Source organism: Blautia sp. XA-2221 (assembly GCF_028767025.1).
GTDB lineage: Bacteria > Bacillota > Clostridia > Lachnospirales > Lachnospiraceae > Blautia_A.
In genome coordinates, this window is record NZ_JAJQXX010000006.1 from 1 (window position 1) to 57,671 (window position 57,671).

General features: G+C 43.0%; 54 protein-coding genes, 1 tRNA gene, 3 pseudogenes and 1 other annotated feature (1 of these 59 running past the window's edge). Of the genes and pseudogenes, 53 read left to right on the forward strand and 5 right to left on the reverse strand.

Annotated elements, in window-relative coordinates; translation table 11 throughout:
• Nucleotides 1–258 precede the first annotated feature (258 nt).
• Complete coding sequence (locus LU279_RS06740) at nt 259–1,443, forward strand: toll/interleukin-1 receptor domain-containing protein (RefSeq protein ID WP_274421777.1); 1,185 nt, start codon at nt 259–261, stop codon at nt 1,441–1,443.
• Between the two features lie 477 nt (nt 1,444–1,920).
• Here LU279_RS06740 and LU279_RS13540 read toward each other — a convergent pair whose 3' ends face one another.
• On the reverse strand, nt 1,921–2,049 hold the full coding sequence (locus tag LU279_RS13540; RefSeq protein ID WP_334305585.1) for a winged helix-turn-helix transcriptional regulator: 129 nt from the start codon (nt 2,047–2,049) through the stop codon (nt 1,921–1,923).
• 27 nt (nt 2,050–2,076) lie between these two features.
• Nucleotides 2,077–2,955 carry a LysR family transcriptional regulator gene (locus LU279_RS06750; protein ID WP_274421778.1) on the reverse strand — a complete coding sequence of 293 codons (879 nt, stop codon included), beginning with the start codon at nt 2,953–2,955 and terminating at the stop codon, nt 2,077–2,079.
• A gap of 138 nt (nt 2,956–3,093) precedes the next feature.
• Between LU279_RS06750 and LU279_RS06755 the strand changes: the two genes are divergently transcribed.
• From LU279_RS06755 to ppdK, 22 genes and pseudogenes are all read left to right on the forward strand, one after another.
• The gene (locus LU279_RS06755; RefSeq protein WP_274421779.1) at nt 3,094–3,315 is read left to right on the forward strand and encodes a hypothetical protein; all 222 of its coding nucleotides are present in this window, start codon (nt 3,094–3,096) and stop codon (nt 3,313–3,315) included.
• A 10-nt stretch (nt 3,316–3,325) separates the two neighbouring features.
• Nucleotides 3,326–4,723, forward strand: coding sequence for an MATE family efflux transporter (locus LU279_RS06760; protein ID WP_274421780.1), 1,398 nt, complete (start codon nt 3,326–3,328; stop codon nt 4,721–4,723).
• 2 nt (nt 4,724–4,725) lie between these two features.
• Complete coding sequence (locus LU279_RS06765) at nt 4,726–5,502, forward strand: aldo/keto reductase (protein WP_274421782.1); 777 nt, start codon at nt 4,726–4,728, stop codon at nt 5,500–5,502.
• 101 nt (nt 5,503–5,603) lie between these two features.
• Nucleotides 5,604–6,803, forward strand: coding sequence for an iron-containing alcohol dehydrogenase family protein (locus tag LU279_RS06770; protein WP_274421784.1), 1,200 nt, complete (start codon nt 5,604–5,606; stop codon nt 6,801–6,803).
• A 13-nt stretch (nt 6,804–6,816) separates the two neighbouring features.
• Nucleotides 6,817–7,710 carry a DUF6282 family protein gene (locus LU279_RS06775; RefSeq protein ID WP_274421785.1) on the forward strand — a complete coding sequence of 298 codons (894 nt, stop codon included), beginning with the start codon at nt 6,817–6,819 and terminating at the stop codon, nt 7,708–7,710.
• A gap of 41 nt (nt 7,711–7,751) precedes the next feature.
• Nucleotides 7,752–8,495: a carboxymuconolactone decarboxylase family protein gene (locus LU279_RS06780; protein WP_274421787.1), complete on the forward strand. Its 744-nt coding sequence runs from the start codon at nt 7,752–7,754 to the stop codon at nt 8,493–8,495.
• A gap of 73 nt (nt 8,496–8,568) precedes the next feature.
• Nucleotides 8,569–8,928 (forward strand): annotated as a pseudogene (locus LU279_RS06785) (winged helix-turn-helix domain-containing protein); the annotation flags it as partial.
• Nucleotides 8,929–8,937: 9 nt separating this feature from the next.
• Nucleotides 8,938–9,408 (forward strand): annotated as a pseudogene (locus LU279_RS06790) (terminase TerL endonuclease subunit); the annotation flags it as partial.
• 62 nt (nt 9,409–9,470) lie between these two features.
• Nucleotides 9,471–10,013 (forward strand): GNAT family N-acetyltransferase, encoded by a 543-nt coding sequence (locus LU279_RS06795; protein ID WP_274421789.1) that lies wholly within the window; start codon nt 9,471–9,473, stop codon nt 10,011–10,013.
• A gap of 32 nt (nt 10,014–10,045) precedes the next feature.
• Nucleotides 10,046–10,570, forward strand: a complete 525-nt coding sequence (locus tag LU279_RS06800; RefSeq protein WP_274421791.1) for a flavodoxin domain-containing protein — start codon at nt 10,046–10,048, stop codon at nt 10,568–10,570.
• A gap of 103 nt (nt 10,571–10,673) precedes the next feature.
• Nucleotides 10,674–11,912 (forward strand): phage portal protein, encoded by a 1,239-nt coding sequence (locus tag LU279_RS06805; protein WP_274421793.1) that lies wholly within the window; start codon nt 10,674–10,676, stop codon nt 11,910–11,912.
• An 86-nt stretch (nt 11,913–11,998) separates the two neighbouring features.
• A complete protein-coding gene (locus LU279_RS13470) occupies nt 11,999–12,376 on the forward strand; it encodes an ATP-dependent Clp protease proteolytic subunit (protein WP_330684582.1) in 378 nt (125 codons plus the stop codon).
• Nucleotides 12,352–13,662, forward strand: a pseudogene (locus LU279_RS06815) (hypothetical protein); the annotation flags it as partial. The gene LU279_RS13470 and the pseudogene LU279_RS06815, both read left to right, overlap by 25 nt.
• 78 nt (nt 13,663–13,740) lie before the next feature.
• A complete protein-coding gene (locus LU279_RS06820) occupies nt 13,741–14,148 on the forward strand; it encodes a phage holin family protein (RefSeq protein ID WP_274421795.1) in 408 nt (135 codons plus the stop codon).
• 242 nt (nt 14,149–14,390) lie between these two features.
• The gene (locus LU279_RS06825) at nt 14,391–15,968 is read left to right on the forward strand and encodes an N-acetylmuramoyl-L-alanine amidase (RefSeq protein WP_274421796.1); all 1,578 of its coding nucleotides are present in this window, start codon (nt 14,391–14,393) and stop codon (nt 15,966–15,968) included.
• A 102-nt stretch (nt 15,969–16,070) separates the two neighbouring features.
• Nucleotides 16,071–16,388, forward strand: coding sequence for a DUF6870 family protein (locus LU279_RS06830; protein ID WP_274421797.1), 318 nt, complete (start codon nt 16,071–16,073; stop codon nt 16,386–16,388).
• An 88-nt stretch (nt 16,389–16,476) separates the two neighbouring features.
• Nucleotides 16,477–17,112, forward strand: a complete 636-nt coding sequence (locus LU279_RS06835) for a zinc ribbon domain-containing protein (protein WP_330684584.1) — start codon at nt 16,477–16,479, stop codon at nt 17,110–17,112.
• A gap of 54 nt (nt 17,113–17,166) precedes the next feature.
• On the forward strand, nt 17,167–17,874 hold the full coding sequence (locus LU279_RS06840) for a metallophosphoesterase family protein (protein ID WP_274421800.1): 708 nt from the start codon (nt 17,167–17,169) through the stop codon (nt 17,872–17,874).
• Nucleotides 17,875–17,902: 28 nt separating this feature from the next.
• The gene (locus tag LU279_RS06845) at nt 17,903–19,054 is read left to right on the forward strand and encodes a hypothetical protein (protein WP_274421801.1); all 1,152 of its coding nucleotides are present in this window, start codon (nt 17,903–17,905) and stop codon (nt 19,052–19,054) included.
• A gap of 40 nt (nt 19,055–19,094) precedes the next feature.
• Nucleotides 19,095–20,231: a hypothetical protein gene (locus LU279_RS06850; protein WP_274421802.1), complete on the forward strand. Its 1,137-nt coding sequence runs from the start codon at nt 19,095–19,097 to the stop codon at nt 20,229–20,231.
• Between the two features lie 454 nt (nt 20,232–20,685).
• The gene (locus LU279_RS06855) at nt 20,686–21,936 is read left to right on the forward strand and encodes a 6-phosphofructokinase (RefSeq protein WP_274421803.1); all 1,251 of its coding nucleotides are present in this window, start codon (nt 20,686–20,688) and stop codon (nt 21,934–21,936) included.
• Between the two features lie 152 nt (nt 21,937–22,088).
• Nucleotides 22,089–24,719 (forward strand): pyruvate, phosphate dikinase, encoded by a 2,631-nt coding sequence (ppdK, locus tag LU279_RS06860; RefSeq protein WP_274421804.1) that lies wholly within the window; start codon nt 22,089–22,091, stop codon nt 24,717–24,719.
• A gap of 486 nt (nt 24,720–25,205) precedes the next feature.
• On the opposite strand, the gene LU279_RS06865 is transcribed toward ppdK, so the two are convergent.
• Entirely contained in the window at nt 25,206–26,276 is a 1,071-nt protein-coding gene (locus LU279_RS06865; RefSeq protein ID WP_274421805.1) for a lactonase family protein, read from the reverse strand.
• A gap of 382 nt (nt 26,277–26,658) precedes the next feature.
• Between LU279_RS06865 and LU279_RS06870 the strand changes: the two genes are divergently transcribed.
• The 3 genes from LU279_RS06870 to LU279_RS06880 are packed head-to-tail and all read left to right on the forward strand — an operon-like array spanning nt 26,659 to nt 29,828.
• Nucleotides 26,659–27,600 (forward strand): magnesium transporter CorA family protein, encoded by a 942-nt coding sequence (locus LU279_RS06870; protein ID WP_171026638.1) that lies wholly within the window; start codon nt 26,659–26,661, stop codon nt 27,598–27,600.
• A gap of 39 nt (nt 27,601–27,639) precedes the next feature.
• Nucleotides 27,640–28,494 (forward strand): hypothetical protein, encoded by an 855-nt coding sequence (locus tag LU279_RS06875; protein ID WP_274421811.1) that lies wholly within the window; start codon nt 27,640–27,642, stop codon nt 28,492–28,494.
• A 44-nt stretch (nt 28,495–28,538) separates the two neighbouring features.
• Nucleotides 28,539–29,828: a diaminopimelate decarboxylase gene (locus LU279_RS06880; protein ID WP_274421812.1), complete on the forward strand. Its 1,290-nt coding sequence runs from the start codon at nt 28,539–28,541 to the stop codon at nt 29,826–29,828.
• Between the two features lie 172 nt (nt 29,829–30,000).
• On the opposite strand, the gene LU279_RS06885 is transcribed toward LU279_RS06880, so the two are convergent.
• Nucleotides 30,001–30,082, reverse strand: a tRNA-Leu gene (locus LU279_RS06885).
• Between the two features lie 219 nt (nt 30,083–30,301).
• Here LU279_RS06885 and ftsH point away from each other — a divergent pair.
• The 10 genes from ftsH (at nt 30,302) to LU279_RS06935 (ending at nt 41,536) form a co-directional block, all read left to right on the forward strand.
• Nucleotides 30,302–32,221, forward strand: a complete 1,920-nt coding sequence (ftsH, locus tag LU279_RS06890) for an ATP-dependent zinc metalloprotease FtsH (RefSeq protein ID WP_274421814.1) — start codon at nt 30,302–30,304, stop codon at nt 32,219–32,221.
• Between the two features lie 116 nt (nt 32,222–32,337).
• The gene (locus LU279_RS06895; protein ID WP_274421815.1) at nt 32,338–32,712 is read left to right on the forward strand and encodes an anti-sigma factor family protein; all 375 of its coding nucleotides are present in this window, start codon (nt 32,338–32,340) and stop codon (nt 32,710–32,712) included.
• A gap of 26 nt (nt 32,713–32,738) precedes the next feature.
• Nucleotides 32,739–35,378, forward strand: coding sequence for a DNA polymerase I (gene polA / locus LU279_RS06900; RefSeq protein ID WP_274421816.1), 2,640 nt, complete (start codon nt 32,739–32,741; stop codon nt 35,376–35,378).
• Entirely contained in the window at nt 35,375–35,980 is a 606-nt protein-coding gene (gene coaE, locus LU279_RS06905; protein ID WP_330684585.1) for a dephospho-CoA kinase, read from the forward strand. The genes polA and coaE overlap by 4 nt, the downstream gene beginning before the upstream one ends.
• Nucleotides 35,977–36,774 carry an MBL fold metallo-hydrolase gene (locus LU279_RS06910; RefSeq protein ID WP_274421818.1) on the forward strand — a complete coding sequence of 266 codons (798 nt, stop codon included), beginning with the start codon at nt 35,977–35,979 and terminating at the stop codon, nt 36,772–36,774. The genes coaE and LU279_RS06910 overlap by 4 nt, the downstream gene beginning before the upstream one ends.
• Nucleotides 36,775–36,787: 13 nt before the next feature.
• Entirely contained in the window at nt 36,788–37,060 is a 273-nt protein-coding gene (locus tag LU279_RS06915; RefSeq protein ID WP_274421819.1) for an ACT domain-containing protein, read from the forward strand.
• Between the two features lie 14 nt (nt 37,061–37,074).
• Complete coding sequence (locus LU279_RS06920) at nt 37,075–38,439, forward strand: PFL family protein (RefSeq protein WP_274421820.1); 1,365 nt, start codon at nt 37,075–37,077, stop codon at nt 38,437–38,439.
• A 44-nt stretch (nt 38,440–38,483) separates the two neighbouring features.
• Nucleotides 38,484–38,731, forward strand: a binding site (T-box leader).
• A gap of 128 nt (nt 38,732–38,859) precedes the next feature.
• Nucleotides 38,860–39,861, forward strand: a complete 1,002-nt coding sequence (locus LU279_RS06925; RefSeq protein WP_274421821.1) for an ABC transporter substrate-binding protein — start codon at nt 38,860–38,862, stop codon at nt 39,859–39,861.
• A gap of 27 nt (nt 39,862–39,888) precedes the next feature.
• The gene (locus LU279_RS06930) at nt 39,889–40,770 is read left to right on the forward strand and encodes an ABC transporter permease (RefSeq protein WP_274421822.1); all 882 of its coding nucleotides are present in this window, start codon (nt 39,889–39,891) and stop codon (nt 40,768–40,770) included.
• Nucleotides 40,763–41,536 (forward strand): ABC transporter ATP-binding protein, encoded by a 774-nt coding sequence (locus LU279_RS06935; RefSeq protein WP_274421824.1) that lies wholly within the window; start codon nt 40,763–40,765, stop codon nt 41,534–41,536. The genes LU279_RS06930 and LU279_RS06935 overlap by 8 nt, the downstream gene beginning before the upstream one ends.
• Before the next feature lie 101 nt (nt 41,537–41,637).
• Here LU279_RS06935 and LU279_RS06940 read toward each other — a convergent pair whose 3' ends face one another.
• Nucleotides 41,638–42,915: a tRNA(Met) cytidine acetate ligase gene (locus tag LU279_RS06940; RefSeq protein WP_274421826.1), complete on the reverse strand. Its 1,278-nt coding sequence runs from the start codon at nt 42,913–42,915 to the stop codon at nt 41,638–41,640.
• A 264-nt stretch (nt 42,916–43,179) separates the two neighbouring features.
• Between LU279_RS06940 and pta the strand changes: the two genes are divergently transcribed.
• The 17 genes from pta to smc form a co-directional block, all read left to right on the forward strand.
• Nucleotides 43,180–44,187, forward strand: coding sequence for a phosphate acetyltransferase (gene pta / locus LU279_RS06945; RefSeq protein WP_022067645.1), 1,008 nt, complete (start codon nt 43,180–43,182; stop codon nt 44,185–44,187).
• An 84-nt stretch (nt 44,188–44,271) separates the two neighbouring features.
• Nucleotides 44,272–45,459 (forward strand): acetate/propionate family kinase, encoded by a 1,188-nt coding sequence (locus LU279_RS06950; protein ID WP_274421827.1) that lies wholly within the window; start codon nt 44,272–44,274, stop codon nt 45,457–45,459.
• 396 nt (nt 45,460–45,855) lie between these two features.
• A complete protein-coding gene (locus tag LU279_RS06955) occupies nt 45,856–46,383 on the forward strand; it encodes a YceD family protein (RefSeq protein WP_274421828.1) in 528 nt (175 codons plus the stop codon).
• Nucleotides 46,384–46,386: 3 nt separating this feature from the next.
• A complete protein-coding gene (gene rpmF / locus LU279_RS06960; RefSeq protein WP_177274295.1) occupies nt 46,387–46,569 on the forward strand; it encodes a 50S ribosomal protein L32 in 183 nt (60 codons plus the stop codon).
• Between the two features lie 339 nt (nt 46,570–46,908).
• Nucleotides 46,909–47,334, forward strand: a complete 426-nt coding sequence (locus LU279_RS06965; protein ID WP_274421830.1) for a hypothetical protein — start codon at nt 46,909–46,911, stop codon at nt 47,332–47,334.
• Nucleotides 47,335–47,344: 10 nt separating this feature from the next.
• Nucleotides 47,345–48,061, forward strand: coding sequence for a hypothetical protein (locus LU279_RS06970; RefSeq protein ID WP_274421832.1), 717 nt, complete (start codon nt 47,345–47,347; stop codon nt 48,059–48,061).
• Entirely contained in the window at nt 48,051–49,046 is a 996-nt protein-coding gene (locus LU279_RS06975) for a protein phosphatase 2C domain-containing protein (protein ID WP_274421833.1), read from the forward strand. Before LU279_RS06970 ends, LU279_RS06975 begins: the two co-directional genes overlap by 11 nt.
• Before the next feature lie 2 nt (nt 49,047–49,048).
• Nucleotides 49,049–50,026 carry a protein kinase domain-containing protein gene (locus LU279_RS06980; RefSeq protein WP_274421834.1) on the forward strand — a complete coding sequence of 326 codons (978 nt, stop codon included), beginning with the start codon at nt 49,049–49,051 and terminating at the stop codon, nt 50,024–50,026.
• 54 nt (nt 50,027–50,080) lie between these two features.
• Nucleotides 50,081–50,287 carry a zinc-ribbon domain-containing protein gene (locus LU279_RS06985; RefSeq protein WP_274421835.1) on the forward strand — a complete coding sequence of 69 codons (207 nt, stop codon included), beginning with the start codon at nt 50,081–50,083 and terminating at the stop codon, nt 50,285–50,287.
• 63 nt (nt 50,288–50,350) lie between these two features.
• Complete coding sequence (locus LU279_RS06990) at nt 50,351–51,037, forward strand: vWA domain-containing protein (RefSeq protein WP_274421836.1); 687 nt, start codon at nt 50,351–50,353, stop codon at nt 51,035–51,037.
• 127 nt (nt 51,038–51,164) lie between these two features.
• Entirely contained in the window at nt 51,165–51,497 is a 333-nt protein-coding gene (locus tag LU279_RS06995; RefSeq protein ID WP_274421837.1) for a hypothetical protein, read from the forward strand.
• 75 nt (nt 51,498–51,572) lie between these two features.
• A complete protein-coding gene (locus LU279_RS07000) occupies nt 51,573–52,919 on the forward strand; it encodes an MATE family efflux transporter (RefSeq protein WP_274421838.1) in 1,347 nt (448 codons plus the stop codon).
• Between the two features lie 69 nt (nt 52,920–52,988).
• A complete protein-coding gene (locus LU279_RS07005) occupies nt 52,989–54,845 on the forward strand; it encodes an ABC-F family ATP-binding cassette domain-containing protein (protein WP_274421840.1) in 1,857 nt (618 codons plus the stop codon).
• A gap of 23 nt (nt 54,846–54,868) precedes the next feature.
• On the forward strand, nt 54,869–55,354 hold the full coding sequence (locus tag LU279_RS07010; protein ID WP_330684586.1) for an NUDIX hydrolase: 486 nt from the start codon (nt 54,869–54,871) through the stop codon (nt 55,352–55,354).
• Between the two features lie 74 nt (nt 55,355–55,428).
• A complete protein-coding gene (gene plsX, locus LU279_RS07015) occupies nt 55,429–56,466 on the forward strand; it encodes a phosphate acyltransferase PlsX (protein WP_274421842.1) in 1,038 nt (345 codons plus the stop codon).
• Nucleotides 56,467–56,484: 18 nt separating this feature from the next.
• Nucleotides 56,485–57,156: a ribonuclease III gene (rnc, locus tag LU279_RS07020; protein WP_274421843.1), complete on the forward strand. Its 672-nt coding sequence runs from the start codon at nt 56,485–56,487 to the stop codon at nt 57,154–57,156.
• A gap of 9 nt (nt 57,157–57,165) precedes the next feature.
• A protein-coding gene (gene smc / locus LU279_RS07025) for a chromosome segregation protein SMC (protein ID WP_274421844.1) crosses the window boundary here: on the forward strand, nt 57,166–57,671 show its 5' end (the start). The gene runs 3,055 nt beyond the window's last position; only the first 506 of its 3,561 coding nucleotides appear in the window; it begins with the start codon at nt 57,166–57,168; its stop codon lies beyond the right edge, outside the window.

Consider the following 57,671-nt stretch of genomic DNA (forward strand, 5'->3'; position numbering starts at 1 on the left):
AGTCTTTAGACTCCAGTGCCGGTAACAGACCCTTATAGGGTCAAAGCAAACCACCGGCTAAGCCGGTGGTCGTGATTGGGGAAAACGGAAGAGAGTTATTTTATGAATGAAAAAGTAAGGGGTGATGTATGGCGTGATCTGCGTCAAAAGTCTATCTAATCAATTTCTGGGATTACAATAATTATCCGTAATAATTTGTGGAAATCTCTTAGTGTGTTTTTAGGATAAGGCTCAATTTATATACGAAAGGATAATAAAATGATTTTTGTTAGTTACTCATGGATAAATGAAAGATCAGATGAAAGTGTCCTTCAACTGGTAGCAAAACTGAGAGAAAATGGATATGAGGCAGAATGTGATGTAATGAAGATTCAGGAGCATGCCTCTATAAATTTTATTGAAATGATGGCTAGAAATTTGCAGGAAGCGGAAAAAGTCATTGTAGTTTTATCAGAATCATATAAAAAGAAGGCTGATTCTTTTAGTGGTGGTGTCGGTGAGGAGTACCGTTATATTATCGGTAATATATCAAAAGAAACAAAAAAATATATATTGGTGTCATTTGATAGAAATTTGGCAAGAGTACAACCCAATTTTTTAAGTCAGAATCAGGTGATTTTTTTGGATGATGATAATGGTTTTAATCAGTTATTGTATAAGTTAAATAACATGGGAGAATATTCATTTCCGGAAGTTAATCAGAATAAAACAATACCGATTACAAAACAGATCAGCTCACAAAAAAATGAAGAATACAATTTTTTAAGATGCAACAGATATAACCTATTGGTATCATCCAGTGAAGCTGCCTGGGAAGAAGATTCTTATCAATTGGAGCGGAGCAGATGTTTGACATCCTATACTTCTCAGACAATCAAAGAAGCTTATGGCAAATTGGGAAGTGAACAGATTGAAAAAATAAAATCTTATCCCTGTATTTTTGCTTATGAAGATTGCGTAAGAAAAAATGCATATATTGGCTATATTACAGATATGGTTATCAGAAGTAAGGCTATAAAGTTTTATTTTCAAAAACAAGGAGTATTAACTTATGATGATTTACATAAGTATGCTTTTGAGTTCGATATTGAACTTACAGGAAGTATTACTGAATTAATGCATACACATTGGACTATAAAAGATGTTGATTTAGGAGAAGAAATTAGAAAAAGGGGTATTTCGGTTTTGCCATATAAGGGTAGCGGTTTAAAGGAAGCGATTATGCCATCAAATTCAATGGAATTGTTGGGGCTGTTACTTATGGAAGACAGTCCGGTAGATTATATGGGAAAATTATTTGAAAAAGCAGATGATAAAATGGATAGTAGATTAAGAGCTATGATGCGCGACTTAAAAGAAAAAGGATATCTTACATCATATTGGGCAGATGATGTACCGTATATGATTGACTTTAATGAAAGCGCATATTCTTTAAAACATTGAGTATACGTTGAGAGTTTTTCTATAGGAGCTTTTATTATATAGTATAATGAATGAGTCTTATCACATGTTGAAACCGTCTGCTTGCTGTCCAAGAAACCCCGCTAAATCAAAGGGTTTCAGCGATTCCGGGCAGATAGAAGCGTGTGTTTTTCTGTTTGGATGGACTGAAATTTGTTTGGTGTTACTGAGGTGGGGTAAGAAAAATGAACGTTTTGGCAAAAGGAAGAAGGTTGATAAAAGATTAATTTGTTTATCACGGCAGTATCTTGAAAAATCCTGAAAAAGCCAGTAAATTTAAGGGTTTTGTGGAGATAAAGGCGTTTACTACGCCATTTTTAAAGAGCCCTGAAATGACATAGTAGCTTTAGACTAATAGAGAGATGTATAAACGGCAGTTTCCCTTTTGCGGAAGCTGCCGTTTATACATTATCAACAGAAAAATTATAACATCCAATCATTCGGGATATATTCATATTCTCACATACAGAATAGTTGAAGAATGGGCATTAAAGAGTTCCCTACTTCTAATAGACGGTATTCTACTCTCGGAGATACTTCCGCATACAACTTGCGATATACAAGACCATATCCAGCGATAATTTGGATATGGCCTTTGTCAGTTTCTTTTTATATTTATGGTGCATCAATCAACTCTCTTATCTGTTCAATAAATTTCTCTGCCGCCTTAGAGAATATTGGATACCGTTTCCATGCAAGACCATATTGAATTTTTATTGCTGGTTCAAGTGGACGGAAACAAAGCGTTTGACTCTCGCTGGTATCTACCAGTGTCCGCAGTGCAAACGCATATCCCAGTCCATTTTTAATTAAAAGAGAAGGGTTGTTAAACAAAATGTCGAAGGTGGCAATGGTATTCAGCTGCTCCGTAGAAATCCCAGCCCAGGCGGAAAGTTCCCTCTGCAAGCCAATACGCTGAGGCAGGATGAGCGGAACACCTTGAATGTCCTCTGGGCGAATGACTTCTTTGGATGCAAGAGAGCAATCTTTTTGCATGAGCAGTCCCCATTCGTCGGTTTCATTCAGGGGAAGATGCTCATATTTCACAAGGTCAACAGGTTCGATCAGAATACCGAAATCCAAGGTGCCGTGGTCGAGCCGCTCCATCAGCGTTTCAGCGTCACCATTGAAAAACTGAAACTTCACTCCCGGATACCTGTTCGCTATCAGAGAGGTTGCCTGTGCCACGACAGGGGACTGGGCCCCGCCGATAGAAATAACACCGCCGATCAAATCAGAATCCTGGGCAATTTCTCGCCTGGTTTTTTCGCACAGCATCAGGATTTCATCTGCACGCTTACGGAGAAGTACACCTTCTTCGGTTAGCGTGATTTTTCTTTTGCCACGAATGAAAAGCTGCTTTCCTAATTCCTGTTCTAATTCCATCAGCTGTTTCGATAGTGAAGGCTGCGTAATATGCAGAGATTCCGCAGCACGAGTAATGTTTTCTTCTCGTGCAACTGCTAAAAAATAGCGAAGCAATCGTAATTCCATCGGTATTCCTCCTTGTTGCTTTTGTCATCATTATATACGCCGTAATCATTCCTGTAAACTATGATTTTTCATTGCTTATAAGTATTTGATATGAAAGGAAAAGCGTTATATACTTTGAACAACAAAGGAGGGACGCAAATGAATCATCAAATAGCTTCAGATGCTATCATACAAAATTTGAAGGATGCCGGATGTGAAGACGGTTTCATTGAGAGATTTATTTTGGCATTAGAAAATAACCAAAATAAAGAAGTATTTTTATTGCTTCGTGGATGGCGGAACAGTCTGCTTGATGAAATACACAATAATCAGCACAAGCTGGATTGTCTTGACTATCTGATACGAAAGTTAGGAGGTTAAAGAATATAACATGAACGCATTAGCTTTGAAAAGAAAAGCTTGCAAAAACGAGAATCAACCGGCAGCCCTGATGACGGAAGGCAGTATTTTCAAAAACATTTTGTTTTTTTCTGTTCCATTGATTTTAGGGAATCTCCTGCAGCAAATGTACAATGCCGTTGACTCCATCATTGTTGGAAACTATGTTGGCCGGGATGCACTTGCGGCTGTTGGTTCCAGTACATCTTTGATTTACTTGTTGATTGCATTCAGCCAGGGGGCTGCTGTTGGTGCAGGCGTGGTAGTTTCCCAATACCTGGGAGCCAAGGATGAAAAGGGAGTCCATGCCTCTGTTCATACGGCATTGGCGATCTCAGTAATACTTGGGCTGATTCTGACAGTGGGTGGGATTTTATTCAGCCGCCCACTGCTGGTCTGGATGAACACTCCCACGGAGATTTTACAGGAAGCAGTCACTTATCTGCAGCTTTACTCCGGTGGGATGGTATTTAATGTAGTTTACAATATGGTCGCCGGCATTATGAACGCTGCAGGAAATTCAAAACGTTCTCTGCGCTATTTAGCGGCTGCATCCATTGTCAATGTGGTTTTGGATTTGCTTCTGATTGCGGGATTCCAAATGGGGGTTGCGGGAGCTGCAATTGCAACCAATATCAGTCAGGTTGTTTCCTGTGTATTGGCAATGCTGTTTCTGATGGGCGTCCCCGAACAGTACCGGGTGAATTGGAAGGAAATCAAAATTCAGAAACGAGTTGCCCTCCGGATCATTCAAATTGGTCTGCCCACTGGGTTTCAAAATATGGTCATCTCCCTTTCCAATATGCTGGTTCAGTCCAGCGTGAATGCATTCGGTGCGGCGGCTATGGCGGGGTTTGGTGCTTACATGAAAATCGACGGATTCAATATCCTGCCCATTACCAGCTTCAGCATGGCAGTCACTACCTTTACGGGACAGAACTATGGCGCCGGGAAATTTGACCGGGTAAAAAAGGGCATGGTTGTGACCATGATGATGGGAGTCATTTATACACTGGTGCTGGGAGCCTTGCTGCTTACTTTTTCGGAACCAGCCATCCGGCTGTTTAACCAGGATGCTGATGTAATCGCAATCGGCATGACTGCCATGCGATACTTTTGCCCGTTCTACTGGACACTCAGTATCATGCACGCACTGGCAGGTACGGTTCGTGGTACTGGAAAGAGCGTCCCACCGATGGTAATTTTGATTCTTTCTCTATGTGTGTTCCGTATGGGGTGGGTCGCATTTGTTATGCCGTATTTCAGCACCATTGACGGTGTGTTTGTACTGTATCCGGCGTCTTGGATTTTAGGAATGATTTTAATGGCTTTGTACACATGGAAGGGAAAATGGTTTTCTGTTCCAGAGAAAATGAATGGAGGAATTTGAACATGAAAAATACAGTGATGCTCAATAACGGCATTCAGATGCCGAAAATCGGATTCGGTGTGTTCCGGATCAACGACATAGAGGAATGTGAGGAAGCTGTTTTGCAGGCAATTCAGAGCGGCTATCGCCTGATTGACACAGCAAGCGCCTATGAAAATGAAGAAGCTGTTGGACGTGCCATCCGGCGCAGCGGCGTTCCCCGTGAGGAACTGTTCGTGACCACAAAGCTGTGGATCACGGATACCAGCTATGAAGGAGCCAAGCGGGGGTTCCGGCGCTCTATGGAGCGGCTGGGGTTGGATTACATCGACCTCTATCTGATTCATCAGCCTTTCCACGACTACTATGGTGCATGGAGAGCCATGGAAGAACTGTACGCAGAAGGAAAAGTCCGGGCAATCGGCGTGGACAATTTTACGCAGGACCGGCTGGCGGATTTCATCTTCTTCAACAAGATCAAGCCCGCGGTCAATTTGATCGAGTGCAATGCCTTCTTCCAGCGGGAGAACGACCTTGCCTATCTGAACAGCCAAGGAATCCAGATGCAGGCGTGGTCCCCTCTGGCTGCCGGCAGCGAGGGGCTTCTTGATAACCCGCTGCTGCGTCAGCTCAGTCAGAAATACCAGAAGTCTGTGCCGCAGATCGTTCTGCGGTGGCTCATCCAGCGCGGCATCGTCCCGCTGGTGAAAAGTGTAAAGCCTGAACGAATGAAGGAAAACCTTGGGCGTTTTCGACTTTGCGCTTTCTGCGGAGGACATGGAGCAGATCACCGCTCTTGATACAGGGCACAGCTGCTTTCCGCCCCGCCCCGCCGGTCAGGACGTCCATGCCTTTTTGAAGGCCGCACAGGATTTTCAGGTCTGAGAGGAAGGTGATCATAATGAAGTCATACGAAAAAGGAAAGCTTCCGCAGATTATCTGGGGGAGCAAAAGCGCCGACCGTGTGGGAACTGAACTGAAAAAAGCCGATGTGCAGAAATGTCTTCTTGTATCGGGAAGCCATGTGATAAAACACCCTATCACCCAGAAAATCATTCACTCTCTGGAAAGCATTGGCATTACCTGTGATGTTTTTGACCGGGTATTGCCGGAACCTACCGATTCTCTGTGTATCGAAATTGCACAGGAAATCAAGCGCAACCACTACGACTGTATTCTGGGCATTGGTGGCGGCAGTCCTATGGATGCGGCAAAAGCAGCTTCTTTGATTGCCGGAATCCCGGAAGATATTGAAGATCTGCATGAATACGGTAAGACTGGCGCTCGTATGCGGGAGCAGTGGAACCGTCCCTGTATGCTGGTTTTGCTGCCGACGACCTCAGGCACAGGAGCCGAGACAACGGCCAGCGCCGTTATTTCCAGCGAAAAACATGGAATGAAATTCAGCTTTGGCAATCGGAATACGGCTCCTGATTTGTGCATCATCGACCCGGAATTTACGCTGGGAATGCCTGCAATGCCAACAGCCTATGGCGGCGTGGATGCACTGGCACATACAGTTGAAATTCTGGTCGGTACGGGAGCCAATGCGTATACCAATACGATTCTGTTGTCCTGCCTGAAAAAAATCTGGACTTGGCTTCCGATTGCGGTACAGGAGCCGGAGAATCTGGAAGCCCGTGAACAGCTCTCATGGGCAGCCCATAATGCCCTTGCAAATGGCGGTGTTCCCAACGGCCATGCAGTTGCTCATGCCATTGGCTCGCTGTATCATGTGGTTCACGGTCACGCTTGTATGATGGTATTACCTACGGTCATCCGCCATTTTGCGGAAACCGCTCAGGAAGCAATCGGACAAATTGCCGTCCGGATTGGCGTGCCGGTAACCGGCGATGCCCAAACGGATGCCGAACGTGTGGCAAATGCAATTTTATCGTTTTACAAAAGCCTTGGTATGAAGCCGCTGCGGGAAACCTTGCAGGAAAAAAGATGCCTTGACGATGAGCAAACCTTTATTGAAAAAATGATTCCGGTGGTTATGGATGATTTCAAATCTCACCAATGGCTCCCGCCCATTCATACAGGAGACTATCGAGAGAAAGTTGGCAGAGTGTGTTCTGCAATTTACGAAGAAAAGTGAGGATATAAATGAGATGAAAGATATTGAAAGTTTACTGCATGGAGCCATTGATATGCATGTTCATGCTTACCCCGATGTGAGCCTGAACCATCCGCAGCACAGGACAAACGATGATGTGATTGCACAATGTCGAGAAGCCGGAATGGGTGGTCTTGTGCTGAAAACACATGGCTGGCCCAGCGTTGGACTGGCACATCAGCTCAATAGCGAACATGATGATTTTACCGTGTATCCCAGCGCATCGCTGAATACGGTGGCAGGCGGGCCTCATCCGTGGGTCGTTGAAATGGCCATTGAGATGGGCTGCAAAATGATTTGGCTCCCCACATGGAGCGCAGCCAGTGATTATGAGCATACAGGTTTTGGTGTTATTGCGGAAAAGTATATTCCAAGATGCAAGACCGGAATGCGGGAACAGGATTTTTACTATCTGTTGGACGAAAAAGGACAGCTGTTAGAGGAAATTAAGGAATGTGTGGTACTTTGCCGAGAGCATGATGTTGTTCTCGGTACTGGCCACATCAGTGCAGAGGAGAGCTTTGTGGTAGGCCGTTTTGCACAGGAGATCGGCTTTAATAAGGTGTGCCTGACACATCCAAGCAGCAGCTGCTCCTTCAATCAATTTGAGCAGATCAAGGCATTTGCCCAGATGGGGCACTATATCGAATTGTGCGCACTCAATGTAGCGCCCATGTATACATCTACGACCATCGAGGAAATGGGATGCATCATCAAAGAAGTCGGAGCCGATCATTGCTATATCTCGACTGACCACTTTTTTGACTGGACACCTTCTATTCCCCAGCAGATCTATCAAGTTCTAGGCTGTCTGTTAGAGGTAGGCATCCGCTATGAAGAACTGCAAACGGTGATGGATACACCCAAGCTGTTGTTTGGTGTGAAGTGAGGCAACGAGCCTAAAACGAATATGGAAAGGTGGAAAATAAAATGAAGCAAACCGCAGGCAGAGATGCGTTAGGTGAATTTGCTCCCAAATTTGCGCAGCTTAATGATGATATTTTATTCGGTGAAGTGTGGTCGAGAGAAAACGCCCTATCACTGCGCGACCGTTCCCTTGTCACGGTGGTTGCACTCATGAGCCAAGGATTGGTCGATCCTTCTTTTCAATATCGTCTTGCAAGCGCAAAGAAAAACGGCATAACGAAAACTGAAATCGCAGAAATTTTGACCCACGCCGCTTTTTATGCGGGTTGGCCAAAAGCATGGGCGGCGTTCCGCATGGCAAAAGAAGTTTGGAATGAAACTGTCCCGGCTGAGAACGGGAAAGAACAGCATGAAAACAGCATGATTTTTCCAATCGGACAGACAAATGACGCTTATGCCCAGTATTTCAGCGGTCAAAGTTATCTGGCCCCGATTTCTACGCAGCAGGTTGGCGTATTCAATGTCACCTTTGAACCCGGATGCCGCAACAACTGGCATATCCATCACGCAGACAAAGGAGGCGGACAAATCCTGATCTGTGTCGCAGGGCGAGGTTTCTATCAGGAATGGGGGAAAGACCTCGTTGAAATGAACCCCGGCGACTGCATCAACATCCCAGCGGGTGTGAAACACTGGCATGGAGCAGCCCCGGACAGCTGGTTCTCCCATCTGGTAGTAGAGGTGCCGGGAGAGAATTCTTTCAATGAATGGTTGGAGTCAGTAGATGGTATAGAATATAAAGAATAAGTTTTCAATATTTAAGAGTTCTTCAGCGCAAACGGAGAACATATTCAGAGTCTAATAATGTAACAATATGAGGATGTGGTTCAATGGGAAATTAGTCGTACTGGATATAACAGAAACCGGCAGACAGATTGGAGAAAAATTAGCGGTATTACTTAGCGCAGAACAGCAAATAAATCTGACACAATATCTTCTTTATGCCAATGGAAAAGGAACCGATACAGACTCCTTTTTAAGAAAATTCAGTAAAACATTGGATGCCTCTCTCACGGAAATTCGGGAAGGCGATTTATACCTCTGTCTGGAACAACGACTTGTGATTGTTCGTGAACAGGAAATATGTCTGACAGTCAAAGAGTTTGAGATATTGTTTTTGCTTGCCAGCAACCCGAACAGAGTATTGACCTATGAGCTTATCATGGACTTGGTGTGGCATGAGGATTACGCCTACTATGATGTGTGGGCAAAGCAGGAGAAGCTGATGACCACGGAAGGAAATGTCATCTATTATGGTTTTATTGAGAATTTTATAGATGAGCTGGGGAAGAAATTTCATATTAAAGAGATTGCCTTTGACCGATGGGGAGCAGTGCAGATGGTACAGAATATGGAAGGACTGGGATTTACCGTGATTCCTTTCGGGCAGGGATTTAAGGATATGTCACCGCCGAGCAAGGAACTGATGAAGCTGACACTGGAACAAAGAATCGCACATGGAGGACATCCGGTACTGCGGTGGATGATGGATAATATCTTTGTGCGGACAGACCCGGCAGGGAATATCAAGCCGGATAAGGAGAAATCTACGGAGAAGATTGATGGTGCAGTTGCAACGATCATGGCACTTGACCGGGCAATCCGTAATGGCGGCAGTATGGGAAGTGTGTATGATGACAGGGGGATTTTGGTGTTCTAATCCGGTTCAGATTGTGGTATTATTGAGAGAAATAGAATTTGAGTTTATAAGGAGGCTGGAATATGGTATTAAGTACAGAACGACTGCTTTTGCGTCCGTGGAAGGAAACGGATGCAGAGAGTTTATATGAATATGCAAAAAATCCGGAAGTTGGACCGATTGCAGGGTGGCCGCCGCATAAAAATATTGAAGAAAGCCGTGAGGTTATACAGAATGTTTTTAATGGAAAAGAGTGTTATGCGGTCTGTTTGAAGTCAGACAATCGGGCGGTTGGCGCTATCGAACTGAAGCTGAATGGCACTACGGATATGACGGATAAAGATGATGAGTGTGAACTTGGTTACTGGATAGGTCAGGAGTTTTGGGGTCAGGGGCTGATTCCAGAAGCTGCCAGAGAGTTGCTGCGGCATGGGTTTGAAGATCTCGGAATGAAAATCATATGGTGTGGATATTATGAGGGGAATACGAAATCAAAAAGAGTGCAGGAGAAACTAGGATTCGTTTATCACCATACTTGTAATGATGTGCCTGTACCACTCATGGGAGAGACAAGAATCGGGCATACAAACTATATGACAAGAGAACAATGGAAAGCTAATAGATAGAGGTAAACAGGAAGTTGTAGAGGAAATGATATATGAATACTTTAATTATATATGGCAGTCAGTATGGCACAACAAAGCAATATGCAGAAAAATTTGCAGAAATGACGGGATTTCCAGTTATCAGCTATGAAGATATAAAAACCGTGACTGATTATGAGCGAATAATCTATTTTGGTGGTTTATATGCAGGCGGCATTAAAGGGTTAAAGAATATAGTTAAACAATTATCTCCAAATACAAAGCTGGTTATCGTGACAGTAGGATTAGCAGATGTATGTGATAAGGAAAATATAAGCAATATCAGAAATTCCATAAAAAAACAAGTGCCAGAGCATTTATTAAAAAATTCATCTGTTTTTCATTTAAGAGGTGGGATTGATTACAGCAAATTGAATTTCAAGCACAAGACTATGATGAAAATGTTATATCATTCTCTTAAAAACAAGCCAGTTGAAAGCCTTACGCAAGAAGATAAGGCACTGATAGAAACCTATAACAAAAAAGTAGATTTTGTTGATTATGATTCGCTAAAACAAATTGTAGAGGTAACTCAATAAATCTCAGTTTGATGAAATGCTTTATAATAAAAAACAGAAACCTATCACAGAACAGCATCTCTTCGGAGGTGCTTTCTTTTTACCCATTTTTAAGGAGGAGCCCATGAATCTCAAATCCATTTTAGGTATCCGGGGAGCGAGGGATAAGCCGAAAGCTAGCTACGGCGGTTCTGCTTATTCCTTTTTCTTTGGAAGAAGCACCAGCGGGAAAACGGTAAATGAGCGGACTGCCATGCAAACCACGGCGGTGTATTCCTGTGTGCGGATTCTTTCAGAAGCAGTGGCATCATTGCCGATTCATGTTTACCGTTATACAGATAACGGAAAAGAACGGGTATACACCCATCCACTGTATCATCTGCTCCATGACGAGCCGAATCCGGAGATGACTTCCTTTGTATTTCGGGAAACGTTGATGAGCTATCTTCTGGTGTGGGGCAACGCCTATGCACAGATCATCCGTGACGGGAATGGAAAGGTGCTGGCTTTGTATCCGCTCCTGCCGGATAAGATGGAGGCAGAGTGGGATGAGCATGGACAGCTTTATTATATTTATACCCGGAACAGTGATGAGAATCCCAACTTTAAAGAATACGGCAGAGTGTATCTCAGAGAGCAGGATGTGCTTCACATTCCGGGGCTTGGATTTGACGGACTGGTAGGATATTCCCCCATTGCCATGGCAAAGAATGTGGTGGGAATGACGCTGGCCTGTGAGGAATACGGGGCTTCTTTCTTTGAGAACGGAGCAAATCCCGGAGGTGTTCTGGAGCATCCGGGTGTGCTGAAAGACCCGGCAAAGGTCAGGGAAAGCTGGCAGTCGGTGTACGGCGGCAGCAGGAACGCCGGGAAGGTGGCTGTGCTGGAGGAGGGGATGAAGTACCAGCAGATCGGCATCCCGCCGGAGGAAGCACAGTTTCTGGAAACAAGGAAGTTCCAGATTAATGAGATTGCAAGGCTGTACCGGATTCCGCCTCACATGGTGGGAGATTTGGATAAATCCAGTTTTTCCAATATCGAGCAGCAGTCTCTGGAGTTTGTGAAGTACACCTTAGACCCGTGGGTAATCCGGTGGGAGCAGTCTTTGCAGAGGACGCTGCTTCTGCCGCAGGAGAAGCAGGAGTATTTCATCAAGCTTAATGTGGATGGGCTTCTCCGTGGGGATTACCAGAGCCGGATGAACGGGTATTCCGTAGGACGGCAGAATGGATGGCTGTCAACGAATGATATTCGGGAGATGGAGGATATGAACCTGATTCCGAAAGAGGAGGGCGGAGATCTGTACCTGATCAACGGAAATATGACAAAACTGAAGGATGCCGGGTCATTTTATGTGGAGTAAGTGATTATGTGTAGATGCACATAAAATTTTTGCGGGAAAAGGCAGTGAGGCGGAAAATAAAATAGCAAAGCAATAGGAGCCAACAGGTGAAGGAAAAATCATCTGCTGGCTTTCTTTTTGCAAAAAAGCAGGAAGCGAGGACAGGAATGAAGCGGAAGTTTTGGAACTGGGTAAGAAATGAGGCAGAAGAGGAACGGACTCTGGTATTGAACGGACAGATTTCCGATGAGACATGGTTCGGGGATGAGGTGACTCCGAAGCTGTTTCAAAAAGAGCTGGATGCCGGGGCAGGAAACATCACGGTCTGGATCAATTCTCCGGGAGGAGATGTGTTTGCGGCGGCACAGATTTACAACATGCTGATGGAGTACAGCAGGAACCGATACCAGTTGACTCATCTTCTGGAGAAAGGTCATGCGAAGCGTGGAGGCGGAAGGGTGCGGGCGATAACATCCTTGGGCTGAATCCCATGGGTATTTTTTACTGTGAGGCGGAATATTCCACGGGAATGGTATGGACGGGAACACTCCTTCCAATCTGCCCCAACATGATTGGCGGTATCCTGCTGTTTCCCAAAGCACTGGAGGAAAATGTGGATAACATTTATGTGCAGTCAGATAATCTCCCGGTGGCCTATGCTTCCAACAATGTCAATTCCACAGCGAATACGGCAAGGGGAAGCCTGAACCTGACAGAGAGCAAGAAGCTGGATAACGGCTACAAGTTTGTGTGGGAATTTACTCCAAGCCAGGGGAACGGCACCATTGCGGCGGTGGCTCTTACCAGCGCTTTGGGAGGGCAGAACGGATTTGGGAGCCTTGTGGGTGATGCCAGCACATTTTTACAGTTAAAGGCGGTAGATATCGGTTCTCTTGGCGCGGCGAAGCAGGTAATCCTGTTTGGTGCCGTGGAGGTGGATTTTGAAAAGAACCTGCTGTATTCCATGACATTTAAAAATTCCAGTGTGTGTATCAAAAAGGTAAGGATGCCGATCTTCAGTATCTGGCTTAATGAAAAGCTGGATGACAGCACGTTTACCGTACTGGAGGATAAGGCAGTTGCAGCTTCCACGTTCCGGTTTCTGGGAGATTATACGCTGTATGGGGAATTTATGGATGGGAAAGACGGGTACTGGTATGGACTTTCCAATGAAGGAAATTCTTCGGGAAACACCACAATGGTCTGGGTGAAAATATCCAAAGAGGATTATTCTATCACAGAGGGCGAATGGACGCTGTCCAACGCAAAGCTGATGCCAGTAGGAGAGCGGGATGAAACGGCAACTTATCCAGAGCGTATTGTTCAATGTTGTATGAGGAGTGGCTTTCTGTATGTACCAGCTTATAACAAAAAGGGGATTTATAAGATCAACACCGCAAATTCTGCAGATGTGACGCTGATTGAGTTTGGATTTACGTCCAAATGGAAGCCTCTGTGTGACACCGGAAGCTGTGAGGTCTATATGACACTGATCGGAGATTTGATTGTGGCAGGGGATTTTCAGGTCACAGCGGAGGATACAGTCATCCGCACACAGGGCAGCTTCCGGCTGAATGATGCGGCAACACCGCTCTTTCAGTATAAAAATTTTCTGGTGGGATGGGGCGGCAGTTATGGAAGTGAATACCGTACCATGTATCTGCTCACGCCGTATCTGGCAACTATCAATAACCTTTCTTCGGCGGTGGTGAAAACCGTGGACAAGACCATGAAGATCACCTATACGCTGACGGAAGAGGAAAACGTATAAATGAATCAGGGATAAGGGCGGCGGCTTTTCGGAGCAGGCCGCTTTTTCCATATAAAAAAGAAAGAGAGGGATTCTTCTATGAAAGAATTTGTCAATGTGATGCAGTGTGGGTTTGCGGCCGTAGGCGGTTTCTTCGGCTGGTTTGTAGGCGGTCTGGACGGGTTTATCTATGCACTGGTGGTATTTGTGGTGGTGGATTACCTGACCGGGCTGATGGCTGCGGCGGTGGAGAAGAAGCTGTCCAGTGAGGTGGGGTTCAAAGGAATTTTTAAGAAGGTAGTGATTTTCTGTCTGGTGGCATTGGGACACATCATTGACTGCTATGTCATTCAGGACGGGAGTGTGCTGAGAACGGCAGTCATTTTCTTCTACCTGTCCAATGAGGGGATTTCCATTTTGGAAAATGCATCCCGCATTGGGCTTCCGGTACCGGAGAAGCTGAAAATGGTGCTGGAGCAGTTACACAAGGAGAAAGAGGAAAAGTAGAAATCGGGCAAGGCAGAGGAAATCAGGAAAAGCGAATAGAAAAGCAGGAGTGGGCATTGGCGGAAAAGCTGGTGCCTTTTTTGTATGATAGAAACTTCGTTATCTATCATACAAAACGCTCTGCGAGGATCGCACTGCGGCGGTGCGGAATCATGTCACTGATGTGACCCGCCGCAGGCGTAGAATCCTGCAGTGGCAGGATTCTTTTTCAACGTCAAAATCAGAAAGAGAGGTCAGGGAATATGAAGCTGATTCAGAATTATCTTACGAAGTCTGACTGTTACCAGTCTGGAAGAAAAATTACAGTGAAAGGACTGATGATTCATTCCGTTGGCTGTCCGCAGCCGAAGGCATCTGCATTTATGAATAACTGGAATAAGAGTGGGGCAAATGCCTGTGTCCATGCCATTGTGGAACCGGACGGGGATGTGTATCAGATTCTGCCGTGGAACCACAGAGGCTGGCACTGCGGCGGTGTCGGGAACAACACTCATATCGGAGTGGAACTGACGGAGCCGTCTACCATCCGTTATACAGGCGGAGCGAACTGGACGGAGACCGGGGATGGGAGCAATACAAAGAAGCATGTGCTTGCGACCTACAAGTATGCAGTGGAACTGTTTGCCTATCTTTGTAAACAGTATAAGCTGAATCCATTAGCGGATGGTGTGATCATCAGCCACAGTGAGGGATGTAAAAGAGGGATTGCCAGTAATCGCGGGGATGTGGAGCATATCTGGAACCGATTTGGACTGACGATGGCACAGTTTCGTAAGGATATCAAAGCAAAGATGAACGGTGGTGCGGATTCCGGGAATGGTTCAGACACCTCCTCTTATACGAAGATTATGGGAAAATCCGTGGCGACTGTAGAGCAGATGCGGGCGTATATCAGGAAGAAAAATCTGTCCGTGGAACAGTCCGTATTGGATATGATTCCGCTGTATCTTTCCGAGGGAGAGGCAGAAGGTGTGAGAGGGGATATTTCTTTTGCCCAGTCCTGTCTGGAAACGGGAAACTTTGGGTTCAGCCAGAGTGCGGTCATGTTGGAACAGAATAATTTTGCCGGGATGGGTGTGACACAGAATGGCATGAAAGGGCTGTCCTTTGAAACACCGCAGATGGGAATCCGGTGTCAGGTTCAGCACTTAAAAGCCTATGCCTGTGAGGATGGTTTGAAGAATGAGAATATCGATCCACGTTTCAGATATGTTACAAGAGATTCTGCCCCTTATGTGGAATGGCTGGGGATTCAGGAAAATCCGCAGGGGAAAGGCTGGGCGGCAGGAGCTGGATATGGTGCAAAGATTCTTACGATTTTGAAGAATATCATTGGGGATGCAGGAAATTCGTCTGGGAACGAGGAGAAGCCAGAGCAGCCTGTCAAGCCGCTTTCCGGGTTTGTGAAGGTGTTCTATAAAGGGAAAGACGGACTGAATGTACGGACAGCACCATGTATGGGGGGTAACGTAGACCAGGTGGTATTTGACGGTATTTACACGGTGGTAGGAATCAGTGCAGACGGACAGTGGTACAAGCTGAAATCTGGGCTGTATATCACCACGGGAAAAGAGTATGTGCAGTTCATGGAGAAGCTGCCGGAAATGTCTTCCTATATGGTAAAGGTTAATATTCCAGATTTGAACATTCGAAAGGGCCCCGGAACGGATCATGCAAGAACAGGGCAGTTCACGGGAGTGGGTGTATTTACCATTGTGGAAGAAGCGGAGGGGAAAGGTGCTTCCAAGTGGGGGCTGCTGAAATCCTATCAGAAGGAACGCAATGGATGGATTGCGTTGGATTATGCGGTGAGGGTGTAAGGAATCTACAATGTTTGATCATCTGTCAGTTACAGCCGGAGTTTTCTCCGGCATACATACCGGTTCAGAGGTATGAATCCAGAAAAGACCAGGAGGCAGATTATGACATTGCAGGAATTGGAAGCAATGAGAAAGGTGGATGTAACAAAGGCTGAAAAAGAGAGCCTTGTAGATATTCGTGAGATTACGGTGGATAAGGAACTTCCTGTGGAAGAAAGAATACGGGATTTTATGGATAAAGTGAAGAATCCATACTGTTTCCGGGTGGGTTCTGTTGCAGTAAAAGTGGCCTTTACAAAAGATGGCGGCAGCTTCGAGGAGCGGTTTGAGAAAATGCTGGCAGGGCTATATGGTACGTGCAATTCCATCTCGTATGTTGTATACTTTGATTATCCATTTGGATACCTCCTATGCTTTTGATATGACCTGCGAAACCAATATCATTATAGCATAGGAGTTTTTTTATACTCTAGGTAACGCTACGGCTTTGCCTCGGCCCCCATTTCAAATGGGGGATATATATATTATTCATTATTCCGTCATAATCTGTCCATACTGCGGGCTTCGGCTGCGTCCCGGAAAGACGGAGAATAATTACATGATATGCCCGACAGGGAGGCATCACAAAGAAAGTCAGTGCCGGAATGTGAGGATTCGGAAGAAAGTGGCAGAGGCCACACTTCTGGAACTGGTAAGGAATCAGGCAGAACTGCTGATAGATGCGGAGAAGATTCTGAAAGAGAAGCAGAAGAAACGGAAAGAAAAACCGGGAATGGATGTGGAACTTCTGAAATCGGAAATGAAGAAACTGGATGCAGGGAAAATTTCGGATTACGAAAAGTATCGGGAAGGAAAGCTTACAAGGGAAGCATTTCTGGAGAAGAAAAAGACTCTGGATGCAAGGAAAGAAGAACTTACCAGTCTTATGGAAGAGGCAGAGGAAAATGCAGTTGCAGAGGATATGGGGAGCCGTGAGTTTGAGGAGGCTTTCCATATCTGTGAATATGCCGGACTGGAAACTTTTGATAAAAGTGTGATTGCTTCCCTGATTTCCAGTGCAAAGGTAATGGGGGAAGACAGGCTGGAAGTGACGTGGAAAAATCAGGATATTTATGAGAAGATTTTTGAAAATATCCGGTCATGATATGGTATAATAAGGGTGTCCGTCCGAGGGCGGGCATCCGGAAAGGAATTGGATATGATATACATAACGGGTGATACCCACGGACAATTTGGGCGAATTGAGGAATTTTGTGAACGGCAGAAGACCAGCCGTGAAGATATATTAATTATACTTGGAGATGCAGGGATAAATTTCAGCGGACAGAAACAGGATAGTTTAAAGAAAAGATTTCTGGAATCCCTGCCGATTACACTTTTCTGCATTCATGGGAATCATGAGCAGAGACCTTATACGATAGACAGCTATAAAGAAAAAAGCTGGCATGGCGGTAAGGTTTATTATGAAGAAGAATACCCGCATCTGCTCTTTGCGAAAGATGGGGAAGTGTTTGAGCTGGATGGGAAGCAGGCTATTGTCATGGGCGGAGCATACAGTATTGATAAGATGTTCCGGCTGATTTACGGATATGGCTGGTGGGAAGATGAACAGCCGTCAGAGGAAATAAAGCAGTATGTGGAAGCTCAGTTGGATAAGCTGGGATGGAAAGTGGATGTAGTGCTGAGTCATACCACACCATTGAAATATGAGCCGGTGGAAGTGTTCCTGACGGGGGGTGACCAGAGCAAAGTGGATAAGTCTACGGAAGTGTGGTTGGATGGGATTGAAGATAGGCTGGAATATCAGAAGTGGTATTGCGGGCATTATCATACGGAGAAGAAGGTTGACAGGGTGGAGATAATGTTTGAGAATTTTGATGTGTTTTGTGAATGTGTGGTTGAATAATATGGGATGATAGCCGGAGGTGAGAAGGATGAAATTATGTATGACATGCAAAACTTGTGAATTTGGTTTTTGTAGAGAAAATACAGATAATAGTAAATGTGAATACAGTGGCGAAATAGTACCAGAAGATAAAGGATGTGACGCATGGGGCGCATCATTGGAGTATTTTTCAGAAATCACTCAAAATGCTCCATGGTATATTAAAGAACCATACGACAGATGTCAAATAAATTATAGACAATTCTTGGATTTTTTACAAAAGGATGGAGATGGGGTAGGAATTGAAATCAACATTTATGATGCCATTGAAAGGATTTATGGATTAACACCATGGGAACTGGCTGGGGTGTTAGATGTATCTATAGGGGTAATTGGATATGCCAGATGTCGGGGAACAATAGCTAAGAGAAAGAAACCGTTTTCAAGCAGATTACATATTCCAGAGAGATTTTTTGATAAGTTCTTATCTACAGAACTTGATGCACTGAAAAAATATAAAGAGGAATTCTATGAGTTTTATGGAAGTGAAATGGTAGAAAAACTTAAACAAAATGGCATCAATGCAATGGATGAAAAATTCCAAAGAGAAATTGCTATTGATAAAATTAGAAATGAAAGATACCGAGAGGAAAATCAATACAAATATCAGTACAAGGAGAAAAATAAAATGTATCATGATTTATCAGATGATTATAAATCCAGGGATTATGTAGTGGCGATAACACTGAAAGAAGGGAATTATTTCGGAAATATATTTTATGAATATGGTTCTGGTGAATATGGCTTATCTGTTACAATAATGAGTGATATATTAGAATTTATTGAAAATCTTAGTTGTGAAGAGATTGATGAATTAAATGAAGAAGGGCTATTAAACAATAACATAGGTTTGAAATCGGATATTAATGGAAAAGAGATTCACTTTGAATTAAGAAATGAAAATGGTGATGTCTTAAAGAAGACAGTATTTGAGGAAGAATTACAGAAATATATTGTGGGATATGAGATGATTAGATGTGATGGACACGGAATGAAAAAAGAACGAAGGAAATGTATTTCTTGTAAAAACTTTCAACCAATAGAGGGATGTGCAAAAGGAAATTGTTCTGCTAGAGGAGATGTGGTTCAAAGGAGCAGAATTATATGTGCTTTTGATTATGTTCCGATAGAAAATGAATAGTTGAAATTTGAACCAAAGATTATATAAAAATAGGAGATTTATGAAAAGAAAATTTAAATATATGAGAAAAAAATTCAAGAATTCTATTTGTGAATTTTCAGCAAAGCTTAATTGGTTGTATACAGCGATTATAGTTATGATTGTTATTGGCATAGTAATTCTGATATCCTCTCATTGGATAAGTGATGCTGATGCTAAGAATATTTGTGTAGGTTTAGGAACAGGTATTGTAACATCAGCATTAGTATCTTTATATATTGATGCTATTAATAGAAAGGTTGAAAAGAATAAACTGTCTAAATACAAAAATATGCTTTTAAATCCTTTGTATAATGCAGTTAGATCCCTCTATATACATATTGCTTTGAAGATTAATGAGTATCGGATTAGAGAAGAAATGTCGGGATATTTATTCCTGCCAATGGAAAAAACAGAGGAGCTATCGAATTTTTTAAATAAACTAAAGGCGTATGATTTGAATGGTATAGGTGAGGAGAAAAAGAAACAACTCAATGATATGCTTTGTATTTCAGATGTGTATTATAGGGAATTCATAAGTCAATTCAGAGGTTTACCTTTAGATAGTTTGTTATATGAAAATTTGATTTCACGTGAGGAGTACGAAAAATTAAAAAGGTTTGATATAGTAAATGCATGTAGAGGTTATCTTTCTAAGATTTCAGAAAATTCTATATCAGAGCAGGAGAAATATACTTTAAGCATACAATTGCTTCATGGAATGATGGTGTTAATGAATCGCATATTAAAAGTATTTCCAGATATGGCAAGCAAAATAAATTATGAAAATAATTGGATTAAGAATAATCTGGATGATATATATTACTATGAAGTATATATGAATTCGGAAGAATATGCAGAGAAAATGATGGAGAGAATGGAGGCAGAAGCAGAATATTATGCAGAACATCCAGAAGAATTAGAGCAAATGGAAGAAACGGAAGAAGACGAGTTGCATCGCAAAATAAATGAGGCGATTTGGGCCGGCAACGTTGACGTAATCAAGGAATGTTTTCCCCAAATAGATAAAAATAATAAGCAAATTCAATCAGAATTGACGTGGAATATAGCGAAAGATGTCATGAAAGATAAAGAACTTAGAAAAATGTATTTTGAAAAATATGGTGTAAAATATAAAATGAGGAAGGAAAAAAAGTAAAAAATATTTTGTCCCATACTTGACATGAGCTGATGGAAACGGGAGAACCGGACGTCTACTTTTAAACCAGTAGCTTATTAATGCGGGTTTGCTGCCGATTCTTGTAGTGGATCCATCCAAGTACAGACAGGCATTTCGGAGATATGATAAAAATGGCGATATATCTATGATGGTGTATTTGATTGCAAAAGGAGAACAGCAGTCGCTGGACAGAGTGAAGACGCTGTGGCAAAAGATAAAAGAAAAAGGTATGTAGAGGAACAAGAATCGGTATTTACATCATGTATGTAATTCTGTTTTGCAGATTGCTTTTATTTGTGAAACTGTACATTTTGACAATATATGATTTGAAATAAAATAATATTATATGCAAAATATATAATATGAACTTGACGAATTGAGTATATATTGTTAAAATTAACAATTATAGGTTGTTGCACAGGAGGAACAGAATATGGCAAAAAAAAGAAATATTATTGTAGGACAGTCAGGAGGACCAACCTCTGTTATTAATTCCAGTCTGGCAGGAGTTTATAAAAATGCCATTGAGCGAGGCTTTGACAAGGTATACGGAATGCTCCATGGGGTACAGGGACTGCTGGATGAACAGTATGTGGATTTGTCTACACAGATTCACTCGGAACTGGATATTGAGCTTCTGAAGAGAACTCCGTCTGCTTTTCTTGGTTCCTGCCGTTACAAGCTTCCGGAAATACATGAAGACAGAGAAATTTATGAAAAGCTTTTTGGAATTTTGAATAAGCTGAGTATTGATACGTTTATTTATATCGGCGGCAATGATTCCATGGACACCATTAAAAAATTGTCGGATTACGCGATCCTGACCGGACAGAAGCAGAAATTTATCGGTGTCCCGAAAACAATTGACAATGACCTTGCTCTCACAGATCATACGCCGGGATTTGGAAGTGCGGCAAAATACATAGGCGCTTCCACAAAAGAGGTGATCCGAGATGCAGAGGGTCTGACCTATAAGAAAAAAATGATTACTATTATGGAAATCATGGGACGAAATGCTGGGTGGCTTACCGGAGCGGCTGCTCTTGCAAAAACAGAGGACTGCGAAGGACCGGATCTTATTTACCTTCCGGAAATCCCTTTTAACATGGAAAAGTTCCTTACAAAGGTTAAAGATCTTCTTGTGAAAAAAGATTCTATTGTTATTGCAGTGTCTGAGGGGATCAAACTGGCTGACGGACGCTATGTGTGCGAACTGGGAAGCTCCAGTGATTATGTGGATAATTTTGGACATAAGCAGCTTCAGGGAACTGCCGCCTATCTGGCAAATTTCCTGGCAGGAGAATGCGGCTGCAAAACAAGAGCCGTGGAATTTTCTACTCTTCAGAGAAGTGCATCCCATATGGCTTCCCGTACAGATATTGACGAGGCGTTTATGGTAGGAGGGGCAGCTGTTAAAGCAGCAGATGAAGGAGATACCGGCAAAATGGTCGTAATTGACCGTGTTTCCGATGACCCATACATGGCAAAGACAGGTATCTATGATGTACACCGCATTGCAAATGAGGAAAAACTGGTTCCGAGAAACTGGATGACAAGAGATGGTTCTTATGTGACAGAAGATTTTATTGACTATATAAAACCGTTGATCCAGGGGGATTATCAGCCGATTATGGTGAATGGTCTTCCGAGACATCTTGTACTGAATTTAAAGAAAAAACGTTGATATTATATGAGTGCAAAGGGGGAAATTACAGTTTTTCCCCCTTTTTTTGAGTTTGACCTTGACTATTCGGGGAGAAATCTATACAATAACTATGTGCGTATAAAAACATATTTTTATGTTTAAAGAACAAAAATTTAGGAGGAAAATGTAAAATGGCAAAATGGGTTTACATGTTTACAGAAGGTAACGCTACTATGAGAAACCTTCTGGGTGGTAAAGGTGCCAACCTTGCTGAAATGACAAGCCTGGGTCTTCCTGTACCGCAGGGCTTCACAATCACAACAGAAGCCTGCACACAGTACTATGAAGACGGCAGACAGATCAATGACGAGATCATGGCTCAGATCATGGAAGCGATCACCAAAATGGAAGGAGTTACCGGAAAGAAATTCGGTGACAAAGAAAATCCTCTGCTTGTTTCCGTTCGTTCTGGTGCAAGAGCATCCATGCCGGGTATGATGGATACTATCCTGAACCTTGGTTTAAATGAAGAAGTTGTTCATACTTTAGCTGAAAAATCCAACAACCCACGTTGGGCTTGGGACTGCTACAGAAGATTCATCCAGATGTACTCTGACGTAGTTATGGAAGTAGGCAAAAAATATTTTGAAGAGCTGATCGACAAAATGAAAGAAGAGAAGGGCGTAACTCAGGACGTTGAGCTTACTGCTGAGGATCTCGAAACTCTTGCTAATCAGTTCAAAGCTGAATATAAAGAAAAAATCGGTGCTGATTTCCCGTCTGATCCGAAGGAGCAGTTAATGGGAGCTATCAAAGCTGTATTCCGTTCCTGGGACAACCCGAGAGCAAACGTATACCGTCGTGACAACGATATCCCATATTCCTGGGGTACTGCTGTAAACGTACAGATGATGGCATTCGGTAACATGGGTGATGACTGTGGTACAGGTGTTGCCTTCACACGTGACCCAGCTACAGGTGAGAATGGTCTGTTCGGTGAGTTCCTTACAAATGCTCAGGGTGAGGACGTTGTTGCCGGTGTTCGTACACCAATGCACATCTCCGAGATGGAAGAGAAATTCCCGGAAGCATTCGTAGAGTTCAAGACTGTATGCAATACTCTTGAGAAACACTACAGAGATATGCAGGATATGGAGTTTACTGTAGAGCATGGTAAACTGTATATGCTTCAGACACGTAACGGTAAGAGAACTGCTCAGGCTGCTCTGAAGATCGCTTGTGACCTTGTTGACGAGGGAATGAGAACAGAAGAAGAAGCTGTAGCAATGATCGATCCTCGTAACCTTGATACACTGCTTCATCCGCAGTTCGATGCTCAGGCTCTTAAAGTTGCTACACCAATGGCAAAAGCACTTGGCGCTTCTCCGGGAGCTGCTTGCGGTAAAATCGTATTCACAGCTGATGATGCTGTAGAGTGGGCTGCAAGAGGCGAAAAAGTTGTTCTTGTTCGTCTTGAGACTTCTCCGGAAGATATCACTGGTATGAAATCTGCTCAGGGTATCCTGACAGTTCGTGGTGGTATGACATCTCACGCAGCAGTTGTTGCTCGTGGTATGGGTACCTGCTGTGTATCCGGATGCGGCGAGATCGCTATGGATGAAGAGAATAAGAAATTTACACTTGCTGGCAAAGAGTTCCATGAAGGAGACAGCATCTCCCTCGATGGTTCTACAGGTAACATCTACGACGGAATCATCCCGACTGTAGACGCTACAATCGCTGGTGAGTTCGGAAGAATCATGGGATGGGCTGACAAATACAGAACACTCAAGGTTCGTACAAACGCTGATACTCCGGCTGACGCTAAAAAAGCTCGTGAGCTTGGCGCAGAAGGTATTGGTCTTTGCCGTACAGAGCATATGTTCTTCGAAGGCGACAGAATCGACGCTTTCCGTGAGATGATCTGCTCTGAGACAGTAGAAGAAAGAGAAGCAGCTCTTGAGAAGATCCTTCCGGAGCAGCAGGGAGACTTCGAGAAGCTGTATGAGGCTCTGGAAGGAAACCCGGTTACTATCCGTTTCCTGGATCCGCCGCTTCATGAGTTCGTTCCTACTACAGAGGAAGATATCAAGAAACTTGCTGATGCTCAGGGCAAAACTGTTGAGCAGATCAAGACTATCATTGATTCTCTCCATGAGTTCAACCCGATGATGGGTCATCGTGGATGCCGTCTTGCGGTTACTTATCCGGAAATCGCTAAGATGCAGACAAAAGCAGTTATCCGTGCAGCTATCAACGTGAAGAAAGCACACGCTGACTGGAACGTTTGCCCAGAGATCATGATTCCGCTTGTAGGCGATATCAAAGAGCTGAAATATGTTAAGAAATTTGTTGTTGAGACAGCAGACGCTGAGATCGCAGCAGCAGGCGTTGACCTGAAATACGAAGTTGGTACAATGATCGAGATCCCGAGAGCAGCTCTTACTGCAGACGAGATCGCTAAAGAAGCTGACTTCTTCTGCTTCGGTACAAACGACCTTACACAGATGACATACGGATTCTCTCGTGATGATGCTGGTAAGTTCCTTGACGCTTACTATGACGCTAAGATCTTTGAGAACGATCCATTTGCAAAACTGGATCAGGTTGGCGTTGGCAAGCTTATGGAAATGTCTATCAAACTTGGAAAACCGGTTAACCCGAACCTTCATGTAGGTATCTGTGGTGAGCACGGCGGAGATCCATCTTCCGTAGAGTTCTGCCATAAGATCGGTCTTAACTATGTATCCTGCTCACCGTTCCGTGTACCGATCGCTCGTCTGGCAGCAGCTCAGGCAGCAATCGCTGAGAAGAACGCGTAAGATAAATTTGTCACGGGGCAAAGCCATATATCCTGTTTTGGGGCAAAACCCATATCCGGGATAAAGGCTTTATCCTGTATATACACGGGATGATTTTCTGAAACATTCTGCCGGTTTCCGTCAGGTGTTTTCCGGGAAAGAATCCTGTGGCAATGTAAGAAGCGATTCTGCATTGTGTGTCCAAACGAAGTAATAAATCGCTGCCAAATCCGGCAGTATAAGATAAAGACCTTGATCTTGCAGAGATTATTCTTTTGGAGAAGAATCTTTGCAGATCAGGGTCTTTTTGTTGTGGTTTTATGATGAAAATGACTTTGGGGTCAGGGGAGAGGTAGATAGTAATGGAAAAGCTGCTTTTTCTTTTTGTCAGTTTTGTTTTTGCCGGAATTCCAAAAAGAGAAACTGGATATTTATGAGAGGTTAAGAGAGAGTTTGGACATAGAATATCCCCGTCTGCAGAAGCAAACGGGGATAAGTGACTGTTTTTTACTGTTCTTCTGGAACTGCCCAGATATGAATACTGTTAGGAGTTTCGATTTTATGAGGTCTGTCGTTCATGACAATGATATTTTTTTCGTAATCGACCGTAAATACAGTGATGCTATTGCTTGCGTGATTGGCAATGGCAATATGGCGGTTGTCCGGGAAGATTACCAGGTCTTTGGGATAATCACCGCTGATAGGGAGGGTGAATTTCTTTTCCAGAAGCCCTGTTTCCGGATCGATTTCGTACATGGAAACTGTATTTTCTCCTGCAGTTGTACAGAAAAGATGCTTTCCGTCAGGTGCCAGCGCAAGTCCTGAAGCGGCATTGTGGAAAGAATCCTGATCATGTTCCTTGCTTAAAGTGGAAACACTCTGAAGAAGTTCAAATTCCGGAGTCAGACCGCTGCCGTCGTAGCTGTAGACTTTAATTTCATTGCTCAGCTCAAAAAGAATATATGCAAATCGTCCATCTGCGCTGAAACGGATGATTCTTGGACCGCTTTCTCTGGGGCAGCGAAGGATATCCACAAGTTCCAGCTTATGACGTCTTTTGTTGATACGGTAGATTTTTACCTGATCGATTCCATTATCTACTGCACAGAGATATTTGTTGTCAGGGGTGGGACGAACACAATTTACATGGGGACGGAAATTTCGTTCAGCCACACTGCCCAGACCTTTGTGAAAAACTCCATCCATAAGACTGCCAAGACGGCCGTCCTGATGAGTATGTACTACAGTTACCTTTCCGTCATGGTATCCTGCCACATAAAGATATTTGCCGTCCACGTCTGTAGAAAGAAAGCAGCCTCTCATTCCGTCAATATCCACACTGTTGATTCGCTCCAGATCGCCGTTTCTGTCGCGCTTGAAAACAGCAACTCCCTCGTCTTCAATAGAATAAAGAAAAAGTCCGTTTTTGGAGATGGCTGTATGGGAGGAGTTACTTACCTGAACTTCACTCCGCTCTGTGAGAGTTCCGTTTTCCACATCTACGTCATAAACCTGAATTCCTTTGCTGGAGCCATGAGTATAGGTTCCAACATACGCCACATATTTTTTATTTTCCATTTTGTTGCCTCCTGTTTTTATGTATGGCTTTTCCCTGCCGGGACTGCCATACGGAGATGTTGTATCATATCAGTAACGCATACTCTATCCCGTCAGAGGTATGGTCTGCTGATATGATGAGAGCAGCCTTGCTGCCGGATTTCTGGAATTAATTATATCATAAAGATAATGTGAGAACAAGTTTCCAGTAGGGACAAAAATGTATTTTCTTATATGCGAAATTCAGATGTTTTTCAAATTGTAAATTTCCTGTAAATGAAAAGTCTTATGAATTGACAAAGAACCTTTCACAACTTATAATGTAAATTGTATTTTTATGTATGAGGGACTTTCAGGTTACAGAACCTGAAAGAAAAAAGAGAGTGGAAAGGGGAATAGAATCGTGATTAGAATGTTTCGGACATCTGAAGGTGCTATCCATGAGATACAGGAACCGCAGGACGGCTGCTGGATCGCTCTTACGAATCCTACAGCAACGGAGATTTTTGAGATTTCGGAGCAGTTTCAGATTGAGGTAGACGATCTCAGAGCCCCTCTGGATGAGGAAGAGCGTTCCCGTATTGAAGTGGAAGATGATTACACACTGATTCTGGTTGATGTGCCTATGATCGAGGAGAGAAATGATAAGGACTGGTATGGCACCATCCCTCTCGGTATTATAGTAACAGATAAAATGATCTTTACCATTTGTCTGGAGGATACACAGGTTCTCACAAGATTTATGGAAGGACGTGTCAGAAATTTTTTCACCTATATGAAAACACGCTTTATCCTGCAGATATTGTACCGCAATGCAAGTATGTACCTGCGTTATCTGCGTATTATAGATAAAAAAAGTGAACAGGTGGAGGAAAAACTTCATCTTTCTCCAAGAAATCAGGAACTGATCGAACTTCTGGAGCTAGAAAAATCACTGGTGTATTTTACCACTTCTCTGCGCTCTAATGAAGCAGTGCTGGAGAAACTGATCAAAGTGGAAAGTATTAAGAAATATCCGGAGGATACAGAGCTTCTTGAGGACGTTATCATCGAAAATACTCAGGCGATCGAGATGGCCAATATTTACAGCGGTATTTTGAGAAGCATGATGGACGCCTTTGCCTCGGTTATTTCAAACAACCTGAACGATGTGATGAAGATATTATCTGTCATCACAATTGTAATGAGTATCCCTACGATTATTTTCAGCGCCTACGGTATGAACCTGAATGCGGCCGGAATGCCGTTTTCCGGTACTCAGTGGGGCTTCCTAATCGTTATTCTGATATCCATAGCACTCAGTGTGATCGCCGCAATTGTGCTGTCAAAAAAGAAATATTTTTAAAGCGCGGTCAATGAATAAAAAAGGAGATTGAGTGAGTTTATGAATTGGATTGACAAGCTGGAACGGAAGTATGGAAGGTACGGAATCCCGAATCTTACCATGTATATGGTGATCTGTTATGTGCTGGGATATCTTTTGCTGTATATAAATCCCGGTATGATGAGTATGCTCAGCCTGGAACCGGCCATGATTCTAAAAGGACAGATATGGAGACTTGTAACCTGGGTGATCTACCCGCCGCAGACCGGAAACTTTCTGTTGTTTGCAATTTCCATTTTCTTCTTCTATTATCCAATAGGATCTTCACTGGAGCGTACCTGGGGAACGTTCCGTTATAACCTGTATATTTTTTCAGGACTTTTATTTATACTTGTAGCTGCATTTCTGACTTATTTTGTCACAGGCAGAATGTACCTGGTAGGCGGAGTATTTACCACTTATTATGTCAGCATGTCCGTATTTCTTGCCTATGCGGCCTGTTATCCGAATATGCAGATTCTTCTGTGGTTTGTGATTCCTATCAAGATGAAATGGATGGGCTGGGTATATGGAGCGATTATTCTGTATAACATTATCACTTATGTCAGAGTGGGAGCATGGGTCATGACTGTGCCGATTATTGCTTCCTTCCTGAATTTTGTCCTGTTTTTCTTTACTGCTCTCAGCGGCAGCCGGTATAATCCAAAAGAGGTAAAACGACGGAGAGAATTTCAGAAAGCCATGGCTCAGAGTCGTGTAAATCCTTCTACAGGAAGCACTGCAAAACATAAATGTGCTGTCTGCGGACGTACAGAATTAGATGATCCGAATCTTGAATTCCGATTCTGTTCCAAATGTAATGGAAACTATGAATACTGTCAGGATCATCTGTTTACTCACCAGCATGTGAAGTAGACAAACGAGGAGATATTTAAGAGACAGATGAGGAGCTAGTTATTATGAAAAAAAGACCATTTGTTACGCTGGAAAAATTAAAAGAAATCGAAGAACAGTTTCCGACACCGTTTCATCTTTATGATGAAAAAGGGATTCGCGAAAATGCAAAAGCTCTGAAAGAGGCCTTTGCGTGGAATAAAGGATTTAAGGAGTTTTTTGCAGTAAAGGCAACTCCAAATCCATATCTGATCCAGATTCTTCAGGAGTATGGCTGCGGCTGCGACTGCTCTTCTATGACAGAGCTTATGATGGCAAAAGCCCTTGGCTGCAAAGAAGGCGATATCATGTTTTCTTCCAATGACACGCCGGAAGAAGAATTCCGTTATGCGGATGAAATTGGAGGAATCATCAATCTGGATGATATCACTCACATTGAGGCTGTGGAACGTGCTACAGGAAGAATTCCAAAAACAATCAGCTGCCGTTACAATCCGGGAGGTCTGTTTAAGATCAGTAATGATATTATGGATAATCCCGGAGATTCCAAATATGGAATGACAACAGATCAGATTTTTGAGGCTTTCCGAATTCTGAAAGAAAAAGGTGCGGAGAATTTTGGTATTCATGCGTTTCTTGCCAGCAACACCGTAACAAATGAATATTACCCAATGCTTGCAAAAGTGATGTTTGAGCTTGCGGTAAAACTTCAGAAAGAAACAGGAGCGCACATTAGCTTTATTAATCTTTCCGGTGGTATCGGCATCCCATACAGCCCGGATCAGAAGCCCAATGATATCCGCGTGATCGGAGAGGGCGTGCGTAAAGTGTACGAAGAGGTTCTTGTTCCGGCAGGAATGGGAGATGTGGCTATTTATACAGAGCTGGGTCGCTTTATGATGGGACCTTATGGTTGCCTTGTTACAAAAGCAATCCATGAAAAACACACTCATAAGGAGTATATTGGAGTGGATGCCTGCGCGGTAAACCTGATGCGTCCGGCTATGTACGGAGCCTATCATCATATTACTGTTATGGGCAAGGAGGATCAGCCCTGCGATCATCTTTATGATGTGACGGGATCACTCTGCGAGAATAATGACAAATTTGCCATTGACCGCTATCTGCCTCAGATAGATAAGGGAGATCTTCTTGTGATCCATGATACAGGAGCTCATGGTTTTGCAATGGGTTATAATTACAATGGAAAACTGAAATCAGCAGAAATTCTTCTTCACGAGGATGGAAGCTTTGAGATGATCAGAAGAGCGGAGACTGCAAAGGATTACTTTGCTACTTTTGACTGCTTTCCAATTTACAAAAAGCTTCTTGAAGATGCAGACAGACTGAAATAAAGAAAAAGGAAGACCGGGCAGAAACCAGGTCTTCTTTTGCTTTTGGGAAGATTTTTATATTTTGAGATGGCTGTTGTGGAGCTTGACGGTATTTCTGTTGCAGAGCAGAAGGGAAAGTAAAAAAAGAGGAACTGCATTCCAGAAATGAACTGCAGTTCCTCTTTTTATCAGATGCCGCTGGCCGGACTCGAACCGGCACGGTGTTACCCGCTTGATTTTGAGTCAAGTGCGTCTGCCAATTCCGCCACAGCGGCACATGAACCGTTAATTATATTAACACAAAACAGGAAAATCTGCAAGAAGAAAATTTAATATGCCTGTTTTTTATGAAAAATTAATAATATTTCACAGGAAGAACATTGAAATCAGAAGGAAAAGGTGGTATGTTACATCAGGTAAATAACTTTGCACATATTGGAAACACTGAAAGGTGATTTCAGTATGATGTAACGGGGATGGAGGATAGACAATATATGAATTTAGGCGACAAAAAACCTGGTAAAACGCCTACCAAGAGACCTCTTTATGTATATTATATTATTGTAGGTGTCATTATCGTTCTTCTGAATATTCTGGTTGTACCGGCGATTCAGGAAAGAAGTATTGAAAAAACAGATTATTCCACTTTTATTAAAAGTGTGGAAAAGGGAAATGTAATCCGGGCGACTATTGAAGAGGGTTACATTTACTATGAAGTTAAATCTCCGAAAACAGGAAATACACTGACCTGTAAAACAGTCCAAATGGACGATCCGGATCTTGTAAATCGTCTGCTGGAAGCGGATGTTGTAATGGATGAGGTACTTCCGGAAAGTCCGTCCATTTTCTTTACTCTGATCTTAAGCTATGTGATCCCTATTGGAATTTTTATTTTCCTGGGACGCTGGCTCAGCAGAAAGATGATGTCTTCCATGGGAAATGGTGGTCCCGGGGGAGCTATGTCCTTTGGAAAAAGTAACGCCAAAGTATATGTAAAATCTTCTACGGGAATCAAGTTTTCTGATGTTGCGGGAGAAGACGAGGCAAAAGAACTTCTGACAGAAATCGTGGATTATCTGCATAATCCTCAGAAATATACAGAAATCGGTGCATCCATGCCCAAAGGTGCTCTTCTTGTAGGCCCTCCTGGAACAGGAAAAACCCTTCTTGCAAAAGCAGTTGCAGGAGAAGCGGAAGTTCCGTTCTTTTCCATCTCAGGTTCTGAGTTTGTGGAAATGTTTGTAGGTATGGGCGCTGCCAAGGTTCGAGATCTGTTTAAGCAGGCAAATGAAAAAGCTCCCTGTATCGTATTTATTGATGAGATTGATACCATTGGTAAGAAACGTGACGGTGCAGGCTTTTCCGGCGGAAACGACGAGCGTGAGCAGACTCTTAATCAGCTTCTGACAGAAATGGATGGATTTGACGGATCCAAGGGTGTGGTAATTCTGGCTGCAACCAACAGACCGGACTCTCTTGACCCGGCTCTTCTCCGTCCGGGACGTTTTGACAGAAGAATTCCGGTGGAGCTTCCTGATCTTCAGGGAAGAGAAGAAATCCTTAAGGTTCATGCGAAAAAGATTAAAATTTCAGATACTGTTCGCTTTGACGAGATTGCAAAGGCAGCGGCCGGCGCTTCCGGTGCAGAGCTTGCCAATATTGTTAATGAGGCAGCTCTCCGGGCAGTCCGCGACGGACGTAAGTTTGCCACACAGGCAGATTTTGAGGAGAGTATTGAGGTAGTTATCGCCGGATATCAGAAGAAAAACCGCGTGCTTTCCAACAAGGAAAAACTGATCGTTTCCTATCATGAGATTGGTCATGCTCTTGTGGCTGCAAAACAGACAGAGTCTGCACCCGTTCATAAGATCACAATCATTCCGCGTACTTCAGGAGCCCTGGGATATACCATGCAGGTAGATGAAAAGGAACATTTCCTGATGTCAAAGGAAGAACTGGAAAACAAGATTGCTACATTTACCGGAGGACGTGCTGCCGAGGAGCTGATTTTCCAGTCCATTACCACAGGCGCTTCCAATGATATTGAACAGGCCACAAAAATTGCAAGAGGAATGATCTCACAGTTTGGTATGAGCGAAGATTTTGACATGGTTGCCATGCAGAATGTAAGCAATCAGTATCTTGGCGGAGACGCAACCCTTGCCTGCTCCTTTGAAACTCAGACACTGATTGACAAAAAAGTGGTAGAACTTGTAAAGACTCAGCATGACAAGGCGTTGAAGATCCTCCGGGACAATATCGGAAAACTCCATGAGCTGGCCCGGTATCTTTATGAGCATGAAACCATTACCGGAGAGGAATTTATGCAGATTCTGAACGCTCCTGTTCCTGCTGTGGAAACAAATGATTCTCCGGAAAATACACAGACCACAATATCTGAAACAGAGGAATAATGGTTACTGTGAGCAACAATAAATAATGAAGATATAAGTGGGTGATTCCGGCGAAATTCGTTGAGAATCACCTTTTTTTATGGTATGATATCAGAAGCAGACAGGAGGGGATTAAGATGATCAGAAAAGGACAGATATCTGAGATGGACTGTCGTACCGCAGAAAGCATGGTGGCACGCTATATGAACCATACCCTGAAAACAGACGAGCTGGAAGAATTTCTGGATCACATTGAGCATTGTCCTTCCTGCTATGACGAGCTGGAAACTTATTTTATTGTTAATAAAGTAACCCAGCAGCTGGATGAACAGGAGGACGGTTCTGTACTGGACTTTCAGAAGCTTCTGGAGCAGGATATTCGCAGATCCAGAAGAAATATCCATAAGAAAAGGGGAATACAGTTCGCCGGAGGGATTCTTACATTGATCCTTGCTGTGATACTGGTAGTATTCTTTATTTTTATATTTTTTGAAATGAAACATTTTTGGTAAAAAGACAATCTCAGGAGGACAGCAGTTTGAGTGAAAAGATTTTACTGATCGACGGGCACAGTATTTTAAACCGTGCCTTTTACGGGCTTCCCGATCTGACAAATTCGGAGGGAAAACATACAGGAGCAGTGTACGGATTTTTGAACATTATGTTTCGTATACTGGAAGAGGAAAAGCCGGATTATCTGACAGTGGCATTTGATCTGCATGAGCCTACATTCAGACATAAACTTTATGATGCGTACAAGGGGACAAGGAAGGGGATGCCTTCAGAACTGGTAGAGCAGGTTCCTCTGATGAGAGAAATGCTCACTGCCATGGGAGTAAAAACTGTTTCTATGCCAGGCTATGAGGCGGATGATCTTCTGGGAACTCTTGCCAGAAAAAGTGAGCAGAAGGGTATGGATGTGACGATCTTATCCGGTGACAGAGATCTGCTTCAGCTTGCAACGGACAAGGTAATGATCCGTCTTCCAAAAACCTCAAAGGGCAAGACAACCATAGAAAATTTCCACACGGCAGAGGTTGTGGAAAAATATCAGGTGACGCCTCCTCAGATTATTGAGCTGAAAGCCCTGATGGGAGATTCTTCTGATAATATTCCGGGGATTCCGGGCGTGGGTGAAAAAACTGCCACGAAGATCATTGCGCAGTTTGGTTCCATAGAAAATGCCCATGAGCATCTGGAGGAGATTAAACCCAATAAGGCAAAAGAATCTCTGAGAGAGCATTATGATCTGGCAGTTTTAAGTAAAACTCTGGCAACCATCAATACAGAAAGTCCTGTGGAATATTCTTATGAAGAAGCCCGCCTTGGCAGCCTTTATACACCGGAGGCCTATGAATTGTGCAGAAGACTGGAGTTTAAAAACCTTCTGGGCAGATTTGATGCGGAAGCTGTGCCGGAAAATACCATAGAGCAGAATTTCTTTGTGTGTAGCGAGCTTTCGGGTGTGGAAGCTTTATTTGAAAAAGCTGCAGGTAATTCCATGGCGGGAGTTGCGTTTATTGCAGACAAAAAGAAAGTATACGGTCTTGGGATTGCCCTGGAAAAAGAAGAAGTATATTATGTTCCGGCAGAGGGGATCCTGACAGGCGAATATCTTTGTGAAAAGCTGAGAAAACTGGGAGAAACCACAGTAATCAGCGCTATGGACATAAAAATGCTCCTGAAATATGTGGACTCGCTGAAACCGGGACAGGTATTTGATATTGAGATTGGCGCATATCTTTTGAATCCTCTGAAATCATCCTATACTTACGAGGATATTGCCAGAGAGTATATTGGAGGGATCAGCATTCCTTCCAGAGAAGAGCTTCTGGGAAAAGACTTGTATGAAAAAGCCTGGGAAAAATCTTCAGAAAATCTTGGGATCTGTGCCTGCTATCAGGCATTTACCGCCTATGCGGCCAGGGAAAGGATGGAAGCCGAACTTAGGGAAACCGGAATGTGGCAGGTATACACGGACATTGAGCTTCCGCTTGTGTTTACTCTGGATTCTATGGAAAAATGCGGAATCTGTGTAAAAGGAGAGGAACTGAGGGCATATGGTGAAAGACTCAGCGTCAGGATCCGCGAGTTGGAAAAACTGATCTACGAAAAAGCGGGAGAGGAATTTAATATTAATTCGCCGAAACAGCTTGGAGTGATACTTTTTGAAAAGATGGGAATCCCGGGAGGAAGAAAAACAAAAACCGGATATTCCACAGCAGCAGACATTCTGGAAAAGCTGGCTCCGGAGCAGCCTATTGTAAATGATATTTTGGAATACAGGCAGCTTACAAAGCTGAAATCCACCTATGCGGACGGCCTGGGAGCAGTTATCGAGGAGGATGGACGGATTCATTCTACATTTAATCAGACGATCACTGCAACAGGGCGAATCAGCAGTACAGAGCCCAACCTTCAGAATATTCCGGTTCGTATGGAGCTGGGAAGACTGATCCGGAAGGTATTTGTGCCTGAGGACGGGTATGTGTTCCTTGACGCAGATTATTCTCAGATCGAGCTTCGCGTGCTGGCTCATATGTCCGGGGATGAAAAACTGATCCAGGCGTACCGGGAAGCGGAGGATATTCACAGACTGACTGCATCTCAGGTATTCCATGTTCCCTATGATGAGGTGACAGATTTACAGAGAAGAAATGCAAAGGCGGTAAATTTCGGAATCGTATACGGAATCAGCTCCTTTGGACTTAGTCAGGACCTGAGCATTACAAGAAAAGAAGCGGCAGAATATATTGAGAAATATTTTGAGACTTATCCCAGTATTAAAGTTTTTCTTGACCGGATGGTTGAGGAGGGCAGGGAAAAGGGATATGTATCCACCATGTTTGGACGAAGACGTCCCATACCGGAACTGAAATCAGCAAATTTCATGCAGAGATCTTTCGGGGAGCGTGTGGCAATGAATTCTCCTATTCAGGGAACTGCGGCAGATATTATTAAAATTGCCATGAACCGTGTGTATGAAAGAATGCACCGGGAAGGACTGTACTCCAGACTGGTACTTCAGGTTCACGATGAACTGCTGATCGAGACAAAGAAAGAAGAGATATCTGCAGTATCCAGAATACTGGAAGAAGAAATGAAGGGAGCTGCGCAGCTTGCTGTGGAGCTTGAAATTGATATGCATCAGGGAGAAAGCTGGTACGAGGCAAAATGACAGATCAGACAATGAAGATCATTGGCATCACCGGCGGTGTAGGCGCCGGCAAAAGCACAGTGTTGAACTACCTGGAAAAGCATTTGTCTGCCTGTGTCATACAGGCGGATCAGGTGGGACATCAGGTTATGGAACCCGGCGGACGCTGCTATGATCAGGTGATAAATTTATTTGGAAAAAATGTTATAAAAAGTGATAAAACCATTGACCGTAAGGCGGTATCGGATGTAGTATTCTGTAATGAGCAAATGCGCTGCAGACTGAATGAGATCATTCATCCGGCGGTTAAGGCGTTTATTCTGGAGAAAATAGAGGAAGAGCGGAAAAATGGCCGCGGTCTTTTTGTCATAGAGGCTGCGCTTCTTCTTGAAGATCATTATGATGCAGTCTGCGACAGAATCTGGTATATTCATACCGATCAGGAGATCAGGATACAGCGCCTTATGGAAAGCAGAGGATACAGCCGCCAGAAAGCAGAAAGCATTATTGCCAGTCAGGCGTCAGAAGCTTATTTTCGCTCACATGCAGATTATGTGGTGACAAACAACAGCCTTTTGGACGAAACGTACATACAGATAGATGAAGGGATAAAGAAACTATGAGATTTTGCAGTATAGCCAGCGGAAGCAGCGGAAACTGTATTTATGTGGGGTCAGAATGTGCTCATGTTCTGATAGATATAGGAATCAGTGGCAAAAAAATGGAACAGGGACTGAACAGTCTGGACCTGACCGGCCGCGACATTGACGGTATCCTGATCACTCACGAACATTCAGACCATATCAAAGGTCTGGGAGTGATTGCCCGGAAGTACGGCATCCCCATTTATGCCACAGGAGGAACCGTAGATGCCATGCTGCGGTGCGGATCCCTTGGAAAAATACCGGAAGGAATATTCCGGGAAATCAGGGAAGATCAGACATTTGAGATCAAGGATTTAAAGATCAATCCTTTTACCATTTCCCATGATGCGGCTCAGCCGGTAGGGTATCGTCTGGAATGTGGGGAAAGTTCCGTAGGTATCGCTACGGACCTTGGCAAATATAATGATTATATTATTGAAAATCTTCAGAATCTGGATGCGCTTCTTCTGGAGGCAAACCATGATATCCGGATGCTTCAGGTAGGAAAATATCCGTATTATTTGAAACAGAGGATTCTGGGAGACAGAGGTCATCTGTCCAACGAAAATGCAGGAAGGCTTCTTTGCAGACTTCTTCATGACAATATGAAAGCTGTTTTTCTGGGACATTTAAGCAGGGAAAACAATTATGAAGAGCTTGCTTATGAAACCGTATGCTCAGAGGTAACACTGGGAGACAACCCTTACAAATCAAAGGATTTTAAAATTCAGGTAGCGAAGCGGGATTTTGTTTCCGAAGCAGTTACCATATAGAAAGGACAAAGCCATGAAAAAAACAATTATTACAGTAGTAGGAAATGACGGAGTAGGCATTATTGCCAGAGTATGTACATATCTGGCAGAGCATAATGTAAATATCCTTGATATCACACAGACCATTATTCAGGGTTATTTTAATATGATGATGGTAACAGATGCCAGCGCATGCCAGAAAGATACAGCAGCTCTTGCAGAAGAACTTACAGCTCTGGGAGATGAGCTTGGTGTAGTGATTCACTGCCAGCACGAAGATATTTTCAATAAAATGCACAGAATTTAAGGAGACACCTATTTATGATTAACATGTTTGAAGTAAATGAAACCAATAAGATGATCGAACAGGAGAACCTTGACGTTCGTACCATCACAATGGGAATCAGCCTTCTGGATTGCATTGACAGCGATCTTGATAAGGTAAACGAAAATATTTATAATAAAATCACAGAATATGCGAAAGACCTTGTGGAAACAGGAGATAAGATTGCCACAGAATATGGTATCCCCATTGTCAATAAGCGTATTTCCGTAACTCCGATCGCACTGGTAGGCGGTGCAGCCTGCCACAGCAGTCAGGATTTTGTTACGATTGCCAAAACATTAGACAGAGCTGCCAAAACCGTAGGTGTTAATTTTATTGGAGGTTATTCTGCGCTTGTAAGTAAGGGAATGACTCCTGCAGAAGAACTTCTTATCCGTTCAATTCCTCAGGCTCTGGCAGAAACAGAGCGTGTGTGCAGCTCAGTAAACGTAGGCTCCACAAAGACAGGAATCAATATGAACGCAGTAAAGCTTATGGGTGAGATTGTACTGGAAACAGCTCAGGCAAGCAAAGATCAGGACTCTCTTGGCTGCGCAAAACTGGTGGTATTCTGCAATGCTCCGGATGATAATCCTTTCATGGCAGGCGCTTTCCACGGAGTGACAGAGGCAGACTGTATCATTAATGTGGGCGTCAGCGGTCCGGGTGTTGTAAAAACAGCGCTTCAGAAGGTTCGTGGCGAGGATTTTGAGACTCTCTGTGAAATGATCAAGAGAACTGCGTTTAAGGTTACCCGTGTTGGACAGCTGGTAGCTCAGGAAGCATCCAGACGTCTGGGAGTACCTTTTGGAATCGTGGATCTTTCTCTTGCGCCTACACCGGCTATCGGCGACAGCGTTGCAGAGATTCTGGAAGAAATCGGACTGGAGCGTGTAGGTGCTCCGGGAACCACAGCAGCTCTGGCTCTTTTAAATGACCAGGTAAAAAAAGGCGGAGTTATGGCATCCACAGCCGTAGGTGGATTAAGCGGCGCTTTTATTCCGGTCAGTGAAGATCAGGGAATGATCGATGCAGTAAATCTGGGGGCTCTTTCTCTGGAAAAACTTGAGGCAATGACCTGTGTATGCTCTGTAGGTCTTGATATGATCGCAATCCCGGGAGATACAAAAGCATCCACAATTTCCGGAATCATTGCAGATGAAGCTGCTATTGGCATGATAAACCAGAAAACAACAGCAGTACGAGTGATTCCTGTAATCGGAAAAGGTGTTGGAGAGACAGTTGAATTCGGCGGACTTCTTGGCTATGCTCCGATCATGCCGGTGAACCAGTTCTCCTGTCAGGCGTTTGTTGACCGAGGCGGAAGAATCCCGGCGCCTATCCACAGCTTTAAAAACTAAAAACAGGGTTGACAACAGCGATTTGATGTGGTAAAGTAACGACATCAAAACCGATGAGGAAGAGAAGTAGACATTTATGCATCATCCCAGAGAGCAGACGTTGGTGGGAGTCTGTATGAGGCTGATTGTTGAATGGCCTTCCGAGGGCAGTCCGAAATTCCTGCGTGGAGAGTAGGCACTGACGGGAACCGAACCCGTTATCAATCAGGAGTGTATGTTTGTACATGAGAAAGTGGACGTTTTGTCAATTTGAGTGGTACCGCGATAATAAGAAATTATTACCGTCTCAAGCATTAGCTTGGGGCGGTTTTTTTATTCGAAAGGACAGGTATCACAACTTTCTTTCTCGCAGACAGAGACCGAAAGCTGGCATATACTTTCGGTAAGACAAAAAGAATCGTAGAGAGAGGAGAAAACAACATGAAAGCAAAAACAACAGCAAAGGTATTAGGAGCAGCATTATTGACAATGACACTGGCAGGAACCACAATGGTTTATGCGGAAGAAGAGTATACTATCGGAATCGAGCAGTTTGCAGAGCATGGTTCTCTTGATAACTGCAGAGAAGGATTTCTGGAAGGGCTGAAAGAGGAAGGCATTGAAGAGGGGAAAAATCTTACAGTAGAATATAAAAATGCAGCGGCAGATATGGGAACCTGCGGACAGATTTCTGATGGTTTTGCAGCCGATAAAGTGGATCTCATGGTAGGAATTGCCACTCCAAGCGCTCAGAGTCTTTATAATGCTGCAATGGACGCAGACATCCCGGTTATTTATACAGCAGTTACAGATCCTCTGGCAGCAGAGCTGGCAGACGATGAGGGAAACCCAGTAGGTGAGATCACCGGAACAAGTGATAAGCTTCCCATAAAGCAGCAGCTTGAAATGATCCGAAAAATTCTTCCTGACGCAGAAACCATTGGAATCATGTACACCACAAGCGAGGCAAATTCCGAAGCAGCTGTAAAGGAATATGAAGAACTGGCAGGAGAGTATGATTTTAAGATCGAGACAGCGGGAATTGCAACAACCGCAGACATTCCACTGGCAGCACAGTCACTTCTGGAAAAAGTTGACTGTATGACAAATCTTACAGATAATACCGTGGTTTCTTCGCTTCCTGCCATTCTCGAAATGGCAAATGAGAAAAAAATCCCGGTATTCGGAAGTGAGATCGAACAGGTAAAACTGGGCTGCCTTGCAGCAGAGGGACTTGATTATATTGAACTTGGAAAACAGACTGGAAAAATGGCGGCTCAGGTATTAAAGGGTGAGAAAAAAGCATCAGAGCTTCCTTTTGAAACTATTGAAGAGGCATCGCTGTATGTGAATACTGCTGCATCAGAGAAGCTGGAGATTAAGATTCCCCAGGAGATCACTGAGGCAGCAACAGAGGTTTTTGAAGAGATTACAGAGGCGTAACAAAAATTGTATGGAGGTTGAAAGGTCATGGACTTTATTATCACGATCGTTGAGCAGGGACTGATCTACGGTATTCTTGCTCTGGGTGTTTATATCACATATAAAATACTGGATTTTCCAGATCTTACTACGGACGGAAGTTTTCCCCTGGGAGCGGCAGTAACCGCAGCTATGATCGCAAAGGGAGTAAATCCCTATCTGACCCTTCCGGTTGCTTTTGCAGCAGGAGCGCTGGCAGGAGTATGTACCGGACTGATTCATGTAAAAGGAAAGGTTCGGGATCTTCTGTCCGGTATTATCATGATGACTGCGCTGTGGACCATTAACCTTCGCATAGCCGGAAGTTCTAATGTACCTCTGTTTTCAAAAGAAACGATATTTAAAAACAGTTTTTTGGAAAAACTTTTTCCGGAGACACTACAGCCTTATACCACACTGATCATTATTGTGATCCTTGCTCTGTTCACAAAGCTGATCCTTGACTTTTATATGAAAAGTAAATCGGGCTTTCTTTTAAGAGCAGTAGGCGACAATGAAAAACTGGTAACTTCTCTTGCGAAAGATCAGGGAAATGTGAAGATCCTGGGTCTTTCCATTGCAAATGGACTGATTGCTCTGGCCGGATGCATTTTCTGTCAGGAAGAAAGGGTGTTTGAGATTTCCATGGGAACCGGCGCAGTGGTGATTGGTCTTGCCAGTGTTATCATCGGAACCAGTCTGTTCCGAAAACTGACTTTTATCAGGGCAACTGCGTCTGTAGTTCTTGGTTCTGTTCTCTACAAGGCATGTACTGCTGTTGCAATGAGAAATTTTGAGCCCCAGGATATGAAGCTTATTACAGCAGTGCTGTTTCTGATCGTGCTTCTGATCAGCATGGAAAGAAAGAAGAAGGTGAAGATCGATGCTTGAATTAAAAAATATTTATAAATACTATAATCCGGGAACCGTCAATGAAATGTGCCTGTTCAAAGATTTTAATCTTACAGTTAAGGATGGGGAATTTCTTTCTGTGGTAGGCAGTAACGGCTCGGGAAAAACCTCTATGCTGAACATTATCTGTGGCAGTATTCCTGTGGAATCAGGAAGTATTCTTTTAGATGGCAAAGATATTACAAATGCAAAAGAGTTTAAAAGAAACGAAAAGATTGGTCGTGTGTACCAGAATCCGTCTCTTGGAACCTGTCCGTCCATGACTATTCTGGAAAATATGTCACTGGCAGACAATAAAGGAAAACGCTTCGGACTTGGAAGAGGGGTAAATAAACAGAGGATTGAATATTATCAGGAGCTTCTGAGACCTCTGAATCTGGGACTGGAAGATAAAATGTATGTCAAAGTAGGATCTCTTTCAGGAGGACAGCGTCAGGCAATGGCTCTTCTCATGTCAACTATGACACCGATTGAATTTTTGATTCTTGATGAGCATACTGCAGCTCTGGATCCAAAAACAGCAGAAATTATTATGGAGCTTACGGACAAAATTGTAAAAGAAAAAAATCTGACAACGATCATGGTTACTCATAATCTCAGATATGCGGTAGATTATGGAAGTCGCCTTCTGATGATGCATCAGGGAGAAAGCGTGATCGACTGTGCAGATGAGGAAAAGGCTGCCATGAGTATTGATGACATTCTTGAGAAATTTAATGAGATCAGTATTGAGTGTGGAAATTAAGAAAAAATCAGAGAGTATGAAAAACTGATAAAAGAGCTGGAGCCTGAGAGATATTCAAAGAAAATGGGAAAACATATTTTTTGTTTTCCCATTTTTGAAGTTCACGGAATCATAATCATCTGTTTCTGGTATTCGTGGACAAAGGCACGTCCCGTTTTATGGCAGATCAGACTTTCGTATATATTGGAGGCTGCAGTATTTGTATCCAACAGTTTTTTTTCATATGGAGTAAATGCTTTTACTGATGAAGAAGGTTTGGTCACCAGGGGGATGGTGCCTCTTTTTTTTATTTCCTTTAAAAGAGGAGAAGCACTTTTCCGAAATCCCAGAACCCGGCCGAAGGAAAGTTCTCTGGGGCTTTCTCTGATCTGAAGAAGGATGTGGAGAAGAGCTCTCTGGATCCTTGTGTGGGTCAGTTCCTTTGTTTTCAGAAGCTCTGCAAACTGAGAAAATCCCCTGTAACCATTCAGACAGTTGACCATCCGTGCAGCGAGATCAGGAGAAACATCTGCATACTCGGTAAGCTCTTCTGTTGTTTTTCCTGTGAGACAGTAATGCAGAATAAGATCCAGATCATTTTCTGTAAGAAATTCCTGACTGGAAAATGCGCTTTCCAGAAGTCGAAGAGAGGCTGCGGGGAGCATATTTTCAAGAACAGAAAAATCTTTATGGCTGTCGGAGGAGTGTGTCTGGTTGCTGTATTCAGAAAGAAAAGCACGGACTGCAGATGCAGAAGGTGCCTGGTTATTCTTTAAGGTGAGGTCATGATATCCGGAACCTTCCCGCTTCAGTGTCACCGGTGTAATGCTGCTGTGAAGTCTGAGAAGGGCGCGGCAGTATTCGATTCCCAGGATGTTATTAGGAGAAGAGAGAAGGGCGTCTGAAAATGCAGACAGGCTTTTTCCTCCGGAAGAGTACATAGTATGTAGATACTCTCCGAGAGCGCGGCTTCTGGCGGCCGGGAAAGACATTCCCTGTTTCAGATTGTTTTTCAGTAGATTGCGGAAGCCCTCTGGTTCTTCGTTTAAAATGCGGGCGGCAAGACACATTCCTTCAACAGTTCCTTCTTCACTTCCGAAACATAGCTGATCTACGACTCCAAGTCCATTAAGGAGAGAAACTGCTCCTCCTGCAAAAAATTCTGCACTGGCAGAAGAAACCTGTACAGGCAGTTCCAGCACAAGGTCCGCACCGCACAGAAGAGTTGCTTCGGCCCGTGTGTATTTAGAGAGAAGGGCAGGAGTCCCCCTCTGAACAAAATCTCCGCTCATGGCTACAATAATATAATCAGAGTTCAACGTTTCCCTGACATAAGTGATCTGGTGCAGATGCCCCAGATGAAAGGGGTTATATTCTGCAATGATTCCTGTAACGTTCATGTGATTTCTCCTGCTTTTTTGAAAATATTGGGGATTTTATTTTAGCACATATTTTTCTGTGAAACAAATGAAACAGCTTTTGTTTGGACAAAACATTCAAAAACAAAAAATTGCACCTTAAAAAATACCTTCTGATGATGAATTATCAGTGGGAAATGCTTGAAATAAGGAATACCAGGGGGTATAATAATTATATCTGTGAGATGCTTACAGAAGCGTTTCATCGGGCCGTCAGGCCAAATAATGAAAGGAGCCATTTTAATCATGGGATTTGTTGAAGTGCTCAAAAAAAGAGCAAAAGAAAACATTAAAACAATTGTACTGCCAGAGACAGAGGATATGAGAACTCTTGAGGCAACTGACAAGATTCTGAAAGAGGGCGTTGCCAAGATCGTCCTGATCGGTAATGAGGAGACTATTAAGGCAAAAGCAGCAGAAGGCGGATTCGATATCTCCGGAGCTACTATTGTTGATCCGGAAACTTCTGACAGAACTCAGGCTTACATTGACAAATTTGTTGAGCTGAGAGCAAAAAAAGGCATGACACCGGAGAAGGCAAAAGAGATCCTTCACACACAGTATCCATACTACGGTGTTATGATGGTTAAGATGGGCGACGCAGACGGAATGGTATCCGGTGCATGCCATTCTACAGCAGATACACTTCGTCCGTGTCTGCAGATCCTGAAAACAAAACCGGGAACCAAGTTGGTATCTGCTTTCTTCCTGATGGTAGTTCCGAACTGCGAATACGGCGCAAACGGTGCATTTGTTTTTGCTGATTCCGGTCTGAACCAGAATCCTACACCGGAAGAGCTTTCTGCAATTGCAGCTTCTTCTGCAGAATCTTTCCAGCTTCTGGTACAGGAAGAGCCGATCGTTGCAATGCTTTCTCATTCCACAAAGGGCAGTGCAAAGCATGCGGATGTAGATAAAATGGTAGAGGCTACCAGAATCGCAAAAGAAGAGCATCCGGAACTGAAACTGGATGGAGAATTCCAGCTTGATGCAGCTATCGTTCCAAGCGTAGGCGCTTCCAAAGCACCTGGCAGCGAAGTTGCAGGAAAAGCAAACGTTCTGATCTTCCCGGATCTGGATGCAGGAAACATCGGATATAAGCTGGCTCAGCGTCTTGCTAAGGCTGAAGCTTACGGACCTGTTACCCAGGGTATTGCAAAACCGGTAAATGATCTTTCCAGAGGATGCTCAGCAGATGATATTGTCGGAGTAGTAGCGATCACTGCTGTACAGTGCCAGGCAGAGGACAAATAAAACCGTTTCTGGTATATGCAGTCCTGTTAAGGCTGCTTATCATTGTGGATCGTAGTACATACAAAGAATAGGAGAGTAAAAATCATGAATGTATTGGTAATTAACTGTGGAAGTTCTTCCTTAAAATATCAGCTTATCAATTCTGATACAGAGGCAGTTCTTGCAAAAGGTCTCTGCGAGAGAATCGGAATTGACGGAAGACTGGTTTATAAAAAAGCCGGCGGAGAAAAAGAAATCACAGAAGCTCCGATGCCTACACATAAAGAGGCAATCCAGATGGTGCTGGACGCTCTTACAAATGAAAAAACAGGCGCGATCAAGAGCCTGAAAGAAGTAGATGCCATCGGTCATCGTGTTGTACACGGCGGAGAGAAATTTGCTTCTTCAGCAGTGATCACAGATGAGATGATCAAAGCAGTGGAAGAGTGCAACGACCTTGCTCCTCTTCACAATCCGGCAAACCTGATCGGTATCCGTGTGTGCTCAGAACTTATGCCAGGCGTACCGCAGGTTGGTGTATTTGATACTGCTTTCCATCAGACAATGCCGCCAAAAGCATATCTTTATGGTCTGCCGCTTGATTATTACAAAAACTATAAGATCAGAAGATATGGTTTCCACGGAACCTCTCACAGCTTTGTTTCCAAACGTGCTGTTGAATTCCTCGGTCTTGACAAAGAAAATTCCAAAGTTATTGTATGCCACCTTGGCAACGGATCATCTGTCAGCGCAGTTGTAAACGGCAAATGTATTGATACCTCCATGGGTATGACTCCTCTTGAAGGTCTGATCATGGGAACACGTTCCGGAAGTATTGATCCGGCTATCATGGAGTTTATTGCAAAGAAAGAAAATCTGGATATCGCAGGCGTTATGGATGTTCTGAACAAAAAATCCGGTCTGTACGGAATGTCCGGACTTTCCAGTGATATGCGTGACCTGGAAGATGCAGCTGCAGAAGGCAATGTAGACGCAAAGAACGCAAGAGAGGCTCTTGGCTATGGTATTGCAAAATACGTAGGCGGATATGTTGCTGCTATGAATGGTGTGGACGCAATCGTATTTACAGCAGGCATCGGCGAGAACGACAACCTTGTACGTGAAGACGTATGCTCTTACCTTGGCTACCTGGGAATCTCCATTGACAAAGAGATCAACAAAAAACGCGGCGAGGAGATCGTGATCTCCACACCGGATTCCAAAGTTAAGGTTGCAGTAGTTCCTACCAACGAAGAGCTTGCAATCTGCAGAGAGACAGTTGCTCTTGTATAAAAACAGTTGTCATCCTATAAGATTTTCAGAAAGGCTCACCCCGAAAGGGGTGAGTTTTCTTATGTTATATAGAAAGATTAATTTTTATATTTATTGTTCTGAGCAATTATAGACAATGAACAGAGATATTTGTGTTTTGTGCATATATTACAAAAATAGGCGTTTTAAAATGTTATAAATGACAAAAATGATGAGGTATATGGAATGCTTTTGATTACAATAAATACAAAGCAAATGGATTTAAGGTGGAGCATTTGGGTGATTACCCTCTGGAGCTTATGAGTCCTCCGGACATTTTTGACAAAAAATAACAGAATTGTCGTAACAGAAGGTAAAAATCCTTGACAAAGGAACTTCTCCTATGTATAATTGGTTAAGTGTGAATAGGAGATAATTATGCAGATTCATTTATCGGATGTTACATCCTGTGAAGGAAAAACAGTACAGGTAAGCACAGAACTGGAAATGGAAACCGTTTCTTTTCAGATGGGTGAGTTTCCTGTATTAAAAAAAGAACCGGTAGATTTAGTCATTACTAATACCGGAAATAAGGTTCTTGAGCTGACCGGCAATACATGTGTGACAGTGGGTATTCCCTGTGATCGTTGTCTGGAACAGGTTAAGGTTGAGATTCCATGTCATATTGAGCGCAAGCTGGATATGAAGCTTACGGATGAGGAACGGGTCAATGATCTGGATGAAAGTAACTATCTCACAGGAATGGACCTGGATGTGGACCGGTTGGTCTATCTTGAGGTACTGATGAGCTGGCCTTTGAAGGTTCTCTGCAGAGATAACTGCAAGGGCATCTGCAGCCAGTGTGGGAAAAACCTCAACGACGGTCCCTGCGGATGCGCAGAGGAGCCGAAGGATCCCCGCATGGCAGCTATCAGTGATATATTTAGTAAATTTAAGGAGGTGTAACCTATGTCCATATGTCCAAAGAACAAAACATCTAAAGCAAGACGCGATAAAAGACGTGCAAACTGGAAGATGAGTGCTCCGAACCTGGTAAAATGCAGCAAATGCGGCGCCCTGATGATGCCTCACAGAGTTTGTAAAGCATGCGGAAGCTACAATAAGAAAGAAATCGTTAAAGTTGAAGACTAATGAAAACGTAAAAAGACAGAATCCTGTATGGGGTTCTGTTTTTTTGTGTACAAACTTATTTTGTGGATATTCATTTTTGGCAGGAAAAACTGTATTTTCAGTTTTTCCTGCTATTCTTTTGCAAAAAGTTAAATGCCAGATTCTGGATTCCAGAGCCTATGAATATAAAACTCTGGAACTGCAGACAAAAATGGAAGAATGTGTTTTGTCTTAAATAATCTGCCCCTATCAGTTGCCGCAGATTGAAAAAAATTTATGAAAAAAATAGAATTTTAAAAGAAAAGAGGATGAATTTATATCTGAAAATCAGGTTTTTTAACAGGTTGAGAGGGGAAGGATATGGAAATTTTAATTATAGTTTGCTTGGCGGTGCTAGTATCGGTTTTTATCGTAAAATTTTGCATAAAAGGTGAGTATAAAGAAACAGAAAAAGATTCTGGGTTGTTGCATTATGAGGTAGAAATAAAAGACAGCACTGAGGAAATCAAAAGAAATCCTGAGATATCTCATTATGAAGAAATAAAACATGAGGAAAAAGATATTAAAGATGAGAAAAAAGATATTAGAGAAACGGGAGTTCCTGTAAAGAGTGGAATTGTGTATGGAACAAAGTCAGCGTCAGTTAAGCCTCCGTCACAAAAAGTAAAAGAAGTAAAAACAATATATCAATATATTCCCACTGATTGTGGATGGAAATGCAGCTATTGTGACTGTATTAACGATGATAGTGAAAAAAGATGTCAGGTATGTGGCATAGAAAGATGAGGAGAAATATATGTATTGCGGAAAATGTGGCGAAAAACTGAAAAATGGAGAAAAAGTGTGCCCTTTTTGTGGGTGCGAGCAGGAAATTATGCCTCAGTGGAAAGGGATTTCTCTGGATTTTATTTCGGATAAAGAAGAAAAAGAGGAGCCCTTAGAGAAACCATCTCAGTCAGATAAAGATTTGTCTGAGAACAGGACAGATGAAAATGCCGAAACATTTTTCCAATCTGAGGATCTGGAGAATCCGCCATATGTTTTTTCGGATACAACAAGAAACGTAAAACAAAACAGAAAGAAACAGAAAAAAGTATCCGGTACATCCAGAATAGTGAAAGTATCAATTATAATAGGTGTTTCAGTATTGATTTTGTCCGGTGGCATTTATATCAGAGCATTGCAGAGAAGAAACGATAATCTGGGACAGAAATTGGAACGGATGGAAAAACTGGAAGCTCAGATTCAGGAACAACAGATAATATTTAATGGTATTGCAGAAGAACAGAAAGCTCAGAAAAAACAGATGAATGATCTGGAAGATCGGATGGCTGAAATAAAAGAAAAGCTGGATATAAAAACAGATGAAGAAGATTTTTTTGATGCCGGAGAGGCAGAAAGTGAAGAAATAACAGAAATAATGATAGATGAAGATGAAATACCGGAAAGTGAACAGGAAGTCAAATCTTCAGGTGGATATAATCAGGAGGATTATAGTTCAAATGAACAATAAAATAAAAAAGAAGGATTGTAATGATGGAAACAGAAAATCAGATTTCAGAACTGTGACAGATTACTGTTTTTGCCTGACCAGAGAAAAAGTGCCGGGAAAAGGCGAGGACAGTTTCTTTTTTGATATAGACGAGGAAAAGGGAATAATCAGTGTTTTTGATGGAAGCGGAGGCAGTGGGGCTAAGACCTACCCATTTTTTGACGGGCATAGTGGTGCTTATGTGGCTTCCAGAGTACTTGCCGAAGTGTCCCGCCGCTGGTTCACTGCTCTTCCAAATGATCTGAGAGTGTGTTTTTCCTCAAAAGAGGTAAGAAAACTGAAGCGTTGGATAGACCGATATTTGAAAGCGTGTGCTGAGCTTGGAAAGGGCAAAAGTATGTTGAAAGGAAATCTGATGAAAGAATTTCCCTCTACTTTGTCACTGGTTTTGATTGCTCCCTGGAAATCACATTCTTTACTGACCGAATTTATCTGGGCAGGAGATTCCAGAGGGTATATTTTGGACAGCAGTGGTTTGCATCAGGTGACAGTAGATGATATTGCAAATACAGATGCCCTGGAAAATCTTTCTGAGGATGCGCCTATGAAAAATGTGATATCTGCTTCTCATCCTTATGTTTTAAATCGAAGGACAGGTATAGAACAGCTTCCGGCACTGGTTATTTCGGCAACAGACGGATGCTTTGGATATCTTCGTTCTCCTATGGAATTTGAGCGTTTTCTTTTGGAAACCATGAAAAAATCAGAAAGTATGGAACAATGGAAAACAGAAATGGATCATGTGCTGAAAAAAATCTCTGGAGACGACTATACCATGTGTGTATATGCGGCTGGATTTGGCAGCTTTCGTGATATGAAACATTTCTATTCTGCAAGATTACAGGAATTGGAGCAAAATTACTCCTATGAAAACAGTGAAAAAGAGATACTGCTAAGTGAATGGAAGGAATATAAGCTGACATATGAAGCTTATCAGGAAAATTAATTATGAAGGTAATAAACGGATATGTCATAGAAGGCGATCTAAAAACAGACAACAGTGGTTTTTCAAAATGGGCATTTGCCAGAAAGAATGAAACCGATTATTTTATTAAGGAATTTCTGGCGCCGGTTTATCCGGTAGATGAAAGCCTTCTTGGGCCGGAAATGACAGCACGCAAAAGAAAAATCTGCGAAAAATACGAAAACAGAGCAAGTTTATTATACAGTACATTGAATGAAGCGTCAGATGGAAATCTGGTAAATATCTGCGAATTTTTCAGGTGTGATACCAAGTATTACATTACGATGGAAAAAATTAATGGAATTGGATGGGAGAACATTGAAAATTTATGTGAGGGAGAAAAAATAAGATTATGCAGAATACTGGCTCACAGCGTTTTCAGGCTTCATGAAAAAGGAATCATACATGGTGACCTAAAACCTGAGAATATTCTTTTGAAGCGTATGGAATCAGGTGCAGTAACAGCAAAACTGATTGATTTTGATAATTGTTTCTGGGAAAGTGAGGTTCTTTCTGCTAATAAAGAGATTCATGGAGACCCTGTGTATTTTGCTCTGGAAACAGTCCGGGCTATTGCCAGTGAAGAAGATAAACAGTTGTCTGCAAAAATTGATGTTTTTGCATTAGGTTTGATTTTCCATCAGATTCTGACAGGGGAACTGCCGGATTTTGACCACAATAAATATCATTATGTATTTGAGTCTCTTCTTGATAAAGGGGAAATCAGACTGCATGGCAGCATAAGTTCTGGAAACAGGATGATTTTGGAAAAAATGCTGGAGCCAGCTTCGGAAAAGCGCATCAGTCTTGCAGAATTTCTTGAAAAATGGGAGAATCTGGAGATGGATCGAGAGAATTCATCAAAGTTGATTCTGAATTTAACATCAAACATAAGTGAAAAAAGTGAGGAAAAGACTGGTAATGGAGAAGAATTTTTTTATACGGCAGGAGATTTGCAGTAAAAAACAGATTTATGAAATGAAATAGAATTATAAAATAAAAAAGGAGCGGACGATATGTTTTGCGGATATTGTGGAGCAATGTTAGAAGAAGATTCAATTTTTTGCGGACAATGTGGGACAAAGGTAATAAATAACCCAGAAGAACCAAAAAGGACAGAAATGGATGCAAAAACTTTTGACAAAAAAACGGAAGTAATTATTCATCAGGAAAAGGAACCGGAAGATTTTTATAATTATTTTTATAAGCCGGAAGATTTATAACAATTTCGTAAGTCAGTAATACTGAAGATTTTGAAAGAAGAAAATACGTTAGGAGAAATGAAAATGGGAGAAAATTATTTATTTAAGTATAATGTAGATATGGTATTTTGTATTGATGCAACAGCCAGTATGCGGCCTGTAATCAATACAGTGAAAAACAATGCGCTGAATTTCTACAATGATGTGACAGCGGCCATGGAGAAAAAAGGAAAACATATTAATGAAATGCGGATTCGGGTTATTGCTTTTCGGGATTATCTTGCAGATGGTGATGCTGCAATGATGGTAACTGATTTTTTTCGGCTTCCCGAACAGTCAAAGGATTTTGAGAAATGTGTAAAAAGTATTCATGCAAAAGGCGGCGGCGATACACCGGAGGATGGTCTTGAGGCTCTGGGATATGCGATTAAGTCAAAATGGACTTCAGGAGGCGATAAGAGAAGAAATATTATTGTAGTTTGGACAGATGCCTCCACACATAAGCTGGGACATGGCAAAAAGGCCTCCTGTTATCCTGTGGGGATGGCAGAATCTTTTGGAGAGCTGACATCCTGGTGGGGAGATGAGCAATGTCCAGGACAGATTTCTGACTCATCTAAACGGCTGGTTTTATTTGCGCCTTATGAAGAGGAATGGAGTGTTGTTACGGAAAACTGGAATAATGTAATACATTATCCCTCCACTGCAGGGAACGGCTTGGAAGATCTGGATTACAAAGAGATTATTGATGCTATTGGAAACAGTATTTGATTCGGAAAAGGATAATTGCAAAAAATGTTAAAATTTCGTGATTTCGACAATAAAGATTGACAATTATAAACAAAAGAGTTAATATATAGAAAACAATAAAGATGCTTCTTTAAGGAGGTCGATGATCATGACGTTTGCAGAACAGATTTCAATTATTTCTTTTGCTGTGATTCTTGTATTTTGTATGGCCGCTTATCTGAGAAGCCATTCCCGGTATGAAAACGGAATTTTTCATAAAGTCGGCTGCTACCTTTTATATGGATATCTGAAAATAAGCCTTGCCGCAGGATATGCAAAGAGAGCTGTAATGATGAAACTTGGAAGTATCTGCAGCAGCTGTCATTTTCAGGATGCTTCTGAGGTATTCAGGCATAAGGAGAACCGATTGAGAGAACTTCAGATGGAAATTTCCCGCAATGGATATGTGAAGCACTCACATAATCTTAAAATATTAAACTAACAAAAAATTGATTTTCCCTGATTCCTCTGCTATACTGCATAGCAGAGGAACTTTTTATCTCGGGGGAGAGCGAATATGAACAAAAGAAATCAGATTACAGAGGGTGTGATCTGGAAGCAGCTTTTATTATTTTTCTTTCCGATTGTATTCGGAACTTTTTTTCAGCAGATTTATAATACGGCCGACACAATTGTTGTCGGTCGTTTTGTGGGTAAGGAAGCACTGGCGGCAGTAGGAGGATCGGTCAATCAGATTGTCAATCTGATCGTTGAGGTGTTTGTGGGGCTAACTTCCGGAGCTGCGGTTGTTGTGTCTCAGTTTTTTGGAGCTCAGGACAGAAAAAACTTGGACAAAACCGTACATACGTCTTTTGCCTTTTCTCTGGCAGCAGGAGTGGTCATTGGGATGGCAGGCTTTTTTATGTCAGATGCAGTGCTGGAAGCAATGAATACTCCGGCTGAACTGATGACAGATTCCAGAACTTATCTTCATATTTATTTTATGGGGATCGTGTTTAATCTTGTCTATAATATGGGAGCTTCTGTGCTTCGTGCAATGGGAGATTCCAGGCGGCCTCTTTATGTTTTGATGGTTGCCTGTCTTTTAAATATTGTTCTGGACATTATTCTGGTTGTGGCTATCGGAATGGGCGTCAGGGGAGTTGCCATTGCTACGGTATCCTGTCAGGGTGTCAGTGCAGTTCTTGTTACGGGAATGTTGATGAGGGATCATGGATTTTTCCGACTGGAAATAAAAAAGATCCGTTTTTACGGAGCTGCGCTTAAATCAATTTTGCGGATCGGGATCCCGGCAGGTATTGAGGCTGCCATGTACTGTGTGGCAAACATTGTGATACAGGTATTTGTAAACCGTCTGGGAACCGACTATGTAGCTGCCTGGGGTACTTTTGGGAAAATCGACGCAGTATTCTGGATGGTGGTTAATGCCTTTTCCATTGCGATAACCACCTTTGTGGGACAGAATTACGGTGCAGGAAAAACAAGACGAATGCGGAAAAGTGTGCGGGTGTGTCTGGGGATGTCCTACAGTTCGGCTTTTCTGCTCAGCGGTCTTCTGATTGTTTTTTCAGAGCCTTTGTACAGGCTGTTTACAACGGATAACCAGGTGGTAGAAATCGGCGTTTATATGATGCGCTATCTGATGCCGTCCTATTTCCTTTATGTTGCGATTGGAATTCTTTCCGGTGCGCTCCGCGGAGCAGGAAAAGTACTTGTACCTGTGATTTTAACCTGCGGCGGTGTGTGCATCATGAGGATTACCTGGATGCTGGCAGTTCTTCCTGTTTTTCCGGGGATTGAGACAATTATGCTCAGTTATCCAGTATCCTGGGGGATCACAGCAGTGCTGTTTGTGATCTACTATTTGAGGAAGTTTCCAAAGGTGGAAAATAACAGAGAATAAAATCATAAAAATACAGAAATTTGTCCATTTACAGTAAAATAAATAAGAAAGTACAGAGAGTTTAATTATATGAATATTTTAAATATGGAACATATCAGCAAAACCTATGGTGATAAAGTGATTTTTGACGATATTTCAGTGGGAATCCATCAGGGAGATAAGATTGGGCTGATTGGAATCAACGGAACAGGAAAAACAACATTTTTAAGGATTCTGGCAGGAACAGAAGAGCCGGACAGTGGACAGGTGATCATGCAGAACGGACTGCGCATTTCTTATCTTTCCCAGCATCCGGAATTTCCAGAGGGAGCTACAATCCTTTCTTATGTCACTGCAGGAAAAAGGGAGCAGGACTGGAATCCGGAAACAGACGCTCATATGATCCTGAATAAACTTGGCATTGTGGATCATGAGGAGGAAATCGATCATCTTTCCGGAGGACAGAAAAAAAGAGTCGCTTTGGCCAGAGTTCTCATCAATCCCACAGACGTTCTTATTCTGGATGAGCCTACCAACCATCTGGACAATGAAATGGCAGGATGGCTGGAAGACTATCTGAACCGATTTAAGGGAGTAGTAATCATGGTGACTCACGACAGATACTTTTTGGATCGTGTCACAAATAAGATCCTGGAACTCAGCCATGGAAAGATTTATACCTATGAGGCAAAATATTCTCAGTTTCTGGAAATGAAAGCAGAGAGAGAAGAAATGGAACTGGCATCAGAGAGAAAGCGTCAGAGTATTTTGAGGATGGAACTGGAATGGGCAAAACGAGGCTGCCGTGCAAGAACGACCAAGCAGAGAGCAAGGCTTGACCGTCTGGAAACACTGAAAAATGCCACAGCGCCTGTCCGTGACATGAATGTGGAGATTGATTCTGTAGAAACAAGAATGGGCAAAAAGACCATTGAGCTTCATCATATTTCCAAAAGCTTTGGCGATAAGGTATGTATCCGGGATTTTGACTATATTGTACTGAAAAACCAGCGATTGGGAATTATCGGGCCAAATGGCTGCGGAAAATCTACGCTTCTTAAAATCATTGCCGGAATCATACAGCCGGACAGCGGAGAAGTAGAAATCGGAGAAACAATAAAGATCGGATATTTTTCCCAGGAAATTGAGGAAATGAACACCAGTCAGAGAGTAATTGATTATATTAAGGATGTTGCAGAGTATATTCCCACAAAGGACGGGCTGATCAGCGCAACAAAGCTTCTGGAGCAGTTTCTGTTTGACTCTTCTATGCAGTATGCGCCAATAGGAAAGCTTTCCGGTGGAGAGAAGAAGCGTCTGTATCTTCTGAAAGTGCTTGCAGCAGCGCCAAATGTACTGCTTCTTGACGAGATCACAAACGACATTGATATTCCCACCCTGACCATTCTGGAAGATTATCTGGATTCTTTTGCGGGAATTGTGATCGCTGTTTCTCATGACAGATATTTTCTGGACAATATCGCAGACCGTATTTTTGAGTTTGACAGAAGCGGAAATCTTACTCAGTATGAGGGCGGATATACGGATTATCTGGAATCGAAAAAGAAACGGTTTGGAGATAAAAGCGACTCTGGCTCCGGAAAAAAAGTCAGCGTAAGCGGGAAAAAATCCGGAGGAAACGGAGAGGCATCTGATTCCGGAGAAAAGGATTCTGTAAAGACCTGGAAACAGAACCGCCCCACAAAGCTTAAATTTTCTTATAAGGAGCAAAGAGAATACGATACTATTGATGAAGACATTGCGAAGCTGGAAGCTAAGCTTGAAAAGCTGAATCAGGATATTATGGATAATGCCACAAATTCCGGAAAGCTTAATGAGCTGACAAAGGAAAAAGAAGAGGTGGAAGCCCTTCTGGAAGAAAAAATGGACCGCTGGGTTTACCTGAATGATCTTGCGGAAAAAATCGAAGCTCAGAACAGGAAATAAATTTTTGCAGGAGGTGTCGGACTGTGAAAAAAAGTCCTATGACAACACTCTGTTATGTAGAAAAAGATGGAGCATATCTGATGCTTCACAGAGTGTCAAAGAAAAATGACGTAAACAAAGATAAATGGATCGGTATCGGAGGACATTTTGAGGAGGGGGAAAGTCCGGAGGAATGTCTTTTAAGGGAGGCATACGAGGAAACCGGACTGACTTTGACTTCCTGGAAATTCCGGGGGATCGTTACCTTTACACAGAAAGATTACGGAACAGAATATATGTGTCTTTACACAGCAGACGGTTTTACCGGAGAGATGAAAGACTGTGATGAAGGCGTTCTGGAATGGGTGAAAAAGGAGAATCTTCTGGATCTGAACCTGTGGGAGGGGGATAAGATTTTCCTGAGACTTCTGAGAGAAAATGTCCCTTTCTTTTCACTGAAGCTGACCTATGAGGGGGACAGGCTTACAGAGGCGGTGCTGGATGGAGAGAATCTGCAAAACGTCCTGTAATTTTCTGACATCTCTTGACTTTACCCCTTCAGATTTAGTATGATAAAGTTTGAAATTTTAACAGGAGGCGTATTATGGCAGAATTAGTAAAAGTTGTTGTGGATGCCATGGGAGGCGACAATGCACCTGAGGAACCTGTAAAGGCAGCCGTAGAAGCCGTAAAGGAACGTGAGGATATTTTTGTGATCCTTACCGGACTTGAAGACGTAATTAAAAAAGAACTGGATAAATATCAGGGATACCCTGAAGACAGAATACAGATCGTACACACCTCAGAGGTGATCGAGACGGCAGAGCCTCCGGTGTTTGCAATCCGCAAAAAAAAGGATTCTTCTATTGTAGTGGGATTGAATCTTGTAAAAAAACATGAGGCAGACGCTTTTGTTTCCTCAGGCAGTACAGGCGCTGTTCTTGTGGGTGGACAGGTACTTGTGGGAAGATCTAAAGGAGTGGAGCGTCCCCCTTTAGCACCTCTGATCCCTACCATGGAGGGCGTAAGCCTTTTGATTGATTGTGGAGCAAATGTGGATGCAAGACCTTCTCATTTGGTTCAGTTTGCAAAAATGGGTTCTATTTATATGGAACAGGTTGTGGGAATCAAAAATCCCAGAGTGGCTATTGTCAATAACGGGGCAGAGGAAGAAAAAGGCAATGCTCTTGTAAAAGAAACTTTCCCGATCCTGAAAGAAACCGAAGGCATTAATTTTATCGGAAGCATTGAGGCAAGAGATATTCCTTCTGGCTATGCGGATGTGATCGTGTGCGAGGCTTTTGTGGGAAATGTGATTTTGAAGCTTTATGAAGGCGTCAGCGGTTCTCTGATCAAAAAGATCAAGGGCGGCATGATGAAGAATCTCAGAAGCAAAATAGGAGCGCTTCTGATCAAGCCTGCGCTGAAAGAAACCCTGAAGGATTTTGATACAACGAAATATGGCGGTGCTCCTTTACTGGGTCTGAAAGGACTTGTGGTAAAGACCCATGGAAGCGCAAAGGCAGTGGAAATTAAAAATGCGGTTTTTCAGTGCGTCCAGTTTAAACAGCAGAAGATCAATGAAAAAATCGCAGAACGGATTCAGCCTTCTGTAAAGGCGGAAAGCCAGCAGGAGAATTAACAGAAAGAGGGAAAGATTATGGATCAGTTGGAACAGAAGATCGGCTACAGGTTCCGCAATAAAAAATTACTGCGTCAGGCGTTAACACACAGCTCCTACGCCAATGAAAAAAAGCTCGGGAAGCTGGGCTGTAATGAGAGACTTGAGTTTCTGGGAGACGCTGTTCTGGAGCTGATCAGCAGCGATGTGCTTTATGCCCGTTTTCCGCAGCTTCCGGAAGGTGAGCTGACAAAAAAAAGGGCAAGCCTTGTATGCGAACCCAGTCTTGCTTACTGTGCAAGACAGTTCGGACTGCCGGAATATCTTCTTCTGGGAAGAGGAGAGGATATGACAGGTGGAAGAATGCGGGATTCCATTGTCTCTGATGCCACAGAAGCGCTTCTGGGTGCGATTTACCTGGACGGTGGATTTGAGAGTGCCAGGGAATTTGTGCTGAAATTTATTCTGAATGATATAGAGAGAAAGCAGCTTTTTTATGACAGCAAGACAATCCTGCAGGAACTTGTGCAGGAGGACGGAAAGCAGCCGATAGAGTATGTGCTTACAGGAGAAAGCGGACCGGATCACAACAAACAGTTTGAAGTTGAGGTACGGATCAACGGCATTTCCGCAGGCAGCGGCGCCGGACATACCAAAAAAGCCGCAGAGCAGGCGGCAGCTTACCAGGCGCTCCGCAAAATCAAACAGTAAAGGTGAAATATGTATTTAAAAAACATAGAGGTACACGGATTCAAATCCTTTGCCCAGAAGATCAATTTTGAATTTCATAATGGAATCACAGGTATCGTAGGACCTAACGGCAGTGGCAAAAGCAATGTAGGTGATGCGGTCCGCTGGGTACTGGGTGAACAGAGTGCCAAGCAGCTTCGCGGCGGAAATATGCAGGATGTTATTTTTTCCGGAACAGAGCTTCGCAAACCCTTAAGCTTTGCATCAGTTGCGATTACGCTGGATAACAGCGATCATAAGCTTCCGGTGGATTTTAATGAAGTAACAGTTACCAGACGGCTGTACCGTTCCGGAGAAAGTGAATATCTGATCAATGGAAGTCACTGTCGCCTGAAAGATATCCAGGAAATGTTTTATGATACCGGTATTGGAAAAGAAGGTTATTCTATTATCGGTCAGGGGCAGATTGATAAGATTTTAAGTGGAAAGCCTGAGGAACGTCGGGAGCTTTTTGATGAGGCTGCCGGAATTGTAAA

Coding starts and splice junctions, on each gene's coding strand:
- LU279_RS06740 (WP_274421777.1), top strand. CDS start 259: ATGATTTTTGTTAGTTACTCATGGATAAATGAAAGATCAGATGAAAGT.
- LU279_RS06750 (WP_274421778.1), bottom strand. CDS start 2,955: ATGGAATTACGATTGCTTCGCTATTTTTTAGCAGTTGCACGAGAAGAA.
- LU279_RS06755 (WP_274421779.1), top strand. CDS start 3,094: ATGAATCATCAAATAGCTTCAGATGCTATCATACAAAATTTGAAGGAT.
- LU279_RS06760 (WP_274421780.1), top strand. CDS start 3,326: ATGAACGCATTAGCTTTGAAAAGAAAAGCTTGCAAAAACGAGAATCAA.
- LU279_RS06765 (WP_274421782.1), top strand. CDS start 4,726: ATGAAAAATACAGTGATGCTCAATAACGGCATTCAGATGCCGAAAATC.
- LU279_RS06770 (WP_274421784.1), top strand. CDS start 5,604: ATGAAGTCATACGAAAAAGGAAAGCTTCCGCAGATTATCTGGGGGAGC.
- LU279_RS06775 (WP_274421785.1), top strand. CDS start 6,817: ATGAAAGATATTGAAAGTTTACTGCATGGAGCCATTGATATGCATGTT.
- LU279_RS06780 (WP_274421787.1), top strand. CDS start 7,752: ATGAAGCAAACCGCAGGCAGAGATGCGTTAGGTGAATTTGCTCCCAAA.
- LU279_RS06795 (WP_274421789.1), top strand. CDS start 9,471: ATGGTATTAAGTACAGAACGACTGCTTTTGCGTCCGTGGAAGGAAACG.
- LU279_RS06800 (WP_274421791.1), top strand. CDS start 10,046: ATGAATACTTTAATTATATATGGCAGTCAGTATGGCACAACAAAGCAA.
- LU279_RS06805 (WP_274421793.1), top strand. CDS start 10,674: ATGAATCTCAAATCCATTTTAGGTATCCGGGGAGCGAGGGATAAGCCG.
- LU279_RS06820 (WP_274421795.1), top strand. CDS start 13,741: ATGAAAGAATTTGTCAATGTGATGCAGTGTGGGTTTGCGGCCGTAGGC.
- LU279_RS06825 (WP_274421796.1), top strand. CDS start 14,391: ATGAAGCTGATTCAGAATTATCTTACGAAGTCTGACTGTTACCAGTCT.
- LU279_RS06830 (WP_274421797.1), top strand. CDS start 16,071: ATGACATTGCAGGAATTGGAAGCAATGAGAAAGGTGGATGTAACAAAG.
- LU279_RS06835 (WP_330684584.1), top strand. CDS start 16,477: ATGGGGGATATATATATTATTCATTATTCCGTCATAATCTGTCCATAC.
- LU279_RS06840 (WP_274421800.1), top strand. CDS start 17,167: ATGATATACATAACGGGTGATACCCACGGACAATTTGGGCGAATTGAG.
- LU279_RS06845 (WP_274421801.1), top strand. CDS start 17,903: ATGAAATTATGTATGACATGCAAAACTTGTGAATTTGGTTTTTGTAGA.
- LU279_RS06850 (WP_274421802.1), top strand. CDS start 19,095: ATGAAAAGAAAATTTAAATATATGAGAAAAAAATTCAAGAATTCTATT.
- LU279_RS06855 (WP_274421803.1), top strand. CDS start 20,686: ATGGCAAAAAAAAGAAATATTATTGTAGGACAGTCAGGAGGACCAACC.
- ppdK (WP_274421804.1), top strand. CDS start 22,089: ATGGCAAAATGGGTTTACATGTTTACAGAAGGTAACGCTACTATGAGA.
- LU279_RS06865 (WP_274421805.1), bottom strand. CDS start 26,276: ATGGAAAATAAAAAATATGTGGCGTATGTTGGAACCTATACTCATGGC.
- LU279_RS06875 (WP_274421811.1), top strand. CDS start 27,640: ATGAATTGGATTGACAAGCTGGAACGGAAGTATGGAAGGTACGGAATC.
- LU279_RS06880 (WP_274421812.1), top strand. CDS start 28,539: ATGAAAAAAAGACCATTTGTTACGCTGGAAAAATTAAAAGAAATCGAA.
- ftsH (WP_274421814.1), top strand. CDS start 30,302: ATGAATTTAGGCGACAAAAAACCTGGTAAAACGCCTACCAAGAGACCT.
- LU279_RS06895 (WP_274421815.1), top strand. CDS start 32,338: ATGATCAGAAAAGGACAGATATCTGAGATGGACTGTCGTACCGCAGAA.
- coaE (WP_330684585.1), top strand. CDS start 35,375: ATGACAGATCAGACAATGAAGATCATTGGCATCACCGGCGGTGTAGGC.
- LU279_RS06910 (WP_274421818.1), top strand. CDS start 35,977: ATGAGATTTTGCAGTATAGCCAGCGGAAGCAGCGGAAACTGTATTTAT.
- LU279_RS06915 (WP_274421819.1), top strand. CDS start 36,788: ATGAAAAAAACAATTATTACAGTAGTAGGAAATGACGGAGTAGGCATT.
- LU279_RS06920 (WP_274421820.1), top strand. CDS start 37,075: ATGATTAACATGTTTGAAGTAAATGAAACCAATAAGATGATCGAACAG.
- LU279_RS06925 (WP_274421821.1), top strand. CDS start 38,860: ATGAAAGCAAAAACAACAGCAAAGGTATTAGGAGCAGCATTATTGACA.
- LU279_RS06930 (WP_274421822.1), top strand. CDS start 39,889: ATGGACTTTATTATCACGATCGTTGAGCAGGGACTGATCTACGGTATT.
- LU279_RS06935 (WP_274421824.1), top strand. CDS start 40,763: ATGCTTGAATTAAAAAATATTTATAAATACTATAATCCGGGAACCGTC.
- LU279_RS06940 (WP_274421826.1), bottom strand. CDS start 42,915: ATGAACGTTACAGGAATCATTGCAGAATATAACCCCTTTCATCTGGGG.
- pta (WP_022067645.1), top strand. CDS start 43,180: ATGGGATTTGTTGAAGTGCTCAAAAAAAGAGCAAAAGAAAACATTAAA.
- LU279_RS06950 (WP_274421827.1), top strand. CDS start 44,272: ATGAATGTATTGGTAATTAACTGTGGAAGTTCTTCCTTAAAATATCAG.
- LU279_RS06955 (WP_274421828.1), top strand. CDS start 45,856: ATGCAGATTCATTTATCGGATGTTACATCCTGTGAAGGAAAAACAGTA.
- rpmF (WP_177274295.1), top strand. CDS start 46,387: ATGTCCATATGTCCAAAGAACAAAACATCTAAAGCAAGACGCGATAAA.
- LU279_RS06965 (WP_274421830.1), top strand. CDS start 46,909: ATGGAAATTTTAATTATAGTTTGCTTGGCGGTGCTAGTATCGGTTTTT.
- LU279_RS06970 (WP_274421832.1), top strand. CDS start 47,345: ATGTATTGCGGAAAATGTGGCGAAAAACTGAAAAATGGAGAAAAAGTG.
- LU279_RS06975 (WP_274421833.1), top strand. CDS start 48,051: ATGAACAATAAAATAAAAAAGAAGGATTGTAATGATGGAAACAGAAAA.
- LU279_RS06980 (WP_274421834.1), top strand. CDS start 49,049: ATGAAGGTAATAAACGGATATGTCATAGAAGGCGATCTAAAAACAGAC.
- LU279_RS06985 (WP_274421835.1), top strand. CDS start 50,081: ATGTTTTGCGGATATTGTGGAGCAATGTTAGAAGAAGATTCAATTTTT.
- LU279_RS06990 (WP_274421836.1), top strand. CDS start 50,351: ATGGGAGAAAATTATTTATTTAAGTATAATGTAGATATGGTATTTTGT.
- LU279_RS06995 (WP_274421837.1), top strand. CDS start 51,165: ATGACGTTTGCAGAACAGATTTCAATTATTTCTTTTGCTGTGATTCTT.
- LU279_RS07000 (WP_274421838.1), top strand. CDS start 51,573: ATGAACAAAAGAAATCAGATTACAGAGGGTGTGATCTGGAAGCAGCTT.
- LU279_RS07005 (WP_274421840.1), top strand. CDS start 52,989: ATGAATATTTTAAATATGGAACATATCAGCAAAACCTATGGTGATAAA.
- plsX (WP_274421842.1), top strand. CDS start 55,429: ATGGCAGAATTAGTAAAAGTTGTTGTGGATGCCATGGGAGGCGACAAT.
- rnc (WP_274421843.1), top strand. CDS start 56,485: ATGGATCAGTTGGAACAGAAGATCGGCTACAGGTTCCGCAATAAAAAA.